Genomic DNA, 57,671 nt, shown 5'->3' with positions numbered 1-57,671 from the left:
TCATCCAGCACGTCTGTGTGGGCCTCATGGTTCGGGAAGCCTTTCTTCAACGAGCCATAGGTAAAGTAGAGATAGGTACGTTCACGGTCATCTACGACATCGTCTTCGCTCTCTTCCTCGATCTCTGCAAGCGTGTGGCTGTTGGCCCAGTCATCCAGCATGGCCAGCACTTCATTCGAGATTTTGGCTTCATTGACGTCCTCGGCGTTTTTGGGGCTTTGCAGGAAGTGGATGCACGAACTTGCGTCAATGCCATCTGAGGCCAACAGTGTTTTGACCATATCAACCGAGTTGTTCATCACCGCCACGTGCAGGCTGGTAAACCCATGGTCGTTGGTCGCATTCACGTTGATACCGCGCCGTATCAGCTCTTGCGCGGCCTCAATGTCAGGTTTGCCCAAGCCCTTTCCGTTTTCATGCAACTCACCTTCGCCGCCAGCTGCGTAATGCAACAGCGTATCGCCATTGTGCTCATCCACGATGTCGATCCCGGCCATCCCGTTTTCAATCGCGTCGAAAACACGGCGCCATTGCGCGAACTCATCCGAAGCTGCGGCTTCTTGCGCCCATTTGCAGATGTTGTGCTCCTGATCGGCTAGTTCCTCGAACGCTTCGTCCAGAACTTCCATAATCTGGTCCGGGGTGGCCATCATACCGATCCCCATCATGCCGTTCGACAGCCGCCCTTTGCGGGGACCGACCAGATCAACACCCAGATCGCGCAGCTTTTCGACATTCCTTTGGGTTGTGACGTTGTTCCACATGTTGGTGTTACACGCCGGGCAAAGGATCGCCGGTTTGTTCCGGTACTGCCAGGCGACAAAGACCGAGGTCAAAAGGTTGTCGGCAATCCCATTTGCGATCTTGCCCATTGTATTGCAGGTCACGGGTGCCACGATCACGCAATCGGCCCAGTCACACAACGCAAGATGCGAGGCGCGCAGCGGCATGCCGAACTTGGTGTAGCGGAAGTTCCATTCGTCGTCGTCGCGGTAATAGTCGTTGTGAGAGATATAGTCCTCGACCTTCTCGGGCTCATACCCCCTTTCAATCTCGACATCCGCTTCAATCTCAATATCGCGAAAGAACCTTTCAGCGGACACTGAAGGGATCAGTTTCACATTGTGGCCAGCATCGGTGATTTTCTTCACCAGTTGCGGCACCTTGTCCGCCGCCGATGATCCGCAAGCACACAGCAATACGTTGCGCTTTTCGCTGGGGGCATCTGTCAGCCCACCCTTGGGGTACCCAAAGATGTTCTTGTCCAGGCTGGGGGATTCATGACGCAGCAGAACCGGCAACCCGGCCTTTTCCACGTCCTTCTGAAATTCACCTTTCAGGATACTGTCCACGATGTCGTTTCGCCGGCCCAGACAAACGCCATTGAAAAACAGATACGGAACGGTTTCCTTGCCGGTTCGGGCGATCAGTTGCCGGCGCATTTTCATGACATTTGCACCGTGCCCCTCGACATCAATCAGCTTGATGTCGGTGATGCCGATATTGGCCAGGATACTGCGCAGCATGTAGGACCAGGGGTCTTCATCCGCATAAAACAGAACAAGTGGGTTGTTTTTGACGATCTGGTCTACGTCGCTGGGGTCTTCGGGTGGGTCCTGTTTTTCGATCACGAGCAAGGCCGGGTCCTTGAGGTCCCGAAGGCCGCGGAACAAATGCCCGCGCGGTGCCTGCCATACCTGTGAGGTTGCGGGGCTCATGTCCACAACCGTCACCATATCGGTTGCCTCTTTATAAGCGATACACAGGCACCAGAACTCCTCCAACAGGGCCGTTTCACGGAACGCATTCTTAGGGGGGCGTATGACCTCAGACCCCAGGACTTTATTGAAATCGATATTGATCATCAGATGACGAAGATCTTTGTGTTCGTTCAGACTTTGCAATTGGTGGTGGAACCAGTCTTCGGGTGAACTGACGTTTTTGTCCGAACGTTTGGCGTAGCTGCGGAAAGTGCTGCCCAGATGCACGTCCGGTTCCTGACTGAGGTACCGTTGCGCCATGGCGTGCATTTCCCGGGCTGTCGACACACGACTAAGCGCTTCGGCCAAATCGGTTTGCGTTGCCCTCAGCAGTTTGTCTTCGTCAACCTGTTCATCCCCAAGGATGGCCAGGCTTTCGGCAAGAACGCCCATCGAATTCATGTTCGGGCTGGCCCGCCGGAACAGGTTGCGCCGCTTTTTGGGGTCCTTGGCTAGGTATTGCGTACTGTCGACATAATTGCAGTCCTGCTTCAGGGTTTGCAGGTATGTTTTGACAGCGTCTAGCGCCGAAAACCGCAGCATTCCCCGTGATCGCATCGATGTTCCATCGCGGTCGGTCATCCCGGCCCACAGTCGATCAATGGTTGTTACCCATAGCTTGCCGTACTTTTCCGGGTGAACGTCCATCATATGCACAAGGCCGGTGCTTGGGTTGCACTTTGCGATAATGGCAAAATGGCCGCCCGGCATGTTCTCCTTGCCATGTGCGACACCGACTTGAAAATTCGCCACAAGGATATCGTTCTTTCCACCCAGCCGATTGGATTCGTCTATTGCCTCAAGCAGCAGATCCACGGATGTCGTGGCCTCATCCATGAAATAGGCCTGCACCTGAATGACATCGCGCAGGTCCTGGGTATGGATGAATGTGCAGGCAACATCGAAAAGTTCGCCCAGCGATATTCCGTCGTTTACGACAAACGAGGTCGGTAAGCCGCATTCGCGAAAGATGTCGTTGACTTCGTAGCTGAATCCAAGCGCCGACATGCTAAGGGCTGCAGCGGTCACGCTGCAGCAATTGATCGGCTGTTGATAGTTCTTCAGATGCACACTGACCAGATCGCCAAACAGCGTATCTTCACAGGCATCTTTGATCTTTTTCGGGATTGCCTTCCATTGGTGTTTGGGCAGATAGGCCAATCGGGTGCCCGGAGTGGCCAGCGCCTGAAGACTGACGGGAATGTCCTCGATTTCGAGATGCTCTTCGTAAAAATAGTCCCCGGTGTCTGCGGTCGCCAGAACCGCCTTGTCCTGCCGGAGCTGAACCATGCCGCCAAGGACCACGAACATACCTTCAGAGGGCAGGACCATCTCTTCGGATACTTCGTAGAACTCGAATTTCGAATGAATGACTGATGGATCCTTGGATGGCAGGACCTCGTCTATCAATTTCAGATCGTCTTGGGATGGATTGAATGATTGAGAGCTTTCAATTGGATCTTTAGGCACGTCTTGTCCCCCCTGAACTTCGCCGTGAAAATTGTCAAAGACCCAACGCAGAAGCTTGTTTTTGGGTCAGGCACCCATCGGTCATACGGAATAGAAAACCGGCCTGACGTAATTTCCCGCGCTGGGCGGACCGATTGAACACATTGATATGCGCGAACAAAAGGATCCAATTGAGCGTACTGTATAATATCTGAATATAAAAATCACTGGCGTTGTTGATTGGGCCAATTGCGTTGCAGCCATAGGGTGATCATGTCGTTCATCGTGCCGCCGAGCGCTGAGGCTCGCACAGGTGGTACGACGAATTGACAAAAATCCTGTCAATATGACAAGCATAACCACGATTTCGTCAAGATTGCCCCTGCGTTTCGGACAGAAGCGGCCTCATACTTTCAAAAACGAAAGAGGAGGCGCGTTTTGAGCTGGAACATTTGTGTCATCGGAGCAGGCAAGATCGGTCAGATGATCGCGACCTTGCTGAAGTCATCGGCCAATTACTCGGTCACAGTGGCCGACCGGGATTTGGCTGCGTTATCAGCATTGAACAAGCAGGGCATTTCGACCCGGCAAATCGATGTGAGAGACGAAGCGCAACTGACCGAAGGCCTGGGTGGGTTCGATGCCGTAGTCTCGGCGGCCCCATTCTTTCTGACGCCGAAAATTGCCAAAGCGGCCAAGGCCGCTGGCGCACACTATTTTGACCTGACGGAAGACGTCGCCGCGACCAATGCGGTGCGTGACTTGGCACAAGGCAGCGATACGGCGTTCATGCCGCAATGCGGTCTGGCACCGGGTTTTGTCGGTATTGCAGGGGCATCGCTGGCAGCGGAATTTGGTGAAATTGACAGCCTGCACATGCGGGTGGGGGCGCTGCCGCTCTATCCGACCAACGCGCTAAAATACAATCTGACCTGGTCCACTGACGGGTTGATCAACGAATACTGCAACCCTTGCGATGCCATTGTGAATGGTGAACGGGTCAAGACCGCTCCGCTGGAGGATTATGAGCTGCTTGGCCATGACGGGGTGGAGTACGAATGCTTCAACACCTCTGGTGGGTTGGGAACGTTACCCGAAACGCTGGACGGCAAGGCGCGGGCCGTGTCTTACCGTTCGATCCGGTATCCGGGCCATTGCGATATCCTGAAATTGCTTCTCAAAGACCTGGGTCTGGAACACCGCCGCGATCTTTTGAAGGACATTTTTGAGACCGCACTGCCGCGCACCGATCAGGATGTGGTGCTGGTCTATTGCACCGCAAAAGGCATGATCGACGGCGCGCTGCGCGAGAAATCCCTGATCAACAAGAGCTTTGCCCGCACCATCAACGGACAGGTCTGGAGCGCTATACAGGTCACCACGGCCGCAGGCGTTCTAGGCGTCGTCGATCTAATGCGGACAGGTGCTTTGCCTGCGAAAGGGTTTGTCCGGCAGGAACAGGTGAACCTGTCCGATTTCCTGAACACCGAATTTGGCCGGCTCTATCGCGCCGGCGACGTAACCGAACAGAACAAGGCGGCCTGAGATATGAAAGACATCGTGATGACAGCCCAAACAACCCTCGCCAATCTGGATCTGACCGAGGCCGAACTGACCGGCGGCACGCTCAAAGTGACGTCTCCAATTGATGGCAGCGTGTTGGCCGACGTGCACGAAACACCTGTTGCCGACATGGACGCCATCTTTGCCCGTTCTAAAACGGCGTTCAAAGAATGGCGGACAGTACCGGCCCCGCGCCGGGGTGAGCTGATCCGCCTGTTGGGAGAGGAACTGCGCGCCGCCAAGGACGATCTGGGTGCTCTGGTCAGTTGGGAGGCTGGCAAGATCACCTCGGAAGGTCTGGGCGAAGTGCAGGAGATGATCGACATCTGCGACTTTGCGGTTGGTCTTTCGCGTCAATTGTATGGTCTGACCATTGCGTCCGAGCGTCCGGGTCACCGGATGATGGAGACGTGGCATCCGGCAGGTCCGGTCGGAGTGATCTCGGCCTTCAACTTCCCGGTTGCGGTTTGGTCGTGGAATGCGGCACTGGCGCTGGTTTGCGGTGATCCGGTGGTCTGGAAGCCGTCCGAGAAATCTCCGCTGACCGCGATGGCTTGTCAGAAGATTTTTGAACGCGCGCTGGCCCGGTTTGGCGATGCGCCGGACAACCTGCTGCAAACCCTGATCGGCGGTGCGGCGCTGGGCGAGGCCTTGGTCGCAAGCGAAAACGTTCCGATTATCTCGGCCACAGGGTCCACCCGTATGGGTCGCGCCGTGGCCCCCATCGTGGCGCAACGCTTTGGCAAGTGCATTCTGGAGCTGGGTGGCAACAACGCGATGATCGTTGGTCCTTCGGCCGATCTGGAAATGGCTGTCCGTGCGGTTGTGTTCTCGGCCGTCGGTACGGCCGGTCAGCGCTGCACCACGCTGCGCCGCCTGATCGTACATAACTCGATCCGCGAGGAGTTAGTGGGCCGTTTGAAAAAGGCCTATGCGGGCTTGCCCATCGGCAACCCGCTGGTCGAAGGCACGTTGATTGGCCCGTTGGTAGACGAAGCCTCGGGCACGGCAATGACCGCTGCGCTTGAAGCCGCCAAGATCGAAGGTGGCACCGTGCATGGCGGTCGTCGCGTGACCGATGGTGTACCTGCCGGTGTCTATATGGAACCAGCCATTGTCGAAATGCCAGGCCAGACGGCGGTTGTTAAAACCGAAACCTTTGCGCCGATCCTGTATGTCATGGGTTATGACGATTTTGATGACGCGATTGAGTTGCAGAATGACGTCCCGCAAGGCCTGTCTTCTTGCGTCTTTACCCTGAACATGCGCGAGGCCGAGCAGTTCTTGACTGCGGCCGGGTCGGATTGCGGCATCGCCAACGTCAATATCGGCCCGTCAGGTGCCGAGATCGGCGGAGCCTTCGGCGGTGAGAAGGAAACTGGCGGTGGGCGCGAAAGCGGCTCGGACGCGTGGAAAGCCTATATGCGTCGTCAGACAAATACGGTGAACTACTCGGCTGAGCTGCCCTTGGCGCAGGGCGTCAAGTTCGACATCTGAACCAGTTATCCAGCGGCGCTTTAAAGCGCCGCTGGACGTTTCAGATTAATCGGCAAAAAGATAATCAAGGCTCATGATGGCTTGCGCCTTGTCCAGCGAAACGCCCAGAAACTCGGCAATCGCGGTCTCATTCTCAATATTTGAGTTGGTCTCGCGGATACGCAGGTATCCGTCAAACTCTGCCTCGCGGATCAATTCGGATTCGTGCACCAGTGAACTGCGCAGCGCCGGGATCAGACGGGCCACGGTTTCCCGAGGACTGCTGTCCCCGGCCAACCCAACCCGGCGAGCGTGACCGATCAGATAGTCGTCGGAATACTCGCACTCGATTTCAAGAACATGGCTGCGGGCCTGAACCGAGCAGAAATCCTGAATGATATCCAGATCTGCGGGATCCACGCACAAGACCAGCTTGTTGGAACCAAAGCTTTCAAACAGCATGCGAGCCACCGCGCGCCGGTGCCGCGTGCGCTTGGCCAGAGACGATTCAATGCCACCCAGATCAGGCAAAGAAGTGTCTTCTTCGTTGAACAGGTATTCGACGCAGGGAATGTCGGTTTCCGAGACGATCTGGTCCACCAACCGTTTGGCAACATGCCATTTCTTGCTCACGATCAGAAACACTTCGCGCTCGGGACCCAAGGAATTGCCCGCCTCCCAGAACCGCTGCGCATAACGTCGCCCCACCCGGCCACGCCCTGTCAGAAAGCTGTACAGGTTGCGGCCTTCGTCCGAGATGTGAAAGGTCATCCCTTCGGTAGCGTACATCTGACCCAGCCTGTCCTTCAGTTTATGGGCTTCGGGGCTGATCTTGCGGGCGAACAGGTAATCTTGCGATAGAAGCAAGTCATAGTGATCGTTGTAGAACGTCACCGGCATGCCATAATCAGAGAACATCAGAAATGTGGGAGTGCGGTTGTCGATCTCAGTCTTGGGGATCAGATGGCGCACCAACGTCTGAAAAAAGGTCTCGTCCGGAATCCAGGTGGTCGAGAAAAACCGTTTCACATCCGGGCGCTTTTGCAGAAAATCCAGGATCATTTCGATGGTCCTGCGGCGCAGGCACCACCATTGGCTGCCGATCATTATCTGAACATCTGACGGAATCTCGCGCGTCAAACCAAACCGTTTTTGCAGATTGTACGACCCGTAAAACAGCTTGGCCTGTGTGCGTTCGTTGAAATAGTGCCGATAGATCAGCCGGTCTTCAACCATGCCGGTCTTGATCCAGTTGCTTTCCAGGAAATCATGGCTTTCGACGAAATCAACGTCGTTCTGGTTCAGAAAGTCGTGGATGTACTCAGCCGATTTGATCGGCATGCAGTCACCTGACACCATGTAGAAATGAGTGGCGCGGGGAAACGCATCCACAGCGGCCTGCAGGGCGTTCAGCGTGGCCTGAACCAGTGACCAAGCCCCCCAGCCGCATTTGATGCGCTTGCTGGCAAACGTGACATTGGGGTTGTCTTTCAAAGCCTCGCGAATGCGTTCGAAAGCGGCCGCACTGGCCCGCGCGTCAAAGTGGATCGCCATGCAATCCCCGGCTGCGGTCAGTTGCTCGGCCTGCGCGATGATTGCGTCAGGGTCTTTGTGACAAAGCAATATGTAGGCAATTCTTGCCATATTGGCCTATTGTTTTCCGTTTCTGCCCGTTTCCAACCGTGATACTGAGGATGAGCGATTGAATAAATAGAATATTTTTGGTTTTTTGTTTTCAAATGCTGGCGCGTCAATTCTAAGACCAGATCAGCAAAGGAGGCACAGCAGATGGGTTTTCCCGGTACATGGATGACCGAAAGCGAAAGCATGGTTTACCGTGTGGTGCCGAAATGCGCCTGTTCGACCATTGGTCAGATCATGTTTTATTCCGATCACGGGCAGTTTTTTGACGGTGATATCCATGACGCAAAAGACGGGATGCACAAATGGGCCTTCGGTCCAAGTCAGGATCAGATCTCGGGAAATGTGCGGGATCACAAATCCCTGGCCTTTACGTGCGTGCGCAACCCCTACACCCGAATTCTAAGCTCGTTCTTCGACAAGATCTGCGGCATTCAGCGCAACGGCAAGCGGTATCGGGGCAATTTGGTGCCCACGCTTATCTATAATTACGGGATCGAAGTTGGCGGCGACGATGGCAAGGGTGAGTTCGATCAGATCGCCAGTTTCCGCCGGTTTTTGCTGTTTGCACGTGATACGATCCGCTGGCGCCGCCCGATGGATCCTGACATTCACTGGTCGGCCATGTCCGGGCATGTTTCTACCTTCATCGTGAATGGTGGGCAGTACGATCAGATTTTCTGGACTGAGCAGTTCAACGAAGGAATGCAAAGTGTCCTTGATCGGTTAGAGACACCGCACGCTGTGAATTTGTCCGAAATCCCGCGATTCAATGAATCCGAAGGCCACGGGCCCAAACGTGCGCATCCGGTCGAGGACTACTTTGACGACCTTTCGATGCATCTGGTCTACGAAATCTACAAACACGATTTCGAGTTGTTCAAATACGATTTTGAGAACCCGGGCAACAAGATGCCAATCGGTGAGATTGATCTGGACGAAGTTCATGCCAAACTGGGCGACTAGGCGAACGAGTCAGCGATTGATCAGGCACTCTTTCAGGCCAGACGGGTATAGCTCTGGGCCGCCGGTATCCAGAGCATCCAGACTGAACCATCCTGCTGTCCAGCTCAGGCCATTGTCTTCGGTGAATGAAATCGGCGCGTCGGGCCAGTTCAAAAGCTCGGGGCACTGAATCTCGGCCACAAAGATGATCTCATGCCCCTGATGCCCTTCATGCTGGTACAGGTTCTCAATCACCAGCGGTTGCCCTCTGACTTCAACCGTCACATCGAGTTCTTCGCGGAACTCACGTTTCAGGGCGTCATGCCATGTTTCGCCGAATTCGACCGATCCGCCCAACGGGCGAACACCCTTGATGCGACCGTCGTCATTTGGGACTTCAGCAGCAAGAAGGCGGTCCCCCCGCCAATGCAAGCCGATGGCTTTGACACGGATACCTTTGTGCGGGCGCCAGAATGTCATGCTTCTCACCGATTGTGCTATGGATATCGTTGAATACAATAGAAAAAGGTCTCGCTAAACAAACTAGCGAGACCTTTGAAGTTATTGCAGTTTGGGTGGTTTGGAAACCGCTTCGTCAGACTTGGCGCACGGCACCTTTCGCGGCACTTGTCGCCAGCTTGGCATAGGCCTTGAGCGCGGTTGACACCTTGCGCTTGCGCGGTGCGGCGGGCACCCATCCCTTTTCGTCCTGCTCTTCGCGGCGGGCGGCCAGTTCTTCGTCAGACACGGCCAGATGAATCGTCCGGTTGGGGATGTCGATCTCGATCTTGTCGCCTTGCTTGACCAGCCCGATTTCGCCACCCTCGGCGGCCTCTGGTGAAACGTGGCCAATCGACAGGCCCGAAGTGCCACCCGAAAAACGCCCATCGGTCAGCAGGGCGCAGGCTTTGCCCAGACCCTTGGATTTCAAGTAAGACGTCGGATAGAGCATTTCCTGCATCCCCGGACCGCCGCGCGGGCCTTCATAGCGGATCACCACCACGTCGCCTTCTTTGACCTTGCCGGTCAGGATGTCGTTCACGGCCTGATCCTGGCTTTCGCAGACATAGGCAGATCCAGTGAACGTCAGGCTGTTGGGATCAACGCCTGCCGTTTTCACGATACATCCTTCGCGCGCGATGTTGCCGAACAGAACCGCCAGACCGCCATCCTGACTGAACGCGTGTTCCTTGGACCGGATCACACCGCCTTCGCGGTCGGTGTCCAGTTCCTTGTACCGGTTCGACTGGCTGAACGCCTGCGTCGTGCGTACGCCGCCGGGCGCGGCCTTGAACAGATCCTGCGCTGCGGGGTTGTTGGCGACCTTGATATCCCAGTTGGCAATCGCTTCGCCCATGGTCGCCGAATGCACGGTGCTGCAATCTTCGTGCAGCAGTCCCGCGCGGCTGAGTTCACCGAGGATCGAGAAGATGCCACCGGCGCGGTGCACGTCCTCCATATGAACATTCTCAGTATTGGGCGCGACCTTGCACAGACACGGCACCTGACGGCTCAGGCGGTCCATATCGGTCATGGTGAAATGCACTTCGCCCTCATGCGCGATGGCCAGCAAGTGCAGCACCGTGTTGGTCGAACCGCCCATGGCGATATCCAGGCTCATCGCATTTTCAAAGGCGTCGAACGTGGCTATTTCGCGCGGAAGGAAGCCTTTTTCGTCCAGATCGTAGTGGCGTTTGGTGATTTCCACGATCCGACGACCGGCCTCAAGGAACAGCTCTTTGCGGTCCGCATGTGTGGCCAGAGTTGAGCCGTTGCCCGGCAGCGCCAGCCCCAGAGCTTCGGCCAGACAGTTCATCGAGTTGGCGGTGAACATACCGGAACAGGAGCCACAGGTTGGGCAGGCGTTCTCTTCGATGTGCTGGACCTGTTCGTCGGTGAACCTGTCGTCGGCGGCGGCGACCATTGCGTCAACCAGATCGATCTTCTTGGCATCCAGATCGGCGATGTCGATCTTGCCGGCCTCCATCGGACCGCCCGAGACAAAGATGGCCGGGATGTTCAGGCGCATCGCGGCCATCAGCATGCCGGGGGTGATCTTGTCGCAGTTCGAAATACACACCATCGCATCAGCGCAGTGGGCGTTGACCATGTATTCGACCGAATCTGCGATCACCTCACGCGAGGGCAGCGAATACAGCATCCCGTCATGGCCCATGGCGATGCCGTCATCCACCGCGATGGTGTTGAACTCTTTCGCAACACCGCCTGCGGCCTCAACCTCGCGCGCGACCATCTGGCCCAGATCTTTCAGGTGCACGTGGCCGGGGACGAATTGGGTGAACGAGTTGACGATGGCGATGATCGGTTTGCCGAAATCGTCGTCACCCATACCGGTGGCGCGCCATAGGCCGCGGGCACCGGCCATGTTGCGGCCGTGGGTTGAGGTTCTGGATCGGTACATTGGCATGATGCTGTTTCCCTTTTGCCCCGGTTGCGATATTCGGGATGCGTGCGTTATAGCGCACGTATCACATGTGCGCTATAACGCACAAGAGGATTCGAGAGACGACAAGATGGCACCGGACGAAATTACGGTAAAACTACGCGATGTGCGGGCGGCCTCAGGGTTGAGCCTGTCCAAAGTGGCCGAGATGACAGGTGTCAGCAAAGCCATGCTGGGTCAGATCGAACGAGGCGAATCCAGCCCGACCATCGCAACGCTGTGGAAAATCGCCAAAGGGTTTCAGCTGCCGCTTAGTGCGTTGATCGGAACGGCAGCCCTGCGGGATACCGCCATGACCGACGTGTTTCACACGGTGACCTTTCCCGGCAGCATTGAGGTCAAGATCGTCTTTCCCTTCGATCCGGCGCTGGGGGCCGAAACGTTTCACGTCGACCTTGCCCCAAACCAAAGCCACGAATCCGCAGCCCATGCCGCAGGGGTGACCGAAGAAGTGTTTGTGCTGAACGGATCGCTTGAGATTCTGCGCGACAGTGACTGGGTTCCGCTACAGGCCGGGCAGGGCCTACGCTTTGCAGCCGATCTGCCGCATGGCTACAGGGCCGGGACGAATGGCGCTGCGTTTTTGAACATGCATCACTATGCGCAACCAGCCGAGGTCACCTGAGGCAACGCGCTCGCTGGAAAGGGTGGGCGACATGAAAAAAATATGTGACCCAAGTACAAAGTTATGACTTTATGTCGAGGTAGCACACAGCGCGGGTCGCGCTGTGTACGGTTTCTTTAGCACGAACCGGTCAGTTCGACGCGGATTGCAGCTTAGAGCTGTACTCGGACAACGAGCTGGAAACGATATCGTACCACTCGCCCGACTGCCGCATTTCGTTCAGGCCATTATTCAGCATCGAGATATACTGCAGCCCGTATGGGTTGGATTTATGGGCCAGCAGACGAATGGTGGATAGATGGGTGAAGTTCTCATTCTGAACCACCTCGTTCTCCATACCCAAAGCCGCAATTGCACCATTGGCTTGCTGGATAGCCATCCCGGTGGCGTCCGCGGTTCCGTTCATGACCGCCTCGATGCACTCTTCCGGGGTGCGGGGGCGAACAAGCGTGATTTTGGGTTCGACTAGGCCGGCCTCTTCCAGGTCATTGGTAAAGAACCCGTCCATACGACAGAATACGGCCCTTTCCAGCTCTTCGATGGAGGCTGCGCCAGCATATTTGCTGTCGGGCAGTGTGAAATAGCCCACGACTGATTCATACAATGGCTGTGACGCGTAGAACCCGTTACAGCGATAAAGGCTGTCTTCACCCATGGCATCGGGGTTTTTTTGCGCAATCTGGCACAACCCATGCAACGGCGATGTCATACGCTCCGGCGGGCAGAAGTGTATAAAGATGTGAGTTGAAATCGTTCACCCAACCCTGGTTGTATTCGCGCTTGTTGCCAGCACGATGCAGGGCCGTTGTCGACAACCGCATCAAAAAGCCGCCACCCGAAAGACCTTCGTCCGTATAGGGTGCCCAATCGTTATCGGCCAAAAGACGAATCGGTGGTTCATAAACGTTTCTGGCTTTGATCTTCGCGGCCTTTTCTTCCTCTCGCTCGACAACTTCGTTGAACTGCGATGCGGCGGTCAAGCGACCGTCGGCGCATGGTAAATTCAGAACAGTACCAGGCGTCAGGTTGTTCGGATTTCCGGCAATGACGTTTCTGTTCGCGTTGAAGATGATTTGGTAGTCCCGAGACCCATAAGCCGTTTCGGAAATAGTCGCCAGTGTATCGCCTGCTTTTACTGTATACGGTTCGCACGCGACCTGCGCCGCAGCGCTTATCGGTGAGATCAAGGCAGCCAGACCCAGGGCCACTAGGCCAAACTTAATTCCAGGGGTATTCATTTCGTTCTCCTGTCGAGTGAGTGCTTTAACGTGCGCCAGGGTCCGGGTTGTTTGGTCTACTACCCTGGCGGTGGTATTTTTCTTCACTTACAGAATGTTAGGAAAGGTGTTCCGCGCTGCTCCAAATTTTTCAGACTGCGGGGGAATGTATTTATTATTTTTCCAATTTGCCCGTTTCCCTTGGCTCCAGCTCCGATGTTGTATTGGCTGTTTCACGGCCTGAACATGGGCGCTTTCACAGATACTCCGGGGTACAATGACGTAGGGAAAACCGGCCATTTTACGGCGGAAAGTGCATTTTTTGAGTTCAACCCCTAGTGGAGTGAAAAATATCATGCAAGCGCAAGTCCACAAAGCAGGACGGCACTCTTACACCCATGACCATTTCCGGTGGTTACAACTCAAAATGTGCATATGGGCAAACCGTGTGCGGAAGTTAAACTGAGTTACGGGTGCGCTTGGGCCTGTTTGTTTTGCTCAAATTGGCCCCAATCGCCCGGAACCGCAGGATCAGAGGCGTCCGTTAGCGTCATCATCCCATCCAGTCTTGAACCCGCATGCGCGCGCGTATAGGGACAAACCAAGCGCGTTTAGGGGAGGCTTTTATGCAGGACGATCCGAAAACCCTCGTTTCTACCGAATGGCTTGCCGCCCATCTCAAGGACCCGGATCTGCGGGTGCTGGACGGGTCGTGGTATCTGCCTCAGCAAGGGCGGGACGCAAAGGCCGAATATGACGCGGCCCACATCCCCGGTGCGAGGTTCTTTGATATTGATGATATCTCGGACCACCGCTCGGACTTGCCGCATATGGCGCCCCCGGTCGAAAAGTTCATGTCCCGCCTGAGGGCAATGGGCGTGGGCGACGGCCATCAGGTTGTCGTCTATGATGGGGCCGGCTTGATGTCTGCCGCCCGTGTATGGTGGTTGTTCCGGTTGATGGGGCAGGAAAACATCGCCGTTCTGGATGGTGGTCTGCCGAAATGGCAGGCCGAGGGGCATGAGATCGAAGATCTGCCGCCGGTGATCCGCGACCGCCACATGACCGTTCGGGTCCAGAACCATCTGGTCCGCGATGTCACGCAGGTATCTGCCGCCGCCAAGCTGGCCGATCATGAGATCATCGACGCACGCTCTGCGGACCGCTTTGCCGGAACCGGGACAGAACCGCGCGAAGGTCTGCGCCCAGGCCATATTCCAGGGTCGCGCAATGTGCCCTTCGGCACGTTGCTGAACAAGAACGGCACGATGAAATCACCCGACGAATGCCGCGCCATCTTCGAGTCCGCAGGTGTGGACCTGTCGAAACCGGCCATCACATCCTGCGGGTCGGGTGTGACCGCCGCAATCCTCAGCCTTGCGCTTGAGCGCATCGGCAAGAAAGACCACTCGCTTTATGACGGCTCCTGGGCTGAATGGGGTGCCTTCCCGACCCTGCCCGTCGCAACCGGAGAGAACTGATGTTCGAAAACCTCAAACCGCAGCCTGCCGACAAGATTCTGGCGCTGATGCAGGCGTACCGCGAAGATCCGCGCGATCAGAAGATCGACCTGGGTGTTGGCGTCTACAAGAATGCCGAGGGCGTGACCCCGGTGATGCGTGCGGTGAAAGCGGCCGAAAAGCGCATCCTAGAAGAGCAAGAGAGCAAGGCCTACACCGGATTGGCGGGCGACCCGGCTTATGCCGATGCGATGATTGGCCTGATCCTGGGCACCTCGGTTCCACGCGGCAACATCGCTGCCGTGGCGACGCCCGGCGGAACCGGTGCCTGCCGTCAAGCATTTGAGATGATCCGCATGGCCAACCCCTCGGCTCGCGTGTTCGTGTCGAACCCGACATGGCCCAACCACCTGTCGATCCTGAACTATCTGGGGATGGAGACGGTCCAATATCGGTATTTCGACGGTGAAACCCGTGGCGTCGATTTCGACGGCATGATCGAGGACCTGAAAACCGCGAATGCGGGCGACGTGATCCTGCTGCACGGTTGCTGCCACAACCCGACCGGTGCCAACCTGAACATGGTGCAGTGGCAGGAGGTCGTGAACCTGATCAACGAGCGTGGCCTCGTGGCAATGATCGATATCGCCTATCAGGGCTTTGGCGACGGACTGGAAGAGGATGCGCAGGCGACCCGACTGGTGGCCTCGTCGGTCAAGCGTTGCCTGATTGCAGCGTCCTGCTCGAAGAATTTCGGTGTCTACCGCGAGCGGACCGGCCTGTTGATGGCCATCAGTGATGACCCGGCGCAGACGGCTCTGAACCAGTCCACGCTGGCATTCCTGAACCGTCAGAACTACTCGTTCCCGCCGGATCACGGCGCACGGGTGGTGACGACGATCCTGAATGATGAAGCCCTGCGCGCTGACTGGACGGCTGAGCTGGAAGAGGTGCGCCTTTCGATGTTGGGCCTGCGCCAACAACTGGCAGACGAGCTGCAGGCCCAAAGTGGGTCCGATCGCTTTGGGTTCGTCGCCCAGCACCGCGGCATGTTCTCGCGTCTGGGGGCGGCACCGGAACTGGTCGAAAAGCTACGCGCGGATCACGGCATCTACATGGTCGGTGACAGCCGGTTGAACATTGCTGGCTTGAACGCGACGACGGTTCCGATCTTGGCCAAGGCGATTATTGACGTCGGTGTCTAATTCAATTCTATAAATCAGAAAACCCGGGCGCGAACGCCCGGGTTTTTTATTTTCGAGTGGCTGGCTATTAGCCTTTCGAAAACTCTGGATAAGCTTCCATACCCAGCTCTGCCATGTCGAGGCCGTTGATCTCGTCTTCTTCGCTGACACGGATGCCGACCGTCGCCTTCAGAATTGTCCACAGGATCAACGCGCCAACAAATGTGAACACACCATAAGCTACGATACCGGTCAGTTGGGTGATCAGGTTTGCTTCGCCGTAGAAGATCACGGCGATGGTGCCCCAGATGCCTGCGAACAGGTGAACCGGGATGGCACCGACAACGTCGTCGATCTTAAACTTGTCCAGCATCGGAACCGCGAAGACTACGATGATGCCACCAACTGCACCGATCCACAGCGCTCCGAACAGGGTCGGGGCAAGCGGTTCTGCGGTGATCGAGACCAGACCGGCCAGCGCGCCGTTCAGCACCATGGTCAGGTCAGGTTTCTTGTACAACACCTGCGTCATGATCAGGGCTGCGATAGCACCAGATGCGGCGGCCATGTTGGTGTTGGCGAAGATGCGGGACACGTCGGATACGTCACCTACGGTGCCCATCGCCAGTTGAGAGCCGCCGTTGAAGCCAAACCAGCCCAGCCAAAGGATGAACGTACCCAGAGTTGCCAGCGCCAGGTTGGAACCGGGCATCGGGTGAACTTTGCCGTCTTTGTACTTGCCAATGCGGGGGCCAAGGATCAGGCAGCCCGCCAGTGCGGCCCATCCGCCGACCGAATGCACAACTGTCGAACCGGCGAAGTCGGAAAAGCCCATGGCATCCAGCCAGCCGCCGCCCCATTTCCACGATCCAGAGATCGGGTAGAGGATACCAGTCAGCACGATGACGAAGACCAGGAAGGGCCACAGCTTTATGCGCTCGGCCACGGCACCGGACACGATGGACGCGGTTGCCGCCACAAAGACCAGCTGGAAGAAGAAGTCCGAACCGATAGACGCGTAATCTAACGCCGCGTCCGCGGGCGCAACACCCACAGCATCAAGCACGGTCGGGCCGCCAAGAGCAAAGAAACCATTAAAATCGCCCGGGTACATCGTGTTGAAGCCGACCAGCCAGTACATGATCGCGGCAATCGAAAACAGCGCGATGTTCTTGATCATCTGCATGGCAACGTTCTTGGAACGCACCAGACCGCCCTCGAGCATGGCAAATCCTGCTGCCATGAAGAAGACAAGGAAGCCTGCCATCAGGAACAACAGGGTGGTAAAAATATACTGGGTGTGCAGCGCAGCTTCGCCCTCGGCGGCCTCTTGCGCCAGGCCCATCTGCGGCAGCACGACTAGCGCGGCGGCTGGGATGAGAGATTTCATCAGGTTCATTGTCAGTCCTCGAATGCTTTGGAGTGGCGGCGCTTACAGCGCCTCTTCGTTCGTTTCCCCGGTCCGCACGCGCAGCGCCTGCTCGACATCAAGGACGAAAATCTTGCCGTCACCGATCTTGCCGGTCTTGGCGGTTTTGGTGATGGTCTCGACGATTTGGTCGGCCATCGTGGCGGGCACCACGATTTCAAGCTTGATCTTGGGCACGAAATTCACCGCGTATTCGGCCCCACGATAGATTTCGGTGTGGCCCGATTGCGAGCCGAAGCCCTTGATCTCGGTCACCATCATGCCGCGCACGCCGGCTTCGGTCAGTGCCTCGCGCACCTCCTCCAGCTTGAATGGCTTGATTGTCGCAATGATCAGTTTCACGTCTGTCCCCTCTTCCTGTCCGGCGGAACCGGTTTGTTTGCACCTGCAGAAAGAGAGCGTGACTGACCGCAGTAAGAAACGGTCAGGGCGGGAGAACGCAGGGGAAAAGGGGGGTAAGGTGCACAATTTTTGCACAAAAAAACGTTGATGCCTAAAAATCAGGCGAACTATTGAGGCCGGTTAGCGGAATTTCATACCTCTACTTCGCGCCGGTGGCAGGGTATGGTGCCTCAAAATGATAACCGGGCAGAGTTTGAGCATGACTGAGTCCAGGCGTCGCAAGACATCGCTTGTTGCAGACAAAAGATACCCTTCAAAGGGGCGTAAACCCGCTGCAACAAAGCGGACGACAAAGCCCGCCGGCAAGAAGGCGACGGCGCGCAAGACGTCGACTCGCAAAACCGCCCGGAAGAGAATCCGCAAGACGTCCGGTGGCGGCGGCGGCTTCTTGCGCCGCATGTTCCGTTGGATTTGGCGGTTGATTTGGGGTGTGACCTGGCGTGTGGGCGCGGTGGCTGCCATGCTGTTGGCTTTGGCGGTTGGGGTTGTCTACTCCTCTCTGCCTGACGTCGATGCTTTGCTAGACGGTCGCGCGCGCGGGTCGGTGACCCTGTTGGATCGGGACGGCAAGGTCTTTGCCTGGCGTGGGGACCAATTTGGTGGGGTGATCACGGCCGATACTGTCTCGCCGCATCTGAAGAACGCTGTCGTCGCGACCGAGGACAAGCGGTTCTATCGCCATTTCGGCGTCAGCCCGCGCGGTGTCGCAAGCGCTGTGCGCATCAACCTGAGCGAAGGGCGCGGACCGCTGTCGGGGCATGGCGGGTCGACCATCACGCAGCAGACGGCCAAGCTGTTGTGTCTGGGTGTGCCTTATGAGCCCAGTGAATGGGAATCCGAAGCTGCCTATGAGTCTGATTGCCGTCAAGGCTCGCTTTGGCGCAAGGCCAAAGAGGCGGTCTATGCGATGGCGATGGAGGTCAAGTATTCCAAGGACGAGATCCTGACCATCTATCTGAACCGGGCCTTCCTGGGCGCGGGTGCGCGCGGGTTCGAGGCCGCAAGCCAACGCTATTTCGGGATTTCGGCGGCTGAGGTCAGCCCGTCGCAGGCTGCTATGCTGGCTGGTCTGCTGGTGGCACCGACGCGCTATGCACCTACGAATAACCTGCAACGTTCGCAGGATCGAGCGCGGCTGGTGGTTGGCCTGATGGAGGCACAGGGGTATCTGACCTCGGCACAAGCAAGCAGTGCGCGCAGCAATCCCGCGCAACTGTCCGAAGCCGCTGCTGCGCGGGCGGGGGGCTATTTCGCCGATTGGGTGATGGCCAGCGGACCCGAGTTCTTTACACGCAACACGACCGAAGATGTGGTGATCCGCACCACACTGGATCAGCGTATCCAGAAATCGGCCGAAGAGGCGCTGCAGTTCATCTTCCAGGAGAAGGTCCGCGAAGGATCAAAGGCGCAGGCCGCGATCGTGGTGATGTCGGCGGACGGGGCTGTGCGCGGAATGGTTGGCGGGCGCAAGACCCGCGTGTCCGGTGCATTCAACCGCGCCACGCAGGCGCTGCGGCAAACGGGGTCATCATTCAAACCCTTTGTTTATGCCACCGCGCTTGAGCTTGGCTATTCGCCATTGGATACGGTGGTGGATGAGCCCTACTGCGTGAACATTCCAGGCTCTGGCCAATGGTGTCCCAAGAACTACACCAACAAGTTTTACGGGCGCGTCACACTGGCAGATGCATTGAAAAACTCGCTAAACATCCCGGCGGTGAAAGTGGCTGAGATCGCGGGGCTGGACAATGTCCGCACGGTGGCCAGCGAATTCGGCATCGATAGTGATCTGGCGCAAGGCCCCGCTCTGGCGCTGGGCGCGTCGGAAAGCACGCTGATCGAGATGACGGGGGCTTACGCCGGCATCCTGAACGGTGGCTCGGCGGTGGAACCCTATGGGCTGACCGAATTGAAGCTGTTGGGCGATCAAACCCCGGTCATGGTGACGACAACCGGCATTGGTGAGCGGGTCATCAACGACAAAGCCGCCAAACAACTGACCTGGATGATGGAGCGTGTTGTGTCCGCGGGAACCGGTGCGCGTGCACAATTGCCTGGTTGGCAGGTGGCGGGTAAAACCGGCACGACGCAGGCTGCGCGGGACGCGTGGTTCATCGGGTTCACGGCCGATTACGTAACGGGCATCTGGATGGGCTATGACGACAACACCCCATTATCTGGTGTGACCGGAGGCGGGTTGCCGGCTGAAATCTGGAAAGAAACCATGCTGCGCGTGACCGAAGGCATGACACCGACGCCGTTGCCGATGTTGGCCCCGGACCCACCGGTCAGAACAGCGCAACCTCAGCAACAGCGCCGAAAGAGCCAAACCGGGTTGGACCGGGCCATCAACAATCTGCTGAACAACATTTTCGGTGGAAACTAAAAAAGGCGGTGCGCTGGGCACCGCCTTTTGAATTGAATGAGCGCCTGATCAGAGGCTGTCGTCAAGGGCGGCCAAAATCGCATCACCCATTTCCGTGGTCGAAACCGGCGTGACGCCTTCATCTGCCAGCAGGTCGCCCGTGCGAACACCGTCGGCCAGCACTTTCTCGATCGCTGCTTCAAGACGATCTGCTTCTTCAAGCTGATCAAAGCTGTAGCGCAGCGCCATGGCAAAGCTGAGGATACAGGCGATTGGGTTGGCTTTGCCCTGACCTGTGATATCCGGGGCCGAGCCGTGGACGGGCTCGTACATCGCCTTGGGACGGCCGTTTGCCATCGGAGCACCCAAAGAGGCCGACGGCAGCATACCCAGCGAGCCGGTTAGCATCGCGGCACAGTCCGACAGGATGTCGCCGAACAGGTTGTCTGTCAGAATGACGTCGAACTGTTTGGGCGCACGCACCAACTGCATCGCGCCATTGTCGGCATACATATGGCTCAGCTCGACCTCGGGGTAATCCTTGGCCACACGGTTCACAACTTCGCGCCACAGAATGCCCGATTCCATGACATTGGCCTTCTCCATCGAGCAGACCTTTTTGTTCCGGCGCATTGCCAGCTCAAATGCCGAGCGCGCGGCGCGTTCGATCTCAGATTCGGTATAGCGCTGGGTGTTGATGCCAACACGTTCATTGCCTTCCTCGAAGATGCCGCGCGGCTCGCCGAAATAGACGCCCGAGGTCAACTCGCGCACGATCATGATATCGAGGCCGGCAACGATGTCTTTCTTCAGCGACGAGAAATCGGCCAACGCGTCAAAGCACTGTGCCGGGCGCAGGTTGGAATACAGGTCCATCTCTTTGCGCAGGCGCAGCAAGCCGCGCTCGGGCTTGAGGCTGAAATCCAGATCGTCGTATTTCGGGCCGCCAACAGCACCCAGCAGAACCGCGTCAACCTCTTGCGCTTTGGCCATCGTCTCGTCCGACAGGGGCTTGCCATGCGCATCATACGCGGCACCACCGACCAGATCCTCGCTCACGTCGAATTCCAGGCCGCGTTTCGCACCGAACCAGTCGATGACTCTGCGCACTTCGGCCATGACTTCGGGGCCAATTCCGTCTCCGGGCAGGATGAGGAGCGAGGGGTTGGACATGAAGGATCTCCTTGCGTTTTACAGCACAGGCCCTAGCGCCTGTGCGGCATCGGGTCAATGAGACGATCCCGCCTGACGGCAAGGAAAATACAGGTTTGTTTCCGTTAGCGTCTGAAAATTGCGTCAGGTCTGCATTGCAGGCCAGATCATGGCGCAAAGTGCCGTATCAGCGAGGCAGTGTCAGGTCGACCCAGATCAGCCGGTGACGGCTGGCGCTTTCGGCGCTTTCGCGTTCTTCAGAGCCCGCGGCGGGCCAGTGCACCCCGGAATCCACCACCTGCCATTGGGCCGATGGCAGGACGTAATCGACCCGCATTGGACCAACCGTTTTCCAGACCACCGTTGTCAAATCGCCTGATGGGTCTGCAGGTGAAGGGTCCTGAAGGCGGGGGTCGTTCAAAAACTCTCGGATCGCCTCTTTGCGTCCATCACCTCGCACTGGGTCCAGATTGGCGTCACACGCGATGACAAACAGACGATCGGGTTTGCGCCCGACTTCACCATCCATGACTGCGGACCAAAGACGGATCTCGTCCTTGTTCCTCAGTCCATTGCGATCCTCTGGCCCGTCAAACACCGGGGGCGAGGCGTGGAAGGTCATCAAATCCAGCCGCCCTGCCGGAGTTTCGATGGGCACAACCCAATGCGCGACGGATGAGAGGCGCTGAACGTTCTGCGCCTGTTCTGACGGGTAGGGGTCTGCGTCATGTTGGGGCAGTTCAGCACCGGGCAATTCCACCCATAGCAAGTTGGACAGGTCCTGAACCTGATCCGAAGCGATGGGATAACGGGACATCACGGCCAGCCCACCTTGTCCTGTGAAGCGACCCCAACCCTGCGCGTCACCAGGGCCGTGGGTTCGACCATCTCCGTCCAGATCAAGATCCGTTTCCAGGCCGGAATTTGGTTGGGCTGCGAAAGTGTAAGAATAGTCCAATCCGGCCTCGCGCAACCGATTTGCCAGCGCCGCCAGCGCCAGCCCCTCGAAATCCCAGTCGATCCCCTGCAACGCAATGATATCGGGGCGGGTTGCCGCCAAAACTGCAGCAACCGCCATCACCTGATCATCACCGCGGCGAATATCCCGCAGCAGCAATCCCGGACCATCGCGGCTGAGTTCTGTGTTGTAGGTGGCAATACGGATCGTCTCTGCCTGCGCCACAACGGGCAACAGCAGCAGGATCAGGATGCGGATCATGCGGTCTGGGTAGACTCGGCTGTGGAATAGGCGCGCCGTTTTTCGACGATCAGATTGGCAATGCGCAGGGTCGCCATACCACGCATGATCATGCTGGCCGGTAGAAAGGCCCATGCGCTGAGCGTCCAGATCAGGGTCTGAGGATTGCTCAGAGAGATCGGATCGGCATAGTCAGTCAGCAGTTTGATCAGCGCCGGGATCAGGAACGGCAGCAGAATACCGATGCAAATGTTCAGCCGTCCGTCACGCTGCAGACGGGTGACCACGTCACCGCCTTTGGTGGGGTCGAACAACGGAAGATTGGTCCAGACATTGAAGGCACCGTTTCCGGTCGGCCAACCGCGCACTTTCACCGCGTAGGCAAAGCTGGCGATCGTCACCAAAGCGGCGACATACGCGACGCTGGCAGAAATACGGACAAGTTCGATCAGGGGCGCGCTTGCATCGGTCGGCAGCATCAGAATGATCAGCCGTACTGGCGAATACGGAAAGTCGACCACATTCGCGACACCCACACCGAAGGAATAGAAGGTCGTCGTCAGGCCGGTCGGCGTATACGCATTTTTGCAGATCAACGTCAGGAAGGTGACCATCGACATCAACCCAACAAAGCGCAAACGGTTCACAGGCGGTGCATCGCGGAATTCAATAAAGCTGGGAAAGGCAGAGTTGTATTCAGCGAACGTCAGAAAAAACGCGAGAATGGCGAGAAAGACGACTATCTCGGTCCCATTCGTAGACGTTACAGGCAGGTACAACGCGGGTGTCAGCACCATAAGTGCGACCAATAGTCCCCGAATCGCCGCTCCTGTTGTGCGCGCAATCACTATCCAAACCCTTTCAAAACGGATTGACCGTTTCTTTTTCTTTGACGGCTTCGTCCCATCTTGCATCCGGCGTATTTATTGCCGGAGACCTCCAATATCGCCAACATTGACGATCAGCGACAATCCGCTCAAGCCAAGGTGCAGAAAACATGTGATTTTGGGCAAAATGATGGCAAAACTGGTGCGCCGTTGCATCATTTTCGTCGCAAATTCGGCGTGTATCAGAGGGGGGCACCACATGTTGTGGTTGCCGGGCCAACAACCCCAAGAAAGCGAAAGGGGTCGCCCAGGCGACCCCGATAGGTTGAGTATCCACAGATTCGTTCTTGGAATCACACCCAGGGGCGGGCCTGACTTGCGTGATCCTCGAATTTGTCGATGTGGTGATCTTTCTCCATCGTCAGGCCGATATCGTCCAAACCATTCAGCAGGCAATGCTTGCGATGTGGGTCGACACTGAACTCGATCACAACGCCATCCGAGGTGGTGATCTGCTGATCCTCCAGATGCACGGTCATGCGGGCGTTTTCGCCTTTATGCGCATCTTCCATCAGGATCGCGTGGTGTTCTTCTTCGACCACGATGGGCAGGATGCCGTTCTTGAAGCAGTTGTTAAAGAAGATGTCGGCAAAGCTGGTCGAGATCACAACCTTGATGCCGAAATCCTTGATCGCCCATGGCGCGTGTTCGCGCGACGAGCCGCAGCCGAAATTGTCGCCGGCAACCAGAATCTCTGTCTGACGATAGGCGGGTTTGTTCAGCACGAAGTCTTCGTTTTCACCACCATGTTGATGGTAGCGCATCTCATCAAACAGCACGACACCAAGGCCGGACCGTTTGATGGTTTTCAGATGCACTTTCGGAATGATCATATCGGTGTCGATATTGATCAGCGGCATTGGGGCGGCCACCCCGTGGACTTTGTCAAACTTTTCCATGTCTACACTCCTGCGAGAGAGGGCCGCGCCCGTGTCCCGCGTTTAAGCTTGTTTCGCTTCTGTTGTTGCGTCGTTGGGTGCGTTCCGGATGAAGAACGCCATAAAGACCAGACCGAACCCGTTGAACAGCATCTCAATGCCCAGGAAGATACCCAGAATGCTCAGCAGCACCTGAGGATCGCTTCCCACATATGTCCAGATGATGCCCGCGAGGACGATCGACAAGATGCCCGAGATCATCGTGGGCCAGAAAAACTGTGTTCCTTTCATCTGGAACGACAGAATGACTCGTGCGATGCCGCCTGCCATGAACAGGATCAGCATCACGGTTGCCAGTGTCAGGGTTCCCTGCAGCGGGTGATCCAGAAAGGACCAGCCCAGAAACAGCATCACCGCACCCATGATGAGTGACAGAATTTTGTTGCCGGTGCCTTCAACCGTAAAACCGCCAACAACTTGCAGCGCACCCGAGATCAGCAGCAACACACCGGTTACTACCGTCACGGCGACAGACGCCACAACTGGCGCGCCCAGTACAAAGATACCGAACGCTATGGACAGAAGCCCCAGCAGGAGCCATTTGACCCAGTCACTCATGTTTTCAATCCCTCAAATATCTAGATGTGATGGGACCTTACATCAATTCACGCACGTCTGTCAGCCGTCCTGTGATTGCCGCAGCGGCAGCCATTGCAGGGCTTAGCAAATGGGTACGTCCGCCCCGGCCCTGACGGCCTTCGAAGTTGCGGTTTGAGGTCGCTGCACAGCGCTCACCCGGCTGCAATTGGTCGGGGTTCATCGCCAGACACATCGAACATCCGGCAAGACGCCATTCGAAACCGGCATCCTTGAAAATCTCGGCCAGACCTTCTTCTTCGGCCTGAGCGCGAACCAGGCCCGAACCAGGCACGACCATGGCACGCATGCCGTCCTTGACCTTTTTGCCCTTCAGGATCTCGGCCGCGGCGCGCAGGTCTTCGATGCGACCATTGGTGCAGGATCCGATAAACACCGTGTCGATCTCGACGTCGCTCAGCTTTTGACCGGCTTCGAGACCCATGTACTCGATCGAGCGGCGGGCCGCGTCGACCTTGCCACCTTCGAAATCTTCGGGGTTTGGAACGGTTGCGGTGATCGGCAGAACATCCTCTGGGCTGGTGCCCCAGGTAACGACAGGCGCGATATCTTCGCCGCGCAGCGTGATGATCTTGTCGAAATGCGCGTCATCGTCGGTAAACAGCGTTTTCCACCATGTCAGAGCGGCTTCCCACTGGGCACCTTTCGGCGCGTGTGGACGGCCTTTGACATATTCATAGGTGATCTCGTCCGGCGCGATCAGGCCGGCGCGGGCACCGCCTTCGATCGCCATGTTGCAAACGGTCATGCGGCCTTCCATCGACAGATCGCGGATCGCTTCGCCGCAATATTCGATGACATAGCCGGTGCCGCCGGCTGTGCCGGTCTCCCCGATCACAGCCAAGGTGATGTCCTTGGCGGTCACACCCGGCTGCAATTTGCCGGTGATTTCCACCTTCATGTTCTTGGACTTCTTCTGGATCAGGGTCTGCGTGGCCAGAACGTGCTCAACCTCGGACGTGCCGATGCCGTGGGCCAAAGCACCAAACGCGCCGTGGGTGGCGGTGTGGCTGTCGCCACAAACAACGGTCATGCCGGGCAGGGTCCAGCCCTGTTCGGGGCCGACGATGTGCACGATGCCCTGACGAACGTCATTCACCGGGTAATAGTGAATGCCGAAGTCCTTGGCGTTCTTGTCCAGCGCTTCGACTTGAATGCGTGATTCGGGGTTTTCGATGCCATTTACGCGATCCGCAGTGGTCGGAACGTTGTGATCCGGCACAGCGATGGTCTTTTCCGGTGCGCGCACCGGACGACCCGCCATGCGAAGCCCTTCAAAGGCTTGCGGGCTGGTGACTTCGTGCACCAGATGGCGGTCGATATACAGCAGGCAGGTTCCATCATCGGCTTCGTGCGCGACATGGGCATCCCAGATCTTGTCATAGAGTGTTTTGGGGGACATCGGTCCTCTCCCGTATGTAATGAGAAATAGCTGGCGAATGGCTGGGCGCCGCTTATAGGCGGGCCAGAACCGTGCGGGCGGCCCCAAAGAACCGTTCACGCAGGCGCGTGCGGTCTTGCAGTGTCGGAGCAGGGGCCAAATAGACTCTCATGCGCCTCAGATATATCGCGTGTGCCCGTCAATCAAGGTTCAATCCGGCCTCGGGCTTGCATCACCCCGAGTTGCTGTCCAAGCTGCGGGTCAGGAGACCTGTATGAACCAAGACCTGATCCCCAGCTCGCTGTCGGAACTCTATGAAAACATGGTCGCGGGTTTTTCCGTGCAGTTTGGCAAACTTGTCGATCTCATCGTTACGCCGGGTTGGCGGCGGCACCAGTTGATCATCATCCTCGCCCTGTGGGCTTTGGCATATGTGCTCAAGCTGGTTACGCAAAACCGGTGGGAGGCCTGGGCACGTGCCCGCACCGGCTGGCCCAAATGGCGGCTGCGCACTCTGGTTCAGCTGATGCAGCGCCTAACACTGGTCTATTTCGTTTTGTTGTCCTGGACGCTGTACCTGATCATGCAGAATGTGACCTGGCCGTCGCACAGTTACATTATCGGCGTGATCGCGACATTGGCCGTCGCTTGGCTGGCGATCGCGCTGGTGGCGCGACTTGTCCGCAACCGTACGCTGCGGCGGATCTTCAAATGGGCAATGTGGGTCTATGCAACGCTGGTTGCGCTGAATTTGACCGATGACGTGGCCGAGTTTCTGGACGGCGTAGCGATCTCCATCGGTGATTTGCACATCTCGGCACTGGGGATTCTCAAGGCCGCATTGCTGATCGGCGTGCTGCTGACGTTGGCCCGCATCGGGACCCGCACGGCCGAGCGGGGATTGCAGAGGAACGACGACATCACGCCTTCGATGCAGGTTCTGTTGGCCAAAGGCATACAGGTTCTGCTGTACGGAGCTGTCTTTATGGCGGCCATCCGCACCCTTGGGTTTGATCTGACTGGCATCGCGCTGTTGTCAGGCGCGATCGGCGTTGGCATCGGTTTTGGTCTTCAAAAGGTGGTGTCGAACCTGATTTCCGGGATCATCATCCTGATGGACCGCTCGATCAAACCGGGCGACGTGATCTCGTTGGGTGACACATTCGGATGGATCAACGCGCTGGGCGCGCGGTATGTATCGGTGGTCACGCGGGATGGACGTGAATACCTGATCCCGAACGAAGACTTGATCACCAATCAGGTGGTCAACTGGTCGCATTCGGACCGTTATGTGCGTCTGGATCTGGAGTTTGGCACCAGCTACGACGACGACCCGCATCAGGTGCGCGCAACCGCGATCCGGGCAGTTAAATCGGTGAAACGTGTTCTCAGCGGTGGTTCACATGAGCCGGTCTGCCATATAACCGGGTTCGGCGACAGCAGCGTGGACTATGTGCTGCGGTTCTGGATCAGCGATCCGACCAAGGGGCTTACCAATATCAGGGGCAATGTTTACCTCGCCCTTTGGGACGCTTTCAAGGCCGAGGGGATATCGATTCCTTTCCCCCAGCGCGAGGTTCGGCTGCTGCCCGACGGCGCAGACTCGCAACAGATCGCCAAAGAGTGAGCACCCGTGCGGCCGCAAAAGCGCCCGTTCATTGAAATGTTGCATTCCCCTTGTTACCTTATTAGTACCCCTGCGCCGGGGTTTGGCGGCGCGCAACAAAGGAGGACTATGTCCTGTCTCTACATACACAGGCGGGTTTGCCCGCCGATGATGGGGCCAATGTAATGGCCCACTCTCAGTCAATCAGCGACAAGCTGCTTGAGCGTATCCTTTCCTCACTTTCCGATGACAAGGCCGAAGACGTCGTGCAGATCAACCTGCAAGGCAAATCGTCGGTTGCGGATCACATGGTGATTGCCTCGGGTCGGTCGACCCGTCAGGTCTCGGCCATGGCGGAAAAGCTGACGGATCGCATCAAGCAGGAATTCGGTTTCACCTCGAAGGTCGAAGGCAAGGATGCCGGCGACTGGGTGCTGATCGATACGGGCGACGTGATCGTCCATATCTTCCGCCCCGAAGTGCGTGAATTCTATCAGCTGGAAAAGATGTGGCTGCCTCAGGGCGGCAGCGCCTCGGCCAACTGAGGCGCCATCCCGGCCTGCATTAACAGGCCGGAGGCGAGAGAAATATGCGTATAAGCATTTGTGCGGTCGGGCGATTGCGTGCCGGACCGGAAAAGTCTCTGCTTGACGATTATCTGACCCGATTTGACCGGACCGGCCGCGCGCTGGGCCTTGGTCCTGCGCGCGTTGTCGAGGTCGAAGACAAGAAAAACGCAGGGATGGGGGCCGAGGCCGCGTTGCTGCGCAAGGCCTTGCCCAAAGGCGCGGTGATCTGCACGCTGGATGAACGCGGGCGGGTGATGTCCTCGCCCGATTTTGCCAAAAAACTGGGGGGCTGGCGTGATGCCGGGCGGCAAGATCTGGCATTGATCATTGGCGGTGCGGACGGAATAGACCCTAATCTGCGGGCTGAGGCCGATTTTTCCATCTCATTCGGGTCGATGGTCTGGCCCCATATGATGGTCCGTGTGATGCTGTCCGAGCAACTTTACCGGGCCGCGACCATCCTGTCGGGCGGTCCCTATCACCGGGTCTGACATGGCGCAGCTTCTGATCGTCTACCATTCGCGCACCGGCGGCGCCCGCCAGATGGCTCAAGCCACCGCGGCAGGAGCGCGGGACGAAGCGGAAACCATCCTAAAAACTGCGGATCAGACAACGCCTGAGGATTTGCTGGCCGCGGATGGGTATATTTTCTGCGCGCCGGAAAATCTGGCGGCAATTTCAGGTCTGATGAAAGAGTTCTTTGACCGCTGTTATTACCCTGTGCTGGGCAAGATCGAAGGGCGACCGTATGCGCAGATGATCTGTGCCGGGTCTGATGGCGAGAACGCGGCCCGCCAAACCGCGCGGATTGCCACCGGTTGGCGCTTGAAAGAGGTTCAGCCGCCGCTGATCATCTGCACCCATGCGCAAACGCCCGAGGCTATTCTGGCCGAAAAGACCATCCCGCAAAACCAACTGGATGAGTGCCGTGATATTGGGGCTGCGTTGGGTGCGGGTCTGGCGCTGGGTGTGTTCTGAAGATCAGTTCAGCGTGACCAACGTCGTCTCGTCACCCCAGCCATCGACACTGCACCGCGCCTGAATCTGAACCTGAGACACGCCATCTGGAATCGCCACCCCGGATAGTGAGCGTGTAAAGGGCTGCTCATTCTCATGTGGATGATGCAATTCGCGCATACCCAGTTCATTGCCGTCCATGTCCAGAACGCGCCAGCCATCAGCATAGTGATCCCACCCGGTATCGGGATGGCGGATCGTCACGTCGAATCGCCACGTGTCACTGCTTTGGCTGGCCGCCACTTTTTCAATCACAGAAGGGTCGGCAAGCGCCGGGCTGGTGAGAAGAAGGCTGAGAATCAAATACCGCATGTGGCGATCCTAGGCTGTGTCCGTCGGCTTCGCGATCACGAATCCGTGTCGCCCGGTTGGGACAGCAGGACCAGCCGGGAATGCGACGCAAACTCGCGCCGGTATAGGACACCAAACGTGATCGCCGTGCCCAGTAACAGCGCCACGGGCCCAAGTATCCAGGCAACGGAAGCCAGGGCAAAATAGGTCACGCGCAAACCTCGGTTAAAGCTGCGCGCCGCGGTGACGCAGATCTCGGCCGCTTGTGCTGCGCGCGGATAGGCTTGTGGGTCCGATGGTTCATTGGGCACCGAGGCCATCAGAACCGCGCAATAGCCAAACAACCGGTGCGCCCAGACATATTTCAGGAATGCATTGGCCAGAAAAAGGATGATGATCAGAATCTTGATCTCCCACACCATGGCCGGTGCGCTGCCGATAGCCAGATCATTGGCGACACCGGCAAGGCGTTCGGTATTGCCCAGCAAAGCCAACCCGCCCCCGACAGCGATCATCGTAGTCGAGGCGAAGAACGTGCTGCCCTGCCGCATCGCCGCGACCACCTGCGCGTCGAACATTCGGGGCTGCCGAGTGACCATTTCCCGCATCCACTCTCGACGATAGTCATCCATCATCATCGTGACAGAACTCTTGTTAGGGGAGGGGTTTTCGATCCGCCACCCGATCCAGAGCCAAGCAATTAGCAGCACGGCAATTGCCGCATAGTCCAGCGGTGAAAAAAGTTGTGCCCGATCAATCCACGTCATGCGGCGACCTTAGGGCCAGACATGAGAACTTGCCAGATGGAGAAATTGGTAATATTATTTTACCAAATTGAGGATCAGCCATGGAAATGCCAACGCCAAATCCTGACGTTCTGCGCCGCAAGGCCGCGGTTCTTCAACGTTTGTTGCAGGTCTTGCCCGAAAAGGCGGTTATTCATGAACCGTCCGAGACACGCGCTTATGAATGCGACGCACTGACGGCGTATAGGTGCCCTCCGATGCTGGCGGTGCTGCCGTCGACCACGCAAGAGGTCTCGGACGTTCTACGCATTTGCAACGAGGAAGGCGTTCCAGTGGTTCCGCGCGGGTCGGGCACTTCCTTGGCAGGTGGCGCGTTGCCAACAGCGGATTGCGTCATCCTTGGAGTCGCCCGGATGAACGAGGTGCTGGAGGTCGACTATGACAACCGCTTCATTCGCGTTCAATCGGGCCGCACGAACCTGAGCGTGACCGGTGCGGTCGAGGAAGACGACTTCTTCTATGCGCCAGATCCGTCCTCACAGCTCGCCTGCGCCATTGCTGGGAACATCGCCATGAACTCAGGCGGGGCGCATTGTCTAAAATACGGTGTGACCACCAACAACCTGTTGGGCGTAAAGATGGTGCTGATGGATGGCAGCGTGGTCGAGATTGGCGGCGCGCATCTGGACTCTGGCGGCTTGGACCTGCTGGGTGTCATCTGCGGGTCTGAAGGGCAGTTGGGCGTGGTGACTGAAGCCACGCTGCGTATCCTGCGCAAACCCGAGGGCGCGCGACCCGTGCTGATGGGGTTTGATGACAACGAGGTTGCCGGGGAATGCGTCTCGGACATTATCAAGTCGGGCATCCTGCCGGTGGCGATCGAATTCATGGACACACTGTGCATCCAGGCCTGTGAAAATTTCGCCCATGCCGGTTACCCCGACTGCACCGCTTTGCTGATTGTCGAGGTCGAAGGGTCCGAGGCCGAGATGGACTATCAGTTGTCAAAAATCATCGAAATCGCCAAGCGCCATAACCCGGTGGAGCTGCGCGAAAGCCAATCGGCCGAAGAAAGCGCGAAAATCTGGCTGGGGCGCAAGTCAGCCTTTGGTGCGATGGGGCAGTTGAACGACTACATGTGTCTGGACGGCACGATCCCGGTATCGTCCTTGCCGGAAGTGCTGCGCCGGATTGGTGAAATGAGCGAAGAATACGGCCTGCCGGTCGGCAACGTGTTTCATGCAGGCGATGGCAACATGCACCCGTTGATCCTGTTCGATGCCAACAAACCTGGTGATCTTGAGAAATGCGAGTCGTTCGGAGCCGATATCCTGAAGCTTTGCGTCGATGTGGGTGGTTGCCTGACAGGTGAGCACGGCGTTGGGATCGAAAAACGCGATCTGATGTCCCATCAATACGCGCCTGCGGACCTTGAGGCTCAGATGGTCATCAAGGATGTGTTCGACCCGAATTGGCTGCTGAACCCCGCCAAAGTGTTCCCATTGCAGGTGTCGAAGTCCCGACGCAACGCGCGGATTGCCGCGGAATAATCGGCTCTAACAAAGAAGAATTGTCATGAAACCAAAGACAGAAGCCGAACTGGCCGAGATGGTGGCCGGGTTGAATGAACCGGTCCATATCAAGGGAGGCGGTACGCGCGGTGTTGCGGGGCCAGACGCGGTGATCGACACCAGCGAGCTCACCGGCGTCACACTTTATGAACCCGGCGCGCTGACTTTGGTGGCGAAGGCCGGAACACCCGTGGCAGAGATCGAGGCCGCGTTAGATGCAGAAGGTCAGCAATTAGCGTTCGAGCCTATGGATCACCGGGGATTGCTGGGAACCAGTGGCACACCGACCATAGGCGGCGTTGTTTCGGCCAACATATCAGGGCCCCGGCGGGTACAGGCAGGGGCATGCCGCGATTTTCTCTTGGGCGTGGGCTATGTCAATGGCATGGGGCAGGTCGTCAAGAATGGCGGCCGGGTCATGAAGAACGTCACCGGCTATGATCTGGTCAAGCTGATGGCGGGATCCTGGGGCACTCTGGGTGTTTTGACCGAAGTGTCGTTGAAGGTACTGCCCAAGCCCGAAGTCTCGGCAACGCTGTCTGTTCAGGTACCCGATGTGACCACCGCAATTGCAGCGCTGTCCGCCGCATTGAAATCCCCTTTTGAAGTCAGCGGATCGGCGTACGACCCGGACATCGGGTGCGCCTTACTGCGCCTCGAAGGATTTGCGGGTTCGGTGACATACCGGTCGGATCAACTGAAATCCCTACTATCTGGTTTCGGCGAGGTTGCCGAACTTGACCAGCCCGACACATTGTGGGCCGACCTGCGTGATGCAGCCGGTTTCCACGAACAAAGCGGTGATGTCTGGCGCATTTCGGTCAAACCCTCGGATGCGCCGGACATCGTCGCGCGCATCCGGGCAGAGCGGACGTTGTTTGATTGGGGCGGCGGGTTGATCTGGGCCTTGGTGCCGGTTGGTACTGATCTGCGGGCGCAACTAGGCGCGTTTGACGGTCACGCAAGCATCGTGCGGGCAGGGTCCGAAACACTTGCCGAACTGGGGCGCTTTCAACCGGAGGTGCCCAGTACTGCGGCTCTAACCAAGGGAATTCGTCAAAGATTCGACCCCCGCGGTTTGTTTAATCCGGGGTTGATGGGGTAAGCCGATGCAGACGACGTTCACCAAAGAGCAGTTGCAAGATCCCGCGATCCAAAGATCAAATGAAATCCTGCGAAACTGCGTCCATTGTGGGTTTTGTACAGCCACATGCCCGACCTATCAGGTGCTGGGGGACGAGTTGGATAGTCCACGGGGGCGCATTTACCTGATCAAGGACATGCTGGAAAACGAGCGTGTACCGGACGAGAAAACGGTCAAGCATATCGACCGCTGTCTGTCATGCCTGGCCTGTATGACCACGTGTCCATCTGGCGTGCACTACATGCATCTGGTCGATCACGCGCGGGAATACATCGAAGAGAACTATAAACGCCCCTTCTCGGATCGTGCGCTGCGTTGGGTACTGGCACAGATCCTGCCTTATCCGATGCGGTTTCGCTGGGCTTTGATCGGGGCGAAGCTGGGGCGGCCATTCCGCTTTCTGATGCCCGACGCCCGGTTGCGCGCCATGCTAGACATGGCACCTAAACATATCCCGCCCGTTAGTCGCAATGACGACCCGCAGAGATTTCCGGCTAAAGGACCGCAGCGCAAGCGTATTGCACTGATGACGGGTTGTGCGCAAAAAGCTTTAAATACTGACATTAACGACGCAACTATTCGACTTTTGACAAGGATGGGATGCGAGGTCGTCGTGGCCGAAGGCGCAGGGTGCTGCGGCGCGCTGACCCATCACATGGGCAAGACCCGCGAAAGTCATGAGGCCGCTAAAGCCAATATCAGGGCCTGGAACGCAGAAATGAACGGCGATGGGTTGGACGCCATCGTCATCAACACCTCGGGCTGCGGTACGACGGTCAAGGATTATGGCCATATGTTTCGCAGTGATCCCATGGCCAAAGACGCGGCGCGGGTGTCGTCGATCGCAATGGATATCAGCGAACTACTGATCCAGCTGGAACTGCCACAGGGCGAAGACAAGGGCCTGACCGTTGCATATCATGCTGCCTGTTCTTTGCAGCACGGTCAAAAGATCAAAACGCACCCCAAAAATCTGCTGAAACAGGCTGGTTTTGCCGTGTTAGAGCCTGCAGACAGCCACCTGTGCTGCGGCAGCGCAGGGACTTACAACCTGATGCAGCCAGAGATTTCGGGCAAGCTGAAGCACCGTAAAATCAAAACGCTGGAAGCCAAAAAACCGGACGTGATCGCGGCCGGCAATATCGGATGCATGATGCAGATCGGCTCTGGCACCAACATTCCCGTGCTGCACACGGTCGAGCTTTTGGATTGGGCAACCGGCGGGCCGATGCCGCGGGCATTGCGTGAACCAGCCAAACCTGAGGTTCCGGTCCTTAGATAAACCATGCTGATGCAACTGCGCACCACTCGCCCCGTTAAACGGACGCGGACGTCATCGCCCTATTTTTGCCGCACCGGAGACGTAGGAAAATACGTCAACAGCAAAGCCGGAGTGCCGTTTGCGAAACTGGATCACAGCATTGGCGCTGGCTTTGACGCCGTTATACGCCGCAGCCCAGGATACCGGGTTGAAAAGCCTGGACACCACCGATGCGGGGCGCGCGTGGATGGCGGTCGGGCGCCTGGACATCAGGGACGGCGCCGGGTTTTGCACCGGGACGCTGATTTCTCCGACCCAGGTTTTAACGGCTGCCCATTGTCTGTTCGATAAGGTAACTGGTCAGCGGATTGACCTGGCAGAGGTGGAGTTTTTGGCCGCCTGGCGTCTTGGGCGTGCATCGGCCTATCGGGCCGCACGTCGCGCTGTTGTTCACCCGGACTACGAATACAGCACCGAGGCAACGGCCTCGCGGCTGTACAATGACATCGCGCTGATCGAGCTGTGGCAACCGATCCGAAATACAAGCGTAATTCCGTTCGAGACCGGAGACCGCCCGTCCCGAGGTGCCGAGGTGGGCGTCGTGTCCTACGCGCAAGACCGGGCCGAGGCCCCCTCGCTGCAAGAAGTGTGCTCGGTCATGACGCGCACATCCAACGTTTTGGTTTTGTCCTGTGACGTCGAATTCGGGTCGTCCGGCGCACCGGTCTTTTCCTTTGAAGGGGACCGGCCGCGCATCGTTTCGGTCGTTGCGGCCAAGGCCGAATTCAACGGGCAGCGCGTGGCGATCGGCACCGCGGTCGAGGATTCATTGGAACTGCTGCAGGCAGAGTTGTCGGCTGGTCGCGGATTTGGCGTGTCTTCTTCCCTAGGTGAGACACGCCGCAATATTGGAGCAAGGTTCATAACACCATGAGTCGCTTTTTTCTGAATTTTCTTTTGTTTCTTTCAATTTCCGCTTCTGCAACTTACGCCCAGACCGCCAAGCGTAAACTGACGGACCGCGATGACCTTTACGGGTGGGAGGCGGTTGGACGTCTGGACATCGGCGATGACGGGTTTTGCACAGGCACCCTGATTGCGCAGGATCTGGTTTTGACCGCTGCGCACTGTGCGTTGGACAAGGCCACCGGCGAACCGTACCCGCCGGGAATGGTGACTTTTCGGGCGGGTTTAAGCGGCGAGGACGCATTAGCCGACCGCAAGGTAATTCAAATCGCGGCGCACCCGGATTTCGTAGCAAACGGCCCGGTGTCAGCACCGCGGGTGAAGGTTGATGTGGCTCTGATGCGTCTGCACGAGCCAATCCCATATTCCATCGCCGATCCTTTTGCCCTGCATCAGGGTAGGGTCTCGGGAAATGAGGTCAGCCTGGCCTCATATGGGCGCGGCCGGTCCGAGGCGATTACACGTGAAAGGTCCTGTCGGATATTGGATCGAGATCAGGGATTGATCACTTTCAACTGCGATATCACGTTTGGGTCCTCCGGTTCTGCCTTACTTGCCAAAAACGGCCCGCGTTGGCAGATTCTGTCTGTGGTTTCCGCAGTCGCGTCCAACGGGTATCAGAAAGTAGGATTTGGCATGGAACTATTTGGAATCGTTGCCGAACTAAAGGCGGACCTGCGACGCGATGCCCCGCGTCCCCAGGCAACGATCCGCCGGTTGCAGGTCGGGTCCGGCAAGTCGAATTCCGGCGCGAAATTCATCAGCTCGGGCGGGGGTTGAACTCGATCAAATTGCTACCCATGTGACCTGTATCGGGTCGCCACGAACGGGGCCCGTATCAACCAGATGCCCGTCCTAACGGAGGGCAGAACACAGATCGCTCTGATATGAGGATATGACACATGCGTAGTTTTGATTTTGCACCCCTGCACCGTGCCACCGTTGGTTTTGACCAGATCGCCGACATGATGGATCGCGTGCTGACCAATGATGTGGCTCAGCCGAGCTACCCGCCTTACAACATCGAAAAGACCGATGCCGACACTTATCGCATCTCGGTTGCAGTCGCCGGTTTTTCGGAGAATGACCTTTCGGTCGAAATGAAAGAAAACGCCCTTATCGTTGCTGGCAAAAAAGCCGCCGAGGACAAAGAGCGCAGCTACCTGCACCGTGGCATCGCCACCCGCGCGTTCGAACGCCGCTTTGCTCTGGCTGATCACGTACGGGTCATCGGCGCGAGCCATGAAAACGGCATGCTGAACATCGACCTGAAGCGCGAAGTGCCCGAGGCATTGAAACCGCGCCGGATCGAGATTTCTTCGGCCAATGCCATTGAAAAGGACGTGGTCGACGCCAAAGCCGTGAACTAAGGCGACCGCTATACGCCGCGATAATCGTTCCTCTCTGGATTATCGCACCATACGCCCCGCGTTCCTCCAGACGCGGGGCGTTGTTTTTTTGTTGTACCGGGATGTCCGCTATGCGGACAAAACGGACCTTTAAAGGAAGCCTTCTATAAGAAATTTGAGGTTATGCAGGACACGAACGCTCGCGCATTGCGCGACATGTGCTGCCAATGGGGTAAAAGCTTCAGGGAATAATCGATATCGAAGTCGACCAGCGGTGACTCCATGTAATGCCGACAGCCCGGATACGGGACTGAACCGGGCTTTTTGCACGTTATCGCGTCGGTGATTTGACCGTTGGAGTTGCGGGAAATATACAACTCTGTATCGCTATAAGCGCTGGTTTCTGGATCTCGGAACGGCGGCGCATCAGACACGAGCGTTTCCAGCCCAAGTATCGACTCGACTGCATAAAACTCGGGCACATCAGTGGCTGTGTACCCTCGAACGAGGGTGGCATGATGTACTGCAAGATCATCCATCGGGATGTAGTCGGTCAACAACATGCCGACATAGGGCCCCTCCTGACGTTTTGGCAGGAGCTCAGGTGGCCAGGGCGTGAAGCTCTCGCCGTGAACCCGCAAAACCTGGCCTTCCCGCGTCGTGTTGTCCCGTAACTATAGTCGAGGATCGAAATAACCGCGTGGAATGCTAAGACGAACTCTCTCTTCTCCCGGTTCAAATTCAAGGAATAGTGTTAGGTCTTCCGACCGATCCAAAGGGCAAATGAACGGTGAAGATTCGAAACTGGATGGGTCGTAGATTCCAGCGGTTGATCGGGACGTGGCGGCTACCAAAGCGAGTATGCCGACGACTATCGAGGTGGTTCGGAGGATTACATTCCGCATCCACTCAAAGTAGAAAACCCCTACTAAAGATTCAAGCAAAGCGTTTCACGTTGCTCTGATAAACCTATGTCGTAGAAGGGCTCAAATCTGACGTCTGAAGTTAAATGACCCCGCACAATTTCGTGCGGGGTCCTTCTGTGTTTTTCCTGTTGAGTTTAGTTCCCACCAGTCACCGACCCGATCGACCAGAACATCGTCTCACCCGAGGCATCGTCGACGCCGTCATTGTCGGTCATCACAAACGCCTCGCCCGAGGGCAGAATGGCCAGACCTTCGATCTTGTCCAGAACGTAACCACCGGTCGAGGTCAGATCAGGCAGCAGGTCGCGGACTTCCTGCTTGCTGACCACAGGCAGGGGGCCGCCCAGTTGGGCCGGGGTCATCTCTGACAGCGGTATGCGGTAGACCTTTTTGGTCACGGCGCGGTGGTCATGCTGATTGTCGCGCTCGATGACATAGACATGGTCGCCAAAGGCCACGATTTCCGACAGACCGACCCAGCCCTTTTCCGGGTCCGCTTTGGGATAGTGCACCGCGCCCCATTCTTTGGTCTCAAGGTTATAGGCCACCAGTTTCACGTGGTTTTCAGGGTCGTCCTTCCATTCGCGCTGAACCGCCATCCACAGGGTGTTGCCAACGCGGGTGATGCCCTCAAAACCAAAACGCTTTTCGACCGCCATCAGCTCCGCTGGCAGGCCGATCTCGCCTTTGCGATCCTTGATCAGGCCATCAGCGGACACGTGGTAAATCGCATGCGGGATAACACGGTCGGTGCGGCCTTCGGAGGCGACGTAGAACCCGCCTTTACCGTCCAGCGTGATGCCCTCCAGATCCAGCTTCTGCGCCGGGTTGCCGTCCTGACGGTGGATGCGGATCACATCCACAATGCGGGCGGGTTTCTGGCTGGGGTCGATCTTGAAAATCGAAGGCTGGAAGCCGTAGAAGCTGTCGTTCACCGCATAGATCATGCCGTCCTCATCAGCCACCAGACCGGACAGCGCCCCCCAGCCGATCAGCTCATCCGTGCCTGCGGACGTCAGATGCGGATAGGTGGCCGGGGCGTCCTGGTATTCGTAGATCATCACATGCGCGCGCGGGCCACCGTCTTCGATCAGGTCCTTTTCATTGGCCGAGATCAGCAGGTTGCGTTCCGGGATCGCAACATAACCTTCAGGGCCAACGCCCGAGGGCAGCAGCTGTTTCAGAACCGGGTTGGCCGGGTCAGTGGCGTCATAGACACCCACGACCGAGGCGCGTTCGGCCCCAACAAAGATCATTGGTGTGTCACCGAAGGTCGCTGCGGTCACACTTTCAGGCTCTACGCCTTTGGCGTCCGAGCGTTTGTCGGGATAGTGACCGATCTGGATGATGGCTTTCTCGAAATCGGTGCCGTTCTCGTAAACAACCGCGCCGTCCTTGTGGAAGACCGTCCAGCCGCGCGAGCCGCCCTTATAATCGCCCTCGTTGGCGGTGGCGAAGTGGTTGTCGTCGATCCATTTCACCGCATCAGGCTCACGTAGGAGGCCCCTTTGGCTTTCAGTGAAGATCAGCGCGCCGCGTTCGTGGGTGGCATCGATGCCTTCCAGATCAACCGCGCCGGCCGAGAAATGGCTGACCACGTTGCCGTCCTTGTCGACGACGGCGATGTGGTTGTTTTCTTGCAGGGTGATGACGGTTTCACCCAGGCTGTTGATGTCAACGAATTCCGGCTCGGGGTCAGTTGGGGCAACTTCGGCCAGACCGGTCAGCGAAGCCATTGTCATGCCCGCGCAATCCAGCGCGCCATCTTTCAGCGGCACCAGCGCCAACGATCCGGCAGGCAGTTGCGGGATAACACCGTCGTTCAGGTCTTCGTCTCGCTCGTTCTCGATTGCCGCGGCAATAAAGCTGCCATCCGAGGCGATGGCGACGCTATCGGGCTGACCGCCCAGATCACAAGCTCCGGTTTCGGCCTTGCCTGCGATATCGACCGTGATCAGCTTGCCCGAAGGGGCGGTGTAGCTTTCCGATGTGTTCACGCCCACAAAAGCCGTCGCACCAACAATCCCAACCGATGTTGGTTCGCCGCCCACATCCATCGCGCCCAGAGGCGACGGGTTCGCAGGGTCGGTGATATCGACCATGCCGATGACACCCAACGGGCTGTCGGTATAGACCAGCGTCATACCGTCCGCGGTTGTCGCGATGATCTCGGGCGAGGTTTCGCGGGTGGTATCCGCACCCTCGGCCATATTTTTGACGACGGGGAAAGACGCAATTCGGTTGAAATTCATTTCTGCCGCTGCCTGACCGGCGGTCAGGGCAAGGGCAGATGTCAGGCAGACACAGCGCAATGACATCGGGTGGTATCCTCTCTCACTTGGATGAGAGGGGGATGAACGCGGGTCATTGCAGGGATGTGACGGTTTGTTTGCAGTTTTGTGACAAACGTAGTGGCCCCGGCGCGCAGCACCGGGGCCTTTTCAGATCAGACCGACAGGCAGACGTATTTCATCTCGAGATAGTCTTCCATGCCGTGATGGCTGCCTTCGCGGCCCAGGCCGGACTGTTTGACGCCACCAAACGGGCCAAGCTCGGTCGAGATGATGCCGGTGTTCACACCAACGATGCCGTATTCCAGAGCCTCGGCCACTTTGTACACGCGGCTCAGGTCTTTGGCGTAGAAATATGAAGCCAGACCAAAGATCGTATCGTTGGCCATTGCGATGACGTCATCTTCGTCCTCGAACTTGAACAGGGGCGCGAGCGGGCCAAAAGTTTCGTCCTGCGCGACCATCATGTCCTGAGTCACGCCGGTCACGATGGTGGGCTGGAAGAAGGTGCCGCCCAGATCATGCGGCAGACCTCCGGTCAGAACCGCGCCGCCCTTGTCGGTAACGTCTTTGATGTGTTCCTCGACCTTGGCGACCGCTTCTTCGTTGATCAGCGGACCGGTGGTGGTGCCATCGGCCAGACCGTCACCGATTTTCAGCGCTTCGACAGCGGCTTTCAGTTTGGCCGCGAATTCATCGTACACGCCCGCCTGCACATAGATGCGGTTGGCGCAGACGCAGGTTTGGCCGTTGTTGCGGAACTTGCACATCATCGCGCCTTCGACAGCCGCATCCAGATCAGCGTCGTCAAACACGATGAACGGAGCGTTGCCGCCCAGCTCCATCGAGCATTTCATGACCTGATCGGCCGCCTGTTTCAGCAAGATGCGACCTACTTCGGTCGAGCCGGTGAAGGTCAGTTTGCGCACGCCGGGGTTTTCGCAGAATTCCTTCCCAATCTCGCTGGCGCTGGAGGACGGCAATACGTTGAACACACCAGCCGGAATGCCAGCCTGTTCGGCCAGAACGCCCATGACCAATGCGGACAGCGGTGTTTCCTTGGCCGGGCGCGCAACAAAGGCGCAGCCAGCCGCCAGCGCTGGAGCTGCCTTGCGGGTGATCATCGCATTGGGGAAGTTCCACGGCGTGATCGAGGCCGCAACGCCGATTGGCTGTTTCAAAACCATGATCCGCTTGTCGCGCTGATGGCCCGGGATCGTCTCGCCATAGACGCGCTTTGCCTCTTCGCCGAAAAACTCGATGAACGACGCGCCATACCCAATCTCACCAACGGCCTCGGCCAACGGCTTGCCCTGCTCGGCGGTCAGGATCTTGCCCAGATCTTCGGCGTTTTCCATCATCAGATCGTACCAGCGACGCAGAATCACGGCGCGTTCCTTGCCGGTCAGCTTGGCCCATTCCTTTTGCGCGGCCTCAGCTTGTGCGATCGCGCCGGCGACCTGCGCGCGGCTCAGGTCTGCGACTTCGGCTACGACGTCGCCGCGCGCCGGGTTGGTCACGGCAAAGGTGCCATTGTCCCCGTCGACCCACTGACCGCCGATATAGGCTTTGGTTACAAGCAGATCGGGGTTTTTCAGGATTGATTTCAGGTCGGTTGTCGCGTCCAGCATAGGTCAGCCTCCGGCAATAAAAATTTGTTAGCACTCAAACATGTGCCTCCCGGATTGTCTATGGCCACCCGTGGGGTCAGATCAATCCAGTTTTCGTATGGTAAACGTGACGTTTTTTGCCTACCGGAGCGCATTCATGCGATCTGAGGCCAAAGTGTCAACCCGCCTATCTTTTTTTGGCGGAGTTTGCCAAAGTTCCACAGGATTGGTTGCCCAAGGGGATGTAAATGATCGTAACATCTCCTATCTTGTTGGGTGCATAATTAAAAAAGGAATAGGACAGATGTCGAACCAGCAGTTTGATGCGTTGATTGAGGAAACGCAGCAAAAAGTGCGCGAAAGCCAGTCTCAGATCGAAGGGCTGACATCCCGGATTGAAGCCGCGCGTTCTAAGATCGGCTCTGCCGAGGCCGACATCGACATCGAAAACGCCACACTTGAGGATGTGCACGCCCATACCGAGGTGATGAACGCCAATATCGCTGAGTTGATCATGGGTCTGGACGACGTCACCAGCGCCTTTTCCAAGGATTTCGATGAGATGCGCTCGAAGTCCGGGTGGGAGACGTTTGTCGGCATCTTCTCGAAAGGAAAATCCGAGTCGATGCGGCAGGAACGCATGCGCACCGCCAATATCGACGATAAGCTGCAGGACCTGATCGCCAAATCCGACGTAATCGTTCAATTGCTGCAAGGGCAGCTATCCGTGTTGGAAGAACAGCGGGTGAAGGTCGAGGAAAACCTGACCGGCACGCTGGACGACCGCGAGGCCACTGTTGCTGAACTAGAGGCGCTGCGGGCTGAGATTCAGGATATGGATCCGACGATTATCACTCTGGAAAACAAGATCAGTGTCGAACAGGACGCCGCCGCGCGCACGCAGCTGGAAACCGAACTGGCCGAGCTGAACAAGCAATACAATGCCAAGGTTCAGGAAGAGCAGGTCAAGCTGGCCAAGTCACAAACGCTGGAGCGCTATATCGAAAAGGGCAAGACCTGGGTCGACTCCCTACAGAACCAGGCCGCGACACAGATGGTGCTGATCAACAAGCTGCAGACAGACACGCAACAGCGCGTGGTACTGTATGACGCTCTGACCAAATCGCTGAAAACCGCGCAACAGCAGGACGTGGCCCACCGCATCAACGAGATCGGTGTGCAGACCGACCAAGAGGCGCAAACCGCCATGGCCGCCATCGGCACCGCGACCAACCAGAAGATGGCCGACATGCTCGAGGCGCATGAGGACCACATGGTCTTTGCCCGCGACGTGTTAGAGAAAAAGGCCAAGGCGGATGAGCGCTTTGCCCGCCGGTTCGCCTCGATTGTCGAGAAGCACGATAAGAATTTGTATGGTGGGTAAAAAAGAGTGGTTGCGACGAATGCCATTTTTCTTAGAGCAAGACAAAGACAAGACTTGGGTAGAACGGAACGGTGAGCTTGTTTGGGGTGCAATTGGCCTCGTTTTCCTCATCTATTTTCTGACGATGATGGCGAATGGGTTTTACCTTTTGAGTGGCGTTGGTGTTCTCGGTGCTTTGTGGTCGGGCTATCGACTGGAATTGTTTCGCAGATCGCAAGGAATTAACAGTGTGCCAACTAATGTCCAAAGCGACGGCAGTCAGTCACCTGGCCCGGACCTAGGTGGTTTTGGTGGCGGTGATGCATGACTGACCCCACTAAAGACCATGTGGGACTAACCGACACCTTCTCCTCGCGCCGCTATTTTCGAAAATTCGAGGTGATCACCGTTCACTTGTTGCGCGTGGCCGCGACGATGGAGGCTGAGGGCGCGATCTCGAAACAAGAGGTGCGGATCGTGTCGCGTTACCTTTCGGGGCTGCTCTACACCTTCCGGGCGCTCTCCATGAAATACCTGCTGGTCGGGCGCGATACGGGCCGGTTCTTTGGCAGCCTCGCCATGGACAAGCGTGACAGCGGATTTCCGGTGGCGGCCGAGCTGCTGACCATGGCCAATGACGCGCAACAGGCGCAGGTGCATCTGGCGAATATGCCGTCTGAAGACGATCTGAAAACAGACATGGTGCGGACGATCATTGGCGATCAGGAAATCCCCACCAAGCTGCAATTCGCCCTGTCTCAAAGGCTCTATTACGAGGAATTGCTAAAGGGTCAGCTGTTCTGGGCCCGCAATGATCCCGAATGCCACTGGATCGGAAATGAGGGCGAGCGGCGCAAGTTCATGATCCACTGGGCGGTTTATGACAGCCAGATCAACCTGCCGGTCATCTACCTGATGCAGTTGGAGGACAGCGGCAAAACCGCCCTGCCTAAAGACCAGCGCCGCTGGCCCGAAGTGCAGGCGCATCTGATGGCGCAAAGCTTAGGCGGTCTGAAACTGGTGACCATCGCCAAAGGCTTCGATCAGGATTTCGACGACCTGCACCCCAAACATCTGCGCCGCATCCACGTGGGACCGATGTATTCCTCGGCCTATACCGAGCAAACCGGCCCGTTGCGGCAGGTACTTGAGGATGCACAGGCACCGCAAGGTCAGGACTGGGCACTGGCCTGGACCACCGAAGAGCTGGAAAGCGAAGAGGTGATCGAAGAGCGTGCCGGATGGTTTTCCACAGTCGAGCGCGAAGTCTTCGCGCTGGACCCATTCGGCGGGCAAGGGGCCGAAACCGGGGCCACGCGCACCCAACGGTCGATCATCTTGCCCCAACGCCCGTTTCAGGTGTTGGCTGAGAGTAACCCGCCGGGATTTGGTGATGTGCGCAAATTCGTGGTCAGCAAGAGCGGGCAGGTGCTGAGATATTGAAGACAACAAAGGCTATTTTCAAATGAGTTTGACGTCAGATCAAATGGAATTACGCGAAGACGACATTCGCAAACACTATCCAGCGGCGACCGCCTTGCTGAACGGTTTTGAACACGCGCCGCGGATAGCCAAAGCGGTTGAGGTGGCGACCGAGCGGTCTCCGGGCGTTTCAACTGGGCGGCGGTTTCGCTCTACGACGCCGGGGCTGGTGACACACCGAACCGTGCGCGCAGCCGGAGTGCATCTGGTCGAACGGATCGAGGCCTCGGATGATGGAGATACGCTAGTCTCGCCTCCTCAGGCGACCACTCAACAGGCCATTCGCCGCGCGATTGCCATCGCTCTGGCTGTGGGTGAGGCCTATGCGGAACAGACCCCGCTGGCCGACCTGAAACGCGCCAATCTGGCCGGAGAACTGCCTGCAGCGCGAAAAACTGAGTTTTCGGAACTGCTGACGGCGGAGGCTCTGATCACGTCCCACACCTTCGGCAATGCGCTGGCCTATCTGATGTCCTCGCATCTGGGCGAAACCACCGTTGACATCGGTGAGGTCGAAGAGGTTCTGACTGACAATGGCCAACTCGCCCTGCATGGCGCGCTGTGGGAGCTGGACCAGACCCTCGCCAAACATGCCCCCGACGATGCCCACCTGATTGCCGCCACCAGCGCCTATGCCGAGCAACTGATGGAAAAGGCCGCGCTGCGCGCGCAGTCAGCAGGCCATCTGGCCCCGTTCCAGAACGCCGCATGGCACATCGAGGCTGATGATCTGACGATCCGGGGGTTCGAACCGGCCTCCAAGGCCAAATCCACCACCCTGACCATGACGTTCAAGAAACCGAACGAGGTGGTCGGCAACCATATCGCCAAATATCAGGCGATGAAGCTGGCCAAGATGGTCATGGCCTATGACTTCGACCGCCGTCTGAACCCGTTCGCGGAACTCGGCGGGTTCATCTTTACCTTTATGGGGGATGGCAAACCGGGCACCGGCAAGACCACTCTGATTCAGATGATGGCGGGGCTGATCAACGATTATTGCCAGAACGCGGGTTATCCGTTCCGCTATCAGAACCTGAGTACCGACAATATCGACAGCTATCAGGGCAAATCCGGTCAAAACGCGAAGGCCTTTATCAACACGATCATCGACCCCTCGGTCATCGGCTTCGGCACCATCGACGACATCGACCAATTAGCAGGCAAACGCGGTGACCGGCAATCCTCGGCCGGGCAGTTGGAAATCACCGCCGTGCTGATGGAGAGTTTTGCGGGCGCCAACACCGTCGTTCGGGGCAACTGCACCTTTGGCATGTTCTCGAACTACCCCGAGAATGTGGACGACGCCTTGCGTCAACGGGCGGGCGCGCGGTTCCTGGTTGACGGGCCGCAGACGCGCGAGGATTACATCGATATCCTGCACCTGCTGATGGGCCGCAATCACGACATCCCGCTGGGCGAACACGAGGCCTATGCCGCGCAGGAAATCAAAAAGGCTGTCGCTGCCAGTTTCGAAAGCCATTCCCGCCCGCATGAGCACGCTCTGCTGCAGGTCTATGACCGGGTCTCCGGCAATATCGGCCAGATGGATACGATTGCCAAGATGGGCACCTATCTCAAGGCAATCCAGCAGGCGGATGAGCGTTTCACCGGCCGCGCGATCAAGAACATCACCGACGCGGTCAAGGTCCGCGCGATGGATTTCGAACTGCCCGACGAATGGATGGAAAACCCCGACCTGTTTCTGTTCCGCGACTACGACACCAAGAAGGCGATGATCGAGGACCTGCGCCAGCCGATCACGGTGGAAATGGTGATCCAGGAAATCAACCGCTACGCCGACAGCGAGTTCCGCTATGCCGACAATAGCGACGAGGTCGCCATTGAGAACGCGGTGCGTGAGATGGGCCGGATGGAAGAGGCCAAGCGGCGGTATCTGGAGGACAAAATATGACCGGCAGCCTGATCCTGATCTTCGGGTCGATGATCGGTTCGTGCCTGTTTTTCGGCATTTCGGTCGCGCGCCGTCGACCGCCCTCCCTGCGCGCTTTTGGCATGCTGGTGCTGATCGTCTTTGCAGTCGCCTATATCTGGAGTGCCTTGTTCGAAATCTGGATGAACGGCGCGTCTGTCTTACACCCGACCTCATTGCTCCACACCTTTGGTCCCGGTGAAATGCCATCACATTTCCTTGGGATGGCATTTTTCTGGTTCGTGCCCGCATTGATCTTGGCCGGAGGCGCGTATGCGTATACGCGCCGTCGGTCAAAAGAGGCACAGACGTGACATTGACACTCGCAATCACCGGTTTTGCCCTTGTTTTGGGTCTGATCCAGCCCCTGCGCTGGGGTTTGCTCGGCTTTCTGGGCGCGGTGGTGGTTCTGTTCCTGACCCAGTTCGGTGTGAACGCCGGCAGCGGGTTCGAGGGCACCACATGGGAAGAATCGCTGATCCTATTTGAGGGCAGCTTGGCGTCTTACATAGGTTTCAACCTGCAGATCACGGCACGAGCGTTTGCATTGCCTTTGTTCGCGTTGGCCGCCGTATTTGTAGGTAGGCTCAGCCGGAGAGTAAACTGAGTGCAACACATGCTCGATCCGTTTGTAAGGAGTGCCTGAGTGCTTGATGTCGTCTTTCTGATAACATGTGCTCTTCTAGCCTATGCTGGAATCAAGTTTGTCCTCTGGGCTTTTCGTTTTAGCTTGCCAGTTCCTTTGGGTAGATTCATGTGGCTGCGATTTTTCTTCTGGTGGACTCTCACTCTTTTTATGGCAGTGGCCGCGTATATCGGTGTGATCGCCTCAGTGGCTTACTACCTTTTCGAGATCTTGAATTTGGACGAAAGGTTGGAGTCATCAGTACTGTTGCTAGGAGGGTTGGTTTTGACTGCGCCTTATTGGGCAGGTTTGATAAATGGCATCAATTTGCAGGCATCGCATAGGTGGGCCGAATGATCCGCCTCATCAAAAAAGGCCTGATGTTCGGCAATCTCGTCCACATCTCCAGCCCGGCTTTGGTCGAGCGGTATAACCGTGCGCTGCAGCATCTTGCGGGCAAGACCACGGCGCTCACGGATTTCCACATCGATATCTCGGGCTATTCACCCGAGGTGGGGATTGAGCTGGAGGATGAGCTCTACCTCAACCCCAACGGGGTCAACCGACAGTTCATCCTGTTGACGACCGAGCAGAAACGCGCGCCACTGCTGAACGTCAAATTCTCGACCTCGCGCGATATCCTGCGCGAATTCATCGAGATGAACGAGGCGCAACTGTTTGCCCTGACCGCCACCGATGCGGTGGCCGGAGAGTTGGTGAACTCGGTCATCAAACTCACCACACCGCGCGATCTGCTGAACCTGCGCAAGATCGAGATCGAGGCAGATACTGCAGGCGGCACCCTGCGCAAAGCGCAACAACTGGCGGGCATGGTCGAACGGTTCAAAAGCGAAGAGGACGCCTGGTTCGACGATGTGCTGATTGCCAAGATGATCGAGACCGCCAAGGAAACAGGCGACGTGACCCGCAACCCGGTTCGTTTGCGCCATACCGCGTTTGAGCAGCGCAATTTCTGGACGGCGCACTTCGGTGGGCTCTACCTGTTCCCCGATCTGGATCATCCGGCGGTGATCTGTATGGGCGACAGACCCGACGATATGCCGATCAAATACGTTTTTGACCCATCTCAGCGGAACCAGATTGCCAAGTTCCTCGGGCTAAACGGCTTGGTCGAAACGATCATCGAGGCGCGCGGTGTCAATTCCGCCGCAATCCTGCAGCAGAAAATGGACTTCCTGACCGTAGACGCCGCAGCCGATGCAGGCGTTGACCTGACAGGGTTGGACCGTGGCGATATGCGACGACTGGCCCGCAACCATACGGATCGTCTGCCCGAGGCTTATCACGGTCTGGCACAACTGCTGCGCTGGGCGAAGGATGGCGGACCGTGGCCGCGCATCACCTCGGATCATCCGGCCTATTTCTATACGTTGCGGGCAACCAACACACCGAACCGCGATCTGGTGAACATGTTGTTGGCGGAACTGGCCCCGTTGGACCCGCGTCAGGTGTTCATTTGCCATAAGGAACTGTTCTACCGCACCTATGCGACTTGGCCCGAGGTCAAAAAAGCCTATGTTGCCGACTTCCTTGCGCGCGAGTATCAGGTGGACAAGGCTGGCGCCCGGGCCGCACTATTCGGCCACGAACCGGACATGAGCGGCAATGACCGGATCAGCGAAGACATCATCGCACGCGTCGGCCCCTGGGGCGCAGTAGGGAGAAGTTAAATGTTCGTCGCACTGCGTTTCTTGATCCCGTTGCTGGTCGTTCTGACGGTCATTTATGTGGGCGTATCAATCTATTCCCGCTGGATACGGCGCAATAAGTTGATCGCCCATTGGGAGAAAAAGGGTCTGACCGGCGACCGCGATGCATTTGTCCAGCGCGGGCTAAAAAAATACGACGGATCGTTTCGACGCAAACTGATCCTTGGGATTTACGTCGTGCCGCTGGGCCTGATCGCAATCCTGATTTATGTTACGAATTTCATGTGAGGGTTTCGCTGATGCGTTACGTCAAATGGGCTATCATCATCCTGTTCTGGGGCACGATTGCGGTGGTGTTGAATTACACCCTTCCGCAGCACGATGTGGTTCGGATTTCGGATACCTATGAGAAACGGATCGACCCCGGTGAGAACAGCATCTTCTGGTCGGTTCATGACGTCGGCAGTGATGCGACAACGCCAAACCGCGATGTGTTTTTCATTCAGACCCGCAAGACCAACGGCAAGGTCATGGTGTATCGGAACGAAGACACGGGCTGGGGCTGGCCGCCCTATTTCAAGCTGAATTCGTCGAACCTGCAAGCCGAAGCGGCGGACCAGAAATCGACGACCGAGGCGCCCCGCTGGGTGGTTGTTCGCCACTACGGTTGGCGAAGTGAGTTCCTGTCGATTTTCCCGAATGCAGTAAAGATTTGGTCAGTAGACAGCCAAGACGTTCGGATCATTCCCTGGTTCAATATCATTTTTCTGACCGTTTTCTTCGCGATTGTTTGGGCCCTTTGGGTCCGCTGGCGTCGGTTTCGTGAGGCGCGGGTCGATCCCGTGATCGAGAATATGGAAGATGGCCTTTATGCCGCCGGCGACGCCATAGAAGAGCAGGGCAGCAGGTTCCGAAAGTGGCTGAACAGTTGGAAATCCAAATAAGTTTTTGAGGGGCCGATTGGCCCCTCCGCCAGTCTTGGCAGTGACCTGCTGATCTGAGTTCCTCAGCGTACGATAAATTCGGCGTGCAACGCCCCGGCGGCTTTGATCGTCTTCAGAATGTCGATCATGTCCCGGGGCGATACCCCAAGCGCGTTCAGACCTGCCACGACTTCGGAAAGGGTTGCCGCTTCGGGTATTTCAGCCAGTCCGGTGCCTTCCTCTTCTTCTATTCCCGCGATTGTTCTGGGCACTACAACGGTCTCGCCGCGCGCGAAGGGGTTGGGTTGAACCGCAATCGGTGCCTCTTCCACCGTGAGCGTAAGATTGCCCTGCGAGACCGCCACGCGGGATATCCGCACTTCCTGCCCCATCACAATCGTGCCCGAACGCTGATCGACCACGACGCGGGCCTTGGTTTCGGGTTCGACCAGAATGTTCTCGATCCGCCCAAGCGCGTGGGCGGTCGAAATTGCCTGCGTTGCCGCGATGTTCAGCTCAACCGTCCCGGAATCGCGCATGATGGCCACTGCTCTGTTGAACTCGGTATTGATGGCAAGCTCGATCCTGCCTGCCGTAGTAAAATCAGGCTCTCGTAAAGCAAGGCGCATCTGGGTAAGCGCCGATAGTTCGAAATCGATTTCACGTTCCACCCTTGCTCCGGAGGGGATCACACCGGAAGTGGGAACGCCCTGCACAACCGAGGCGGCCTCTCCCTCAGCCGACACGCCGCCTGCCAAAACGGTGCCTTGCGCAACAGCGTAAATCTGCCCGTCAGCAGCGTTCAATGGCGTCATGATCAGCGTACCGCCCAGCAGACTTTTGGAATCTCCGATGGCAGAGACCGTCACGTCGATCTGCCCCCCAACGCGCGAAAAAGGCGGCAGGCTTGCAGTCACTAGAACAGCGGCCACGTTTTTGGGGCGGAAACTCGGTATACAGATCTTTCAGAAATCGCGCGGCATATTTGGCGTTTTCATCGGGATCGAACATGGCGTCGATCGAGCGGAACGCCTCGCCGTGCCAGCGGTAGTTGATCTGGAAACACCCGATATCAAAGCTGCGTTTGCCTGCTTTGAAGATTTCGAACACATATGATTTTGCCTCGAACTCTGAGGTGAACCAAATGCCCTTTCCTTCAACATTGATTGTCCAGGGCCAGGGTTGCAGCGCGCCGTCAGCTGTGCGGCCTGTCTCAACCCGGGCGATTGCACGCATGACATCCAGTGGCACACCTTCGGACTGGGCGGCGTTGTCGCAGATGTGGGCCGTTTGGGTGCTGGGCATGGCAAAACCCTGAGGCGCAGCCAACAGCGTCACCAGGGTCAGTCCTAAGATCGTTCGATATGGCATTCTGCCGGTCCGGGATTCTGATCAGTCCGGGCCAAGCTAGCTGTGTCAGGGTTTACAGAGGGTTATCGGCCGCTCAGTTTCGATCGATCCGGCGGCCGAACACGACACTGGTGTTGGTTCGCAAAACCCCGGGGATCTTTGCCAATTCGTCGACCAGTATGTCCAGATCCTCGATCCTGGGGGCTTCGGCGGACAGCAGCAGGTCGAATTCCCCATTGATCGACAGGCAAAGTTTGACCTCGGGATAAGTTTCCAGCCGCTTGATAATACGTTTGGTCTCTTTTTGCTGAACCTCAAGCAAGACAACGACCTGAACGCGCGGGGCGTCTTCGGGCTCGCTCAGAACCACGGAATACCCGGCAATCACGCCGCGTTCTTCCATCCGCTGAATGCGTTCATGCACGGTGGTCCGGGCCACACCGAGTTTCGCCGCGATCTTAGTCGTAGATTCGCGGGCGTTGTGCTGCAGTGCTGTGATGATGCGGCGGTCAAGCTGATCCATAGGGCCAAGGTGTAGTGCAAATACCTTGGGATGCTCAAGGTTTGTCAGCGTGTTCGTCCGACGTGACTTTCTGCCTGGAGCGCGGCCAGATCAGAAGCGCAACACCAAGCCCCGCAAGGGCTGCAATAGTCATCCAGATCAATGTCTGTTCGGTCCCTTTGGTGGTCATCAGCCACCCGGCCAACGGGTACAACACCAGCCAGCAGGCATGGGACAGCGTGAACTGCGCGGCGAAAACTGCCGGTCGGTCTTCCGGGCAGGCCGTGCGTGTCAGCAGGCGGCCGGACGGTGTCAGAGTGGCGGAATAGGCAAAGCCAGCACCCGCCCATAACACCGCGAGCCCCCACAAAGTCATCTGGGTCGAGGCGAACAACCCCGCTGCAAAGGCCATCGTAAGCGTCCCGAATGCTGCACCGGCCAGCATAACGCTGCGATCCTGGTAGTTGTTCAGAAGAGACGGCAGGATGAAGGCAGCCACCATCGAGCCGCCCCCATACCCGGCCAATGCAACGGCCACAGCGCTTTCCGACAGCCCAAGATCGGCGCGCACGATTACGACAGTGTTGACGATGACCATCGCGCTGATTGACGCGGCCGTCCACGTCAGCGCCAGCAAACCGCGCAACCGTGTCGTACCAAGGTATAGGCGAATGCCCCGGGTTGTCCGGTCGTAAATCCCCCTCCGGTTCGTCGGTTTGGGCGAAGGCAGGGCGACCGACACGACAAGGATTGCCGAGGCAACGAACCCAAAGCTTGTGCCCCAGAACAGACTGTCAAAGCTAATGATCAACAACAGCGCTGCAGCCAGAGCGGGACTGAGCAGACTTTCGAGGTCATAAGCCAGCCGGGACAGCGACAGAGCTTTGGTGTAGTCTTGTTCATCCGTCAGAACATCCGGAATCGTCGCCTGAAAGGCTGGGGTGAAACCAGCAGAGGCGGATTGCAGCAGGAAGATCAGCACATAGATCTGCCAGATCTCGGTCACGATCAGCAGACAAAGCGCAACGGCGGCACGCACAAGATCTAGCACAACCAACATTTTGCGTCGGTCCAGCCGTTCTGCAAACGCAGCGGCGAGCGGGGCGACAACCACGTAGGCCACCATCTTGATGGTCAGGGCGGTTCCCAGAACCATACCCGCCGCGTCACCGGCCAAATCAAAGGCGAGCAACCCCAAGGCAACCGTCGCCAGCCCGGTTCCCATCAACGCAACCACCTGAGCCGCCAGTAAATGCCGATAGACACGGTTCTTCAGGACTCTCAGCATCGGTCAGAGGTACTTTGTGATGGTTTTGAAGTCTTCCACGTTCGGGTCTTTGGCTGCGGTGGTTGGTGACAGGCAATGATCAATATGATCGTGGATCAAGGCCCGTTTGGCGTTGGTAATCGCCTTTTCAACCGCAAAAAGCTGCTGTGCGATGTCGGTGCAGGGCTCTTGATCTTCGAGCATGGATATTACCCGGGCCAGATGCCCGTGTGCCCGTTTCAGACGCGCATGGATCTGCGGGTGCGACTCGTGTTTGTGTTGTGTCATGCAATAACCCTATCCCCCCCATGGGGATATGGTCAACGTAACCTGCGGGTCCCTGCCGCACTGTCATGGATAGCGTTGAGTTTAGAGACCAAACCTCCTATCTCGGGGGCGATACCGGACAAAGGACAAGCCCCGTGGCAAACCATCTTTACAAAAACGACCTGCCGGACGGGTTGGATATGGGCCCTGTTGTGGCCATTGACTGCGAGACTATGGGGCTAAACCCGCATCGGGACCGGCTGTGCGTGATCCAGATGTCGGGCGGCGACGGAGACAGCCATATTGTTCAGGTCGAAATAGGCCAGACCGAGGCCCCGAACCTGTGTGCGATGCTGGAAAACCCTGACGTGCTAAAGCTTTTCCACTTTGGCCGTTTCGACATTGCTGCGATGTACCACGCATTTGGCGCATTGGCCGCTCCGGTCTATTGTACCAAAATCGCCAGTCGGCTGGTGCGCACCTATACGGATCGACACGGGCTGAAGAACCTGTGTCAGGAGTTGATCGGCGTCGATATCTCGAAACAGCAGCAGATGAGCGACTGGGGGGCTGAGACCCTAACCAACGCGCAGCTGGATTATGCGGCTTCGGACGTACTCTACCTGCATCAGCTGCGCGAGGCGTTGGACGAGCGCCTGGCCCGCGAAGGCCGCACCGAAATGGCGCAGGCCTGTTTTGACTTCCTGCCGATGCGTGCGAAACTGGACCTCGCCGGTTGGCCCGAAACGGATATTTTTGCGCACTCATGACCGATACCGAAGCATTCCTGAGAACCGCACGTCAGGTCATCACCGACGAGGCCCGCGCGCTGGACGTGCTTGGCGAAAGCCTGAATGAAGATTTTGCCGAAGCCGTGCAGATGATCCTACAGGCTCCGGGCCGCATCATCATCAGCGGTATCGGCAAATCGGGTCATATTGGCCACAAGATTGCCGCCACGCTGGCCAGCACCGGCACGCCGGCCTATTTCGTGCACCCGGCCGAGGCCAGCCATGGCGATCTGGGCATGGTGTCGAAGGGAGATGTGGTTCTGGCGATTTCCAATTCGGGCGAAGCGCCGGAGCTGGTCAATCTGCTGGCCTTTACCCGCCGCTTTGGCATTCCCTTGATTGGTTTGTCCAGCAAACCGGAAAGCACGCTGATGAAGCAGGCGGATGTGCATCTGTTGATCCCGTCGCTGGGCGAAGCTTGCGGTTTTGGCATGGTGCCCTCGATTTCAACCACTTTGACGTTGGCGATGGGCGACGCCTTGGCCATTGCGTTGATGAAGTACCGTGATTTCAAGCCCGAGGATTTCCGCGCCTTCCACCCTGGCGGCAAGCTGGGGGCGCAGCTGTCAACCGTGCGGGATTTGATGCACGCCGATCTGCCAGTTGTGTCTGAGGGCACCCCCATGAGCGAGGCGCTGCTGGTCATGAGCCAGAAAAGCTTTGGCGTTGTCGGCGTGACGGATGAGACGGGCCGCCTGATTGGCATCGTGACTGACGGCGACTTGCGCCGGAACATGGACGGTCTTTTGGACAAGACCACTAAAGAGGTCATGACCACCAATCCGCTTACCATTTCCCCGAACGCAATGGCGGAAGAGGCGGTGGCGATCATGAACGACCGCAAGATCACTTCGCTGTTCGTGGTCGACCCCGAGACACAAGGCCCAGCCGAGGGGCTGTTGCATATCCACGACTGCCTGCGCGTCGGATTGGGCTAAGCGGAGGGTAGTGCGGTGGACGGACACTCACGCAGGGTACAGTTCTTCAAGGTGGTGCTGCCGTTGGTGGCTATCGCTATGCTGTCGACTGTGTTCCTGCTGTCGCGCAGCATCGAAACCAATGTGTCCGTGCCCTTCAACCAGCAGGATATCGATGAACGTTTGGCGGATCAGGTGGTGACGCAGCCCAACTACCAAGGAACGACCCGCAAAGGTGAAGACGTTCAGATCGAGGCAAGCCGGGCAACGCAGGGTACTGAGGGCGAAGCGCCAACAGCGGCCGAATTTCGGGGCCGCTTTGGCCTGCTGAATGGCGGCGTAATCACTTTGGATTCCAACTCTGGCATGATCCGTCCGGACAAGAATACGGCTACCTTTGTCGGGGATGTGGTTATAACAACAACGGACGGCATCGTCGTCACAACGGATCTGTTGAACACTGCGCTGGACGAAATTCAGGGCGACACGCCCGGTCAGGTCGACGGAACCGGTATTATTGGTGATTTTACTGCGGGCAGAATGACATTTGGGACTGAAAAAAAAGATGGACCGGTCCATATTATTTTTACAGATGGCGTGAAGTTGGTGTATGAGCCTCAAAAAGCAGAAAGATAACCTGTGTTGTATTTTCGATTAGCCCTTGTAAGCGCTGCTCTGGTAACTGGTGCGATCTCTGCGACAGCGCAGGAAACTCAGGTTGCTTTCGGTTCGGCTAATGCCGACCCAAGCCTGCCGGTCGAGGTGACCTCGGAAAAGCTGAACGTAAATCAGGAAGACGGCTCGGCCGAGTTTCTGGGCAACGTGATCGTCATTCAGGGCGAAATGCGGCTGACGGCGGAACGCGTGCTTGTCATTTATAACGAAGACCGTTCAGGCATCGAAAGGATGGAAGCGACCGAGGATGTGATTCTGGTCAGCCCTCCGGATGCGGCCGAAGGCGACTGGGCGGAATACACCATCGATTCAGGTGAGATCGTCATGAAGGGTAACGTTCTGCTGTTGCAGGGGCCAAGCACGATCAGCGGCGACCAGATGAACGCCAACCTGACCACTGGCAAAGCGACGATGACCGGCAACGTGAAGACCATCCTACAGCAGGGGGCCAACTGATGGCTCAGCCAAACCTGACGGTAGCCGAAGGCGCCTCTGGCCTGAAAATCGAAAAGCTTCGCAAGTCTTACCGAAAAAAGACAGTGATCCGCGACGTTTCCATGACCTTGGGCCGATCCGAGGTGGTTGCGCTTTTGGGCCCGAACGGGTCAGGCAAGACCACCACATTCTATTCGGTCGCGGGCCTTGTGTTTCCTGAGGCTGGCACTGTTACGATTGACGGTCAGGTTGTTACAACGCTGCCTATGTATCGCCGCGCGCGTCTTGGGATCGGATATCTGCCGCAAGAGATGTCGATTTTCCGTGGCATGAGTGTCGAGGACAACATCGCCGCCGTTCTGGATATCACCGTCAACCACGCCCACCGCCGAAAAGAGCGGCTGGAAGAGCTGTTGTCCGACTTCTCGATCGAACACCTGCGCCGCGCACCCGCGCTGGCCCTGTCGGGCGGTGAACGCCGCCGGGTCGAGATCGCGCGTTGTTTGGCAGCAGATCCGAAATATCTGTTGTTGGATGAACCCTTTGCGGGGGTCGACCCGATCAGCGTCGGGGATATCCGCCATCTGGTTGCGGACCTGAAAAAGCGTGGAATCGGCGTGTTGATCACCGATCACAACGTGCGCGAAACACTAGAGATCGTGGATCGTGCCTACATCCTGCATGACGGTCAGGTCCTGATGTCCGGCACACCCGATGAAGTGGTCGAAAATGAAAACGTGCGCCGGGTTTACCTAGGCGAAAACTTCCGTATTTCATGAGCTTGCGCAGATTTTCGCCGGGCGCATAGCGGAAATCACGTATATACACGCCTGTTTTGATTGACTCTCCCGCCGTCTCTTGCCTCAATTGGACTATGGCATTTCTTCGGTTCCCGACTGGATCACGACGCCCCTTCCTGGAAGGGGGGCCGGTGCGGTTACCGCAGGATTTGCCGATGTCCCCCACCCGATAAAAACAAGCGCGTCGCATTACGTGACGTCAGAAATGGGTGTGAATTGTGAAGGAGATCACATGCGTTACCAAATCAGCGGAAAACAGATCGACATCGGTGCGGCCCTGCAGACTCATGTGCAGACCGAACTGGGCGAGGTCGTGGGCAAATATGCCCAACGTCCGACAGATGCCAACGTCGTCTTTTCCCGTTCAGCGCATGAATATGTATGCGAAACCACAGTGCATCTTTCCACTGGTCTGACCGCTCAGGCCAAGGCACACGCAACCGAGATTTACGCGGCGTTTGAGGGATGCTGCGACAAGATGGAAACGCAACTGCGCCGTTATAAGCGCCGACTGAAAGACCACCACAAGGATCGGTCAGAGCCTGTTGAACTCTTCGGAGCGTCGTCTTATATCCTCGCCTCTGACGAATCGGAGACGGCTGACGAGCCCGATACTCTGCAGCCCATGATCGTGGCTGAGATGGAAACCAAGATCCCATCGCTGAGTGTTGGAGAGGCGGTCATGCAGATGGAACTTGCCGGTGCGCCGGTGCTTGTGTTCCGAAACGAAAACAAGGACGGATTGAATGTCGTGTACCGTCGCGAAGACGGTAACATCGGCTGGATTGATCCGTAACAGGCAAGACTAGCAAGGCACGCCCCTGCAATTGCAGGGGCCCCGCCGTGGAGCGTGATGATGGAGCTTTCGAGCATATTAAGGCCCGAAGCAGTACGTGTGTTGTCCGCCGCTTCTAGTAAGAAGCGGTTGTTTCAGGAAATTGGCGATGTTGCTGCCGGGACTTTGCACCTGGATGCGCAGACTGTCGTCGATTGTCTGCTGGAGCGCGAAAGTCTGGGGCCGACCGGGGTTGGGCACGGTGTCGCCTTGCCGCACGCTCGGCTGACAGATCTGGACAGTGTCTCGGGTGTGTTTGTAATGCTCGAAAAACCGATTGATTTTGGATCGGTCGACAGGCAGCCGGTGGACATCGCATTTGCACTGTTTGCGCCGGAAGAGGCGGGTGTCGATCA

Annotated in this window: 57 protein-coding genes and 1 pseudogene (2 of these 58 only partly in view); 34 read left to right on the top strand and 24 right to left on the bottom strand. The window is 57.4% G+C overall.

The annotated features are described in order from the left end of the window. A protein-coding gene (locus DK510_RS05880; RefSeq protein ID WP_109311317.1) for a flavoprotein crosses the window boundary here: on the bottom strand, nt 1-3,230 show its 5' portion. 409 nt of this gene lie to the left of the window's left edge; the window shows 3,230 of its 3,639 coding nt (coding positions 1-3,230); it begins with the start codon at nt 3,228-3,230; its stop codon lies beyond the left edge, outside the window. A 417-nt stretch (nt 3,231-3,647) separates the two neighbouring features. Here DK510_RS05880 and DK510_RS05875 point away from each other — a divergent pair, with 417 nt between their 5' ends. Together DK510_RS05875 and DK510_RS05870 are read left to right on the top strand one after the other, a co-directional pair. Next, on the top strand, nt 3,648-4,754 hold the full coding sequence (locus DK510_RS05875) for a saccharopine dehydrogenase family protein (RefSeq protein WP_109311316.1): 1,107 nt from the start codon (nt 3,648-3,650) through the stop codon (nt 4,752-4,754). Nucleotides 4,755-4,772: 18 nt separating this feature from the next. Continuing rightward, nucleotides 4,773-6,269 carry an aldehyde dehydrogenase family protein gene (locus tag DK510_RS05870; RefSeq protein ID WP_370246205.1) on the top strand — a complete coding sequence of 499 codons (1,497 nt, stop codon included), beginning with the start codon at nt 4,773-4,775 and terminating at the stop codon, nt 6,267-6,269. A gap of 45 nt (nt 6,270-6,314) precedes the next feature. Here the strand turns inward: DK510_RS05870 and DK510_RS05865 are convergent, their stop codons facing one another. After that, complete coding sequence (locus DK510_RS05865; protein ID WP_109311314.1) at nt 6,315-7,892, bottom strand: DUF5928 domain-containing protein; 1,578 nt, start codon at nt 7,890-7,892, stop codon at nt 6,315-6,317. Nucleotides 7,893-8,036: 144 nt separating this feature from the next. On the opposite strand from DK510_RS05865, the gene DK510_RS05860 reads away from it, so the two are divergent. Next, nucleotides 8,037-8,855: a sulfotransferase family protein gene (locus DK510_RS05860; protein WP_109311313.1), complete on the top strand. Its 819-nt coding sequence runs from the start codon at nt 8,037-8,039 to the stop codon at nt 8,853-8,855. A gap of 9 nt (nt 8,856-8,864) precedes the next feature. On the opposite strand, the gene DK510_RS05855 is transcribed toward DK510_RS05860, so the two are convergent. Beyond that, entirely contained in the window at nt 8,865-9,314 is a 450-nt protein-coding gene (locus DK510_RS05855) for an NUDIX hydrolase (RefSeq protein ID WP_109311312.1), read from the bottom strand. Between the two features lie 115 nt (nt 9,315-9,429). Next, nucleotides 9,430-11,262 (bottom strand): dihydroxy-acid dehydratase, encoded by a 1,833-nt coding sequence (gene ilvD, locus DK510_RS05850; RefSeq protein ID WP_108861683.1) that lies wholly within the window; start codon nt 11,260-11,262, stop codon nt 9,430-9,432. 106 nt (nt 11,263-11,368) lie between these two features. Between ilvD and DK510_RS05845 the strand changes: the two genes are divergently transcribed. Further along, a complete protein-coding gene (locus DK510_RS05845) occupies nt 11,369-11,923 on the top strand; it encodes a helix-turn-helix domain-containing protein (protein ID WP_109311329.1) in 555 nt (184 codons plus the stop codon). A gap of 130 nt (nt 11,924-12,053) precedes the next feature. Here DK510_RS05845 and DK510_RS05840 read toward each other — a convergent pair whose 3' ends face one another. Together DK510_RS05840 and DK510_RS05835 are read right to left on the bottom strand one after the other, a co-directional pair. Then, on the bottom strand, nt 12,054-12,578 hold the full coding sequence (locus DK510_RS05840) for a transporter substrate-binding domain-containing protein (protein WP_160116466.1): 525 nt from the start codon (nt 12,576-12,578) through the stop codon (nt 12,054-12,056). Continuing rightward, a complete protein-coding gene (locus tag DK510_RS05835; protein ID WP_109311310.1) occupies nt 12,571-13,161 on the bottom strand; it encodes a LysM peptidoglycan-binding domain-containing protein in 591 nt (196 codons plus the stop codon). The genes DK510_RS05840 and DK510_RS05835 overlap by 8 nt, the downstream gene beginning before the upstream one ends. A gap of 605 nt (nt 13,162-13,766) precedes the next feature. Between DK510_RS05835 and sseA the strand changes: the two genes are divergently transcribed. Both sseA and DK510_RS05825 read left to right on the top strand, forming a co-directional pair. Then, nucleotides 13,767-14,621: a 3-mercaptopyruvate sulfurtransferase gene (gene sseA / locus DK510_RS05830; RefSeq protein WP_109311309.1), complete on the top strand. Its 855-nt coding sequence runs from the start codon at nt 13,767-13,769 to the stop codon at nt 14,619-14,621. Next, nucleotides 14,621-15,805: an amino acid aminotransferase gene (locus DK510_RS05825; RefSeq protein ID WP_109311308.1), complete on the top strand. Its 1,185-nt coding sequence runs from the start codon at nt 14,621-14,623 to the stop codon at nt 15,803-15,805. The genes sseA and DK510_RS05825 overlap by 1 nt, the downstream gene beginning before the upstream one ends. Nucleotides 15,806-15,872: 67 nt before the next feature. Here DK510_RS05825 and DK510_RS05820 read toward each other — a convergent pair whose 3' ends face one another. Both DK510_RS05820 and DK510_RS05815 read right to left on the bottom strand, forming a co-directional pair. Next, entirely contained in the window at nt 15,873-17,183 is a 1,311-nt protein-coding gene (locus DK510_RS05820; protein ID WP_058276558.1) for an ammonium transporter, read from the bottom strand. A gap of 33 nt (nt 17,184-17,216) precedes the next feature. Beyond that, entirely contained in the window at nt 17,217-17,555 is a 339-nt protein-coding gene (locus DK510_RS05815) for a P-II family nitrogen regulator (RefSeq protein ID WP_058273036.1), read from the bottom strand. 259 nt (nt 17,556-17,814) lie between these two features. On the opposite strand from DK510_RS05815, the gene DK510_RS05810 reads away from it, so the two are divergent. Beyond that, nucleotides 17,815-20,001, top strand: coding sequence for a transglycosylase domain-containing protein (locus tag DK510_RS05810; protein WP_109311307.1), 2,187 nt, complete (start codon nt 17,815-17,817; stop codon nt 19,999-20,001). Nucleotides 20,002-20,049: 48 nt separating this feature from the next. Here DK510_RS05810 and leuB read toward each other — a convergent pair whose 3' ends face one another. From leuB to DK510_RS05775, 7 genes are all read right to left on the bottom strand, one after another. Beyond that, nucleotides 20,050-21,153, bottom strand: coding sequence for a 3-isopropylmalate dehydrogenase (gene leuB / locus DK510_RS05805; RefSeq protein WP_058273034.1), 1,104 nt, complete (start codon nt 21,151-21,153; stop codon nt 20,050-20,052). Nucleotides 21,154-21,319: 166 nt separating this feature from the next. Then, nucleotides 21,320-22,351 (bottom strand): endonuclease/exonuclease/phosphatase family protein, encoded by a 1,032-nt coding sequence (locus tag DK510_RS05800; protein WP_109311306.1) that lies wholly within the window; start codon nt 22,349-22,351, stop codon nt 21,320-21,322. Further along, a complete protein-coding gene (locus DK510_RS05795) occupies nt 22,348-23,178 on the bottom strand; it encodes a hypothetical protein (protein ID WP_109311328.1) in 831 nt (276 codons plus the stop codon). The genes DK510_RS05800 and DK510_RS05795 overlap by 4 nt, the downstream gene beginning before the upstream one ends. 332 nt (nt 23,179-23,510) lie before the next feature. Further along, on the bottom strand, nt 23,511-24,116 hold the full coding sequence (gene leuD / locus DK510_RS05790; protein WP_058276554.1) for a 3-isopropylmalate dehydratase small subunit: 606 nt from the start codon (nt 24,114-24,116) through the stop codon (nt 23,511-23,513). A gap of 42 nt (nt 24,117-24,158) precedes the next feature. After that, nucleotides 24,159-24,713: an HdeD family acid-resistance protein gene (locus DK510_RS05785; protein ID WP_109311305.1), complete on the bottom strand. Its 555-nt coding sequence runs from the start codon at nt 24,711-24,713 to the stop codon at nt 24,159-24,161. 37 nt (nt 24,714-24,750) lie between these two features. Next, complete coding sequence (gene leuC / locus DK510_RS05780; RefSeq protein ID WP_109311304.1) at nt 24,751-26,154, bottom strand: 3-isopropylmalate dehydratase large subunit; 1,404 nt, start codon at nt 26,152-26,154, stop codon at nt 24,751-24,753. Between the two features lie 52 nt (nt 26,155-26,206). Next, a complete protein-coding gene (locus tag DK510_RS05775) occupies nt 26,207-26,305 on the bottom strand; it encodes an isopropylmalate isomerase (protein WP_108861670.1) in 99 nt (32 codons plus the stop codon). 102 nt (nt 26,306-26,407) lie between these two features. On the opposite strand from DK510_RS05775, the gene DK510_RS05770 reads away from it, so the two are divergent. From DK510_RS05770 to DK510_RS05755, 4 genes are all read left to right on the top strand, one after another. Next, nucleotides 26,408-27,760, top strand: coding sequence for a mechanosensitive ion channel family protein (locus DK510_RS05770; RefSeq protein ID WP_109311303.1), 1,353 nt, complete (start codon nt 26,408-26,410; stop codon nt 27,758-27,760). Nucleotides 27,761-27,924: 164 nt separating this feature from the next. Then, complete coding sequence (rsfS, locus tag DK510_RS05765) at nt 27,925-28,284, top strand: ribosome silencing factor (protein WP_058276550.1); 360 nt, start codon at nt 27,925-27,927, stop codon at nt 28,282-28,284. A 44-nt stretch (nt 28,285-28,328) separates the two neighbouring features. Further along, complete coding sequence (rlmH, locus tag DK510_RS05760; RefSeq protein WP_109311302.1) at nt 28,329-28,799, top strand: 23S rRNA (pseudouridine(1915)-N(3))-methyltransferase RlmH; 471 nt, start codon at nt 28,329-28,331, stop codon at nt 28,797-28,799. A gap of 1 nt (nt 28,800) precedes the next feature. Next, nucleotides 28,801-29,286, top strand: a complete 486-nt coding sequence (locus DK510_RS05755) for a flavodoxin family protein (RefSeq protein WP_109311301.1) — start codon at nt 28,801-28,803, stop codon at nt 29,284-29,286. A gap of 3 nt (nt 29,287-29,289) precedes the next feature. Here the strand turns inward: DK510_RS05755 and DK510_RS05750 are convergent, their stop codons facing one another. Then, nucleotides 29,290-29,637, bottom strand: coding sequence for a hypothetical protein (locus tag DK510_RS05750; protein WP_109311300.1), 348 nt, complete (start codon nt 29,635-29,637; stop codon nt 29,290-29,292). Nucleotides 29,638-29,672: 35 nt separating this feature from the next. Next, on the bottom strand, nt 29,673-30,383 hold the full coding sequence (locus DK510_RS05745) for a DUF599 domain-containing protein (protein ID WP_058273022.1): 711 nt from the start codon (nt 30,381-30,383) through the stop codon (nt 29,673-29,675). An 80-nt stretch (nt 30,384-30,463) separates the two neighbouring features. Between DK510_RS05745 and DK510_RS05740 the strand changes: the two genes are divergently transcribed. The 6 genes from DK510_RS05740 to DK510_RS05715 all read left to right on the top strand — a co-directional run bounded on the left by DK510_RS05740 (nt 30,464) and on the right by DK510_RS05715 (nt 36,674). Further along, on the top strand, nt 30,464-31,912 hold the full coding sequence (locus DK510_RS05740; protein WP_109311299.1) for an FAD-linked oxidase C-terminal domain-containing protein: 1,449 nt from the start codon (nt 30,464-30,466) through the stop codon (nt 31,910-31,912). Nucleotides 31,913-31,937: 25 nt separating this feature from the next. Further along, a complete protein-coding gene (locus tag DK510_RS05735) occupies nt 31,938-33,038 on the top strand; it encodes an FAD-binding protein (RefSeq protein ID WP_109311298.1) in 1,101 nt (366 codons plus the stop codon). Between the two features lie 4 nt (nt 33,039-33,042). Beyond that, on the top strand, nt 33,043-34,359 hold the full coding sequence (glcF, locus tag DK510_RS05730; RefSeq protein ID WP_109311297.1) for a glycolate oxidase subunit GlcF: 1,317 nt from the start codon (nt 33,043-33,045) through the stop codon (nt 34,357-34,359). 118 nt (nt 34,360-34,477) lie between these two features. Next, nucleotides 34,478-35,272, top strand: coding sequence for a serine protease (locus DK510_RS05725; RefSeq protein ID WP_109311296.1), 795 nt, complete (start codon nt 34,478-34,480; stop codon nt 35,270-35,272). Continuing rightward, on the top strand, nt 35,269-36,084 hold the full coding sequence (locus tag DK510_RS05720) for a serine protease (RefSeq protein WP_109311295.1): 816 nt from the start codon (nt 35,269-35,271) through the stop codon (nt 36,082-36,084). The genes DK510_RS05725 and DK510_RS05720 overlap by 4 nt, the downstream gene beginning before the upstream one ends. A gap of 122 nt (nt 36,085-36,206) precedes the next feature. Then, nucleotides 36,207-36,674 (top strand): Hsp20 family protein, encoded by a 468-nt coding sequence (locus DK510_RS05715; protein ID WP_058276541.1) that lies wholly within the window; start codon nt 36,207-36,209, stop codon nt 36,672-36,674. Between the two features lie 143 nt (nt 36,675-36,817). Here DK510_RS05715 and DK510_RS05710 read toward each other — a convergent pair whose 3' ends face one another. The 3 genes from DK510_RS05710 to DK510_RS05700 all read right to left on the bottom strand — a co-directional run bounded on the left by DK510_RS05710 (nt 36,818) and on the right by DK510_RS05700 (nt 41,501). Then, nucleotides 36,818-37,216, bottom strand: a complete 399-nt coding sequence (locus DK510_RS05710; protein WP_109311294.1) for a hypothetical protein — start codon at nt 37,214-37,216, stop codon at nt 36,818-36,820. Nucleotides 37,217-37,713: 497 nt separating this feature from the next. After that, nucleotides 37,714-39,897 (bottom strand): esterase-like activity of phytase family protein, encoded by a 2,184-nt coding sequence (locus tag DK510_RS05705; protein ID WP_109311293.1) that lies wholly within the window; start codon nt 39,895-39,897, stop codon nt 37,714-37,716. A gap of 128 nt (nt 39,898-40,025) precedes the next feature. Beyond that, entirely contained in the window at nt 40,026-41,501 is a 1,476-nt protein-coding gene (locus tag DK510_RS05700; protein WP_058276539.1) for an NAD-dependent succinate-semialdehyde dehydrogenase, read from the bottom strand. Nucleotides 41,502-41,784: 283 nt separating this feature from the next. Between DK510_RS05700 and DK510_RS05695 the strand changes: the two genes are divergently transcribed. The 10 genes from DK510_RS05695 to DK510_RS05650 are packed head-to-tail and all read left to right on the top strand — an operon-like array spanning nt 41,785 to nt 49,497. Next, nucleotides 41,785-42,864, top strand: a complete 1,080-nt coding sequence (locus DK510_RS05695) for a hypothetical protein (protein ID WP_058276579.1) — start codon at nt 41,785-41,787, stop codon at nt 42,862-42,864. Then, on the top strand, nt 42,857-43,171 hold the full coding sequence (locus DK510_RS05690; RefSeq protein WP_160116465.1) for a hypothetical protein: 315 nt from the start codon (nt 42,857-42,859) through the stop codon (nt 43,169-43,171). The genes DK510_RS05695 and DK510_RS05690 overlap by 8 nt, the downstream gene beginning before the upstream one ends. Continuing rightward, a complete protein-coding gene (locus DK510_RS05685; protein WP_109311291.1) occupies nt 43,168-44,286 on the top strand; it encodes a hypothetical protein in 1,119 nt (372 codons plus the stop codon). Before DK510_RS05690 ends, DK510_RS05685 begins: the two co-directional genes overlap by 4 nt. A gap of 22 nt (nt 44,287-44,308) precedes the next feature. Further along, nucleotides 44,309-46,240 (top strand): ATP-binding protein, encoded by a 1,932-nt coding sequence (locus DK510_RS05680; RefSeq protein WP_109311290.1) that lies wholly within the window; start codon nt 44,309-44,311, stop codon nt 46,238-46,240. Next, a complete protein-coding gene (locus tag DK510_RS05675) occupies nt 46,237-46,572 on the top strand; it encodes a hypothetical protein (protein ID WP_109311289.1) in 336 nt (111 codons plus the stop codon). The genes DK510_RS05680 and DK510_RS05675 overlap by 4 nt, the downstream gene beginning before the upstream one ends. Then, nucleotides 46,569-46,865, top strand: coding sequence for a hypothetical protein (locus DK510_RS05670; RefSeq protein ID WP_109311288.1), 297 nt, complete (start codon nt 46,569-46,571; stop codon nt 46,863-46,865). The genes DK510_RS05675 and DK510_RS05670 overlap by 4 nt, the downstream gene beginning before the upstream one ends. A gap of 39 nt (nt 46,866-46,904) precedes the next feature. Continuing rightward, complete coding sequence (locus tag DK510_RS22745) at nt 46,905-47,240, top strand: hypothetical protein (RefSeq protein ID WP_160116464.1); 336 nt, start codon at nt 46,905-46,907, stop codon at nt 47,238-47,240. Further along, on the top strand, nt 47,237-48,574 hold the full coding sequence (locus DK510_RS05660; protein WP_109311286.1) for a DUF6638 family protein: 1,338 nt from the start codon (nt 47,237-47,239) through the stop codon (nt 48,572-48,574). Before DK510_RS22745 ends, DK510_RS05660 begins: the two co-directional genes overlap by 4 nt. Next, nucleotides 48,575-48,841 (top strand): hypothetical protein, encoded by a 267-nt coding sequence (locus DK510_RS05655; protein ID WP_109311285.1) that lies wholly within the window; start codon nt 48,575-48,577, stop codon nt 48,839-48,841. It abuts the gene before it with no gap. Between the two features lie 11 nt (nt 48,842-48,852). Then, nucleotides 48,853-49,497, top strand: a complete 645-nt coding sequence (locus tag DK510_RS05650; RefSeq protein ID WP_109311284.1) for a DUF1523 family protein — start codon at nt 48,853-48,855, stop codon at nt 49,495-49,497. Nucleotides 49,498-49,559: 62 nt separating this feature from the next. On the opposite strand, the pseudogene DK510_RS05645 reads toward DK510_RS05650, so the two are convergent. From DK510_RS05645 to DK510_RS05625, 4 genes and pseudogenes are all read right to left on the bottom strand, one after another. Beyond that, nucleotides 49,560-50,423, bottom strand: a pseudogene (locus DK510_RS05645) (flagellar basal body P-ring protein FlgI); the annotation flags it as partial. 497 nt (nt 50,424-50,920) lie between these two features. Further along, nucleotides 50,921-51,349: an Lrp/AsnC family transcriptional regulator gene (locus DK510_RS05635; RefSeq protein ID WP_109311283.1), complete on the bottom strand. Its 429-nt coding sequence runs from the start codon at nt 51,347-51,349 to the stop codon at nt 50,921-50,923. Nucleotides 51,350-51,383: 34 nt separating this feature from the next. Then, nucleotides 51,384-52,616, bottom strand: a complete 1,233-nt coding sequence (locus tag DK510_RS05630) for an MFS transporter (protein ID WP_109311282.1) — start codon at nt 52,614-52,616, stop codon at nt 51,384-51,386. Between the two features lie 3 nt (nt 52,617-52,619). After that, nucleotides 52,620-52,883, bottom strand: a complete 264-nt coding sequence (locus DK510_RS05625; protein WP_109311281.1) for a metal-sensing transcriptional repressor — start codon at nt 52,881-52,883, stop codon at nt 52,620-52,622. A 134-nt stretch (nt 52,884-53,017) separates the two neighbouring features. Between DK510_RS05625 and DK510_RS05620 the strand changes: the two genes are divergently transcribed. The 7 genes from DK510_RS05620 to DK510_RS05590 form a co-directional block, all read left to right on the top strand. Next, entirely contained in the window at nt 53,018-53,632 is a 615-nt protein-coding gene (locus DK510_RS05620) for a ribonuclease D (RefSeq protein WP_109311280.1), read from the top strand. Then, nucleotides 53,629-54,591 carry an SIS domain-containing protein gene (locus DK510_RS05615; RefSeq protein ID WP_109311279.1) on the top strand — a complete coding sequence of 321 codons (963 nt, stop codon included), beginning with the start codon at nt 53,629-53,631 and terminating at the stop codon, nt 54,589-54,591. Before DK510_RS05620 ends, DK510_RS05615 begins: the two co-directional genes overlap by 4 nt. Before the next feature lie 15 nt (nt 54,592-54,606). After that, entirely contained in the window at nt 54,607-55,206 is a 600-nt protein-coding gene (gene lptC / locus DK510_RS05610) for an LPS export ABC transporter periplasmic protein LptC (protein WP_058272998.1), read from the top strand. 3 nt (nt 55,207-55,209) lie between these two features. Next, a complete protein-coding gene (locus DK510_RS05605) occupies nt 55,210-55,701 on the top strand; it encodes an LptA/OstA family protein (RefSeq protein ID WP_109311278.1) in 492 nt (163 codons plus the stop codon). After that, a complete protein-coding gene (gene lptB / locus DK510_RS05600; protein WP_058272996.1) occupies nt 55,701-56,459 on the top strand; it encodes an LPS export ABC transporter ATP-binding protein in 759 nt (252 codons plus the stop codon). Before DK510_RS05605 ends, lptB begins: the two co-directional genes overlap by 1 nt. A 253-nt stretch (nt 56,460-56,712) precedes the next feature. Beyond that, nucleotides 56,713-57,276 (top strand): ribosome hibernation-promoting factor, HPF/YfiA family, encoded by a 564-nt coding sequence (gene hpf / locus DK510_RS05595; RefSeq protein ID WP_058273067.1) that lies wholly within the window; start codon nt 56,713-56,715, stop codon nt 57,274-57,276. A gap of 60 nt (nt 57,277-57,336) precedes the next feature. After that, on the top strand, nt 57,337-57,671 hold the 5' portion of the coding sequence (locus DK510_RS05590) for a PTS sugar transporter subunit IIA (protein WP_109311277.1). Its footprint extends 130 nt past the window's final position; 335 of the gene's 465 nt are visible here — the first part of the coding sequence; its start codon is at nt 57,337-57,339; the stop codon falls past the right edge of the window.

Source organism: Ruegeria sp. AU67 (assembly GCF_900312795.1).
GTDB lineage: Bacteria > Pseudomonadota > Alphaproteobacteria > Rhodobacterales > Rhodobacteraceae > Ruegeria > Ruegeria atlantica.
This window is presented reverse-complemented; position numbering and strand designations above follow the sequence as displayed.

Coding starts and splice junctions, on each gene's coding strand:
- DK510_RS05650 (WP_109311284.1), top strand. CDS start 48,853: ATGCGTTACGTCAAATGGGCTATCATCATCCTGTTCTGGGGCACGATT.
- DK510_RS05800 (WP_109311306.1), bottom strand. CDS start 22,351: ATGATCCGCATCCTGATCCTGCTGCTGTTGCCCGTTGTGGCGCAGGCA.
- DK510_RS05685 (WP_109311291.1), top strand. CDS start 43,168: ATGACTGACCCCACTAAAGACCATGTGGGACTAACCGACACCTTCTCC.
- ilvD (WP_108861683.1), bottom strand. CDS start 11,262: ATGCCAATGTACCGATCCAGAACCTCAACCCACGGCCGCAACATGGCC.
- DK510_RS05745 (WP_058273022.1), bottom strand. CDS start 30,383: ATGACGTGGATTGATCGGGCACAACTTTTTTCACCGCTGGACTATGCG.
- leuD (WP_058276554.1), bottom strand. CDS start 24,116: ATGGAAAAGTTTGACAAAGTCCACGGGGTGGCCGCCCCAATGCCGCTG.
- DK510_RS05655 (WP_109311285.1), top strand. CDS start 48,575: ATGTTCGTCGCACTGCGTTTCTTGATCCCGTTGCTGGTCGTTCTGACG.
- DK510_RS05770 (WP_109311303.1), top strand. CDS start 26,408: ATGAACCAAGACCTGATCCCCAGCTCGCTGTCGGAACTCTATGAAAAC.
- DK510_RS05840 (WP_160116466.1), bottom strand. CDS start 12,578: ATGGGTGAAGACAGCCTTTATCGCTGTAACGGGTTCTACGCGTCACAG.
- sseA (WP_109311309.1), top strand. CDS start 13,767: ATGCAGGACGATCCGAAAACCCTCGTTTCTACCGAATGGCTTGCCGCC.
- DK510_RS05855 (WP_109311312.1), bottom strand. CDS start 9,314: ATGACATTCTGGCGCCCGCACAAAGGTATCCGTGTCAAAGCCATCGGC.
- DK510_RS05860 (WP_109311313.1), top strand. CDS start 8,037: ATGGGTTTTCCCGGTACATGGATGACCGAAAGCGAAAGCATGGTTTAC.
- rsfS (WP_058276550.1), top strand. CDS start 27,925: ATGGCCCACTCTCAGTCAATCAGCGACAAGCTGCTTGAGCGTATCCTT.
- DK510_RS05700 (WP_058276539.1), bottom strand. CDS start 41,501: ATGCTGGACGCGACAACCGACCTGAAATCAATCCTGAAAAACCCCGAT.
- leuB (WP_058273034.1), bottom strand. CDS start 21,153: ATGTCCAACCCCTCGCTCCTCATCCTGCCCGGAGACGGAATTGGCCCC.
- hpf (WP_058273067.1), top strand. CDS start 56,713: ATGCGTTACCAAATCAGCGGAAAACAGATCGACATCGGTGCGGCCCTG.
- DK510_RS05755 (WP_109311301.1), top strand. CDS start 28,801: ATGGCGCAGCTTCTGATCGTCTACCATTCGCGCACCGGCGGCGCCCGC.
- DK510_RS05870 (WP_370246205.1), top strand. CDS start 4,773: ATGACAGCCCAAACAACCCTCGCCAATCTGGATCTGACCGAGGCCGAA.
- DK510_RS05735 (WP_109311298.1), top strand. CDS start 31,938: ATGAAACCAAAGACAGAAGCCGAACTGGCCGAGATGGTGGCCGGGTTG.
- DK510_RS05705 (WP_109311293.1), bottom strand. CDS start 39,897: ATGTCATTGCGCTGTGTCTGCCTGACATCTGCCCTTGCCCTGACCGCC.
- DK510_RS05835 (WP_109311310.1), bottom strand. CDS start 13,161: ATGAATACCCCTGGAATTAAGTTTGGCCTAGTGGCCCTGGGTCTGGCT.
- DK510_RS05675 (WP_109311289.1), top strand. CDS start 46,237: ATGACCGGCAGCCTGATCCTGATCTTCGGGTCGATGATCGGTTCGTGC.
- DK510_RS05865 (WP_109311314.1), bottom strand. CDS start 7,892: ATGGCAAGAATTGCCTACATATTGCTTTGTCACAAAGACCCTGACGCA.
- DK510_RS05680 (WP_109311290.1), top strand. CDS start 44,309: ATGAGTTTGACGTCAGATCAAATGGAATTACGCGAAGACGACATTCGC.
- DK510_RS05710 (WP_109311294.1), bottom strand. CDS start 37,216: ATGTTGTTGACCGACTACATCCCGATGGATGATCTTGCAGTACATCAT.
- DK510_RS05740 (WP_109311299.1), top strand. CDS start 30,464: ATGGAAATGCCAACGCCAAATCCTGACGTTCTGCGCCGCAAGGCCGCG.
- DK510_RS05810 (WP_109311307.1), top strand. CDS start 17,815: ATGACTGAGTCCAGGCGTCGCAAGACATCGCTTGTTGCAGACAAAAGA.
- DK510_RS05625 (WP_109311281.1), bottom strand. CDS start 52,883: ATGACACAACACAAACACGAGTCGCACCCGCAGATCCATGCGCGTCTG.
- leuC (WP_109311304.1), bottom strand. CDS start 26,154: ATGTCCCCCAAAACACTCTATGACAAGATCTGGGATGCCCATGTCGCG.
- DK510_RS05720 (WP_109311295.1), top strand. CDS start 35,269: ATGAGTCGCTTTTTTCTGAATTTTCTTTTGTTTCTTTCAATTTCCGCT.
- DK510_RS05820 (WP_058276558.1), bottom strand. CDS start 17,183: ATGAACCTGATGAAATCTCTCATCCCAGCCGCCGCGCTAGTCGTGCTG.
- DK510_RS05750 (WP_109311300.1), bottom strand. CDS start 29,637: ATGCGGTATTTGATTCTCAGCCTTCTTCTCACCAGCCCGGCGCTTGCC.
- DK510_RS05715 (WP_058276541.1), top strand. CDS start 36,207: ATGCGTAGTTTTGATTTTGCACCCCTGCACCGTGCCACCGTTGGTTTT.
- DK510_RS05695 (WP_058276579.1), top strand. CDS start 41,785: ATGTCGAACCAGCAGTTTGATGCGTTGATTGAGGAAACGCAGCAAAAA.
- DK510_RS05785 (WP_109311305.1), bottom strand. CDS start 24,713: ATGAGTGACTGGGTCAAATGGCTCCTGCTGGGGCTTCTGTCCATAGCG.
- glcF (WP_109311297.1), top strand. CDS start 33,043: ATGCAGACGACGTTCACCAAAGAGCAGTTGCAAGATCCCGCGATCCAA.
- DK510_RS05630 (WP_109311282.1), bottom strand. CDS start 52,616: ATGCTGAGAGTCCTGAAGAACCGTGTCTATCGGCATTTACTGGCGGCT.
- DK510_RS05775 (WP_108861670.1), bottom strand. CDS start 26,305: ATGAGAGTCTATTTGGCCCCTGCTCCGACACTGCAAGACCGCACGCGC.
- DK510_RS05660 (WP_109311286.1), top strand. CDS start 47,237: ATGATCCGCCTCATCAAAAAAGGCCTGATGTTCGGCAATCTCGTCCAC.
- rlmH (WP_109311302.1), top strand. CDS start 28,329: ATGCGTATAAGCATTTGTGCGGTCGGGCGATTGCGTGCCGGACCGGAA.
- DK510_RS05615 (WP_109311279.1), top strand. CDS start 53,629: ATGACCGATACCGAAGCATTCCTGAGAACCGCACGTCAGGTCATCACC.
- DK510_RS05845 (WP_109311329.1), top strand. CDS start 11,369: ATGGCACCGGACGAAATTACGGTAAAACTACGCGATGTGCGGGCGGCC.
- DK510_RS05635 (WP_109311283.1), bottom strand. CDS start 51,349: ATGGATCAGCTTGACCGCCGCATCATCACAGCACTGCAGCACAACGCC.
- lptB (WP_058272996.1), top strand. CDS start 55,701: ATGGCTCAGCCAAACCTGACGGTAGCCGAAGGCGCCTCTGGCCTGAAA.
- DK510_RS05825 (WP_109311308.1), top strand. CDS start 14,621: ATGTTCGAAAACCTCAAACCGCAGCCTGCCGACAAGATTCTGGCGCTG.